Origin of the sequence: Roseateles violae, assembly GCF_030410485.1 — a bacterium.
In the GTDB taxonomy this organism is placed as follows: Bacteria; Pseudomonadota; Gammaproteobacteria; order Burkholderiales; family Burkholderiaceae_C; genus Roseateles_D; species Roseateles_D violae.
In genome coordinates, this window is record NZ_JAUHHC010000004.1 from 166826 (window position 1) to 221515 (window position 54690).

The 54690-nt window shown below is 66.6% G+C and carries 57 protein-coding genes, 1 tRNA gene and 1 other RNA gene (2 of these 59 only partly in view); 20 read left to right on the plus strand and 39 right to left on the minus strand.

The genetic code is table 11. The features are described from left to right. From QWJ38_RS15150 to QWJ38_RS15245, 20 genes are all read right to left on the minus strand, one after another. On the minus strand, window positions 1-1451 hold the 5' portion of the coding sequence (locus QWJ38_RS15150; RefSeq protein ID WP_290359949.1) for an NADH-quinone oxidoreductase subunit M. It extends 31 nt beyond the left edge of the window; only the first 1451 of its 1482 coding nucleotides appear in the window; its start codon is at window positions 1449-1451; the stop codon falls past the left edge of the window. A 19-nt stretch (window positions 1452-1470) separates the two neighbouring features. Further along, window positions 1471-3528 carry an NADH-quinone oxidoreductase subunit L gene (gene nuoL / locus QWJ38_RS15155; RefSeq protein ID WP_290359950.1) on the minus strand — a complete coding sequence of 686 codons (2058 nt, stop codon included), beginning with the start codon at window positions 3526-3528 and terminating at the stop codon, window positions 1471-1473. Window positions 3529-3546: 18 nt separating this feature from the next. Further along, a complete protein-coding gene (gene nuoK, locus QWJ38_RS15160; protein WP_290359951.1) occupies window positions 3547-3861 on the minus strand; it encodes an NADH-quinone oxidoreductase subunit NuoK in 315 nt (104 codons plus the stop codon). Continuing rightward, a complete protein-coding gene (locus QWJ38_RS15165; protein WP_290359952.1) occupies window positions 3861-4505 on the minus strand; it encodes an NADH-quinone oxidoreductase subunit J in 645 nt (214 codons plus the stop codon). Before QWJ38_RS15165 ends, nuoK begins: the two co-directional genes overlap by 1 nt. A 51-nt stretch (window positions 4506-4556) precedes the next feature. Next, entirely contained in the window at window positions 4557-5039 is a 483-nt protein-coding gene (gene nuoI / locus QWJ38_RS15170; protein ID WP_290359953.1) for an NADH-quinone oxidoreductase subunit NuoI, read from the minus strand. 7 nt (window positions 5040-5046) lie between these two features. Next, window positions 5047-6105 carry an NADH-quinone oxidoreductase subunit NuoH gene (nuoH, locus tag QWJ38_RS15175; protein ID WP_290359954.1) on the minus strand — a complete coding sequence of 353 codons (1059 nt, stop codon included), beginning with the start codon at window positions 6103-6105 and terminating at the stop codon, window positions 5047-5049. A gap of 19 nt (window positions 6106-6124) precedes the next feature. Further along, window positions 6125-8461, minus strand: coding sequence for an NADH-quinone oxidoreductase subunit NuoG (nuoG, locus tag QWJ38_RS15180; RefSeq protein ID WP_290359955.1), 2337 nt, complete (start codon window positions 8459-8461; stop codon window positions 6125-6127). 18 nt (window positions 8462-8479) lie between these two features. Beyond that, complete coding sequence (gene nuoF, locus QWJ38_RS15185; RefSeq protein ID WP_290360407.1) at window positions 8480-9823, minus strand: NADH-quinone oxidoreductase subunit NuoF; 1344 nt, start codon at window positions 9821-9823, stop codon at window positions 8480-8482. Window positions 9824-9838: 15 nt separating this feature from the next. Beyond that, window positions 9839-10360 (minus strand): NADH-quinone oxidoreductase subunit NuoE family protein, encoded by a 522-nt coding sequence (locus QWJ38_RS15190; protein WP_290359956.1) that lies wholly within the window; start codon window positions 10358-10360, stop codon window positions 9839-9841. Further along, window positions 10357-11610 carry an NADH-quinone oxidoreductase subunit D gene (locus QWJ38_RS15195; RefSeq protein WP_290359957.1) on the minus strand — a complete coding sequence of 418 codons (1254 nt, stop codon included), beginning with the start codon at window positions 11608-11610 and terminating at the stop codon, window positions 10357-10359. The genes QWJ38_RS15190 and QWJ38_RS15195 overlap by 4 nt, the downstream gene beginning before the upstream one ends. 2 nt (window positions 11611-11612) lie before the next feature. Then, window positions 11613-12209, minus strand: a complete 597-nt coding sequence (locus QWJ38_RS15200) for an NADH-quinone oxidoreductase subunit C (RefSeq protein WP_290359958.1) — start codon at window positions 12207-12209, stop codon at window positions 11613-11615. Window positions 12210-12230: 21 nt separating this feature from the next. Further along, window positions 12231-12707: a NuoB/complex I 20 kDa subunit family protein gene (locus QWJ38_RS15205; RefSeq protein ID WP_046113908.1), complete on the minus strand. Its 477-nt coding sequence runs from the start codon at window positions 12705-12707 to the stop codon at window positions 12231-12233. Window positions 12708-12722: 15 nt separating this feature from the next. Then, window positions 12723-13082, minus strand: coding sequence for an NADH-quinone oxidoreductase subunit A (locus tag QWJ38_RS15210; RefSeq protein WP_290359959.1), 360 nt, complete (start codon window positions 13080-13082; stop codon window positions 12723-12725). Window positions 13083-13336: 254 nt separating this feature from the next. Beyond that, window positions 13337-13421 (minus strand) — tRNA-Leu (locus QWJ38_RS15215). Window positions 13422-13568: 147 nt separating this feature from the next. Then, window positions 13569-13964: a preprotein translocase subunit SecG gene (secG, locus tag QWJ38_RS15220; RefSeq protein ID WP_290359960.1), complete on the minus strand. Its 396-nt coding sequence runs from the start codon at window positions 13962-13964 to the stop codon at window positions 13569-13571. 28 nt (window positions 13965-13992) lie between these two features. Continuing rightward, window positions 13993-14733, minus strand: a complete 741-nt coding sequence (gene tpiA, locus QWJ38_RS15225) for a triose-phosphate isomerase (protein ID WP_290359961.1) — start codon at window positions 14731-14733, stop codon at window positions 13993-13995. A gap of 16 nt (window positions 14734-14749) precedes the next feature. Beyond that, on the minus strand, window positions 14750-15739 hold the full coding sequence (locus tag QWJ38_RS15230; RefSeq protein ID WP_290359962.1) for an NAD(P)H-quinone oxidoreductase: 990 nt from the start codon (window positions 15737-15739) through the stop codon (window positions 14750-14752). A 13-nt stretch (window positions 15740-15752) separates the two neighbouring features. Further along, the gene (pnp, locus tag QWJ38_RS15235; protein WP_290359963.1) at window positions 15753-17882 is read right to left on the minus strand and encodes a polyribonucleotide nucleotidyltransferase; all 2130 of its coding nucleotides are present in this window, start codon (window positions 17880-17882) and stop codon (window positions 15753-15755) included. Between the two features lie 196 nt (window positions 17883-18078). Continuing rightward, on the minus strand, window positions 18079-18339 hold the full coding sequence (gene rpsO, locus QWJ38_RS15240; RefSeq protein ID WP_290359964.1) for a 30S ribosomal protein S15: 261 nt from the start codon (window positions 18337-18339) through the stop codon (window positions 18079-18081). Window positions 18340-18574: 235 nt separating this feature from the next. After that, window positions 18575-19840 (minus strand): branched-chain amino acid ABC transporter substrate-binding protein, encoded by a 1266-nt coding sequence (locus QWJ38_RS15245; RefSeq protein ID WP_290359965.1) that lies wholly within the window; start codon window positions 19838-19840, stop codon window positions 18575-18577. A 143-nt stretch (window positions 19841-19983) separates the two neighbouring features. Here QWJ38_RS15245 and QWJ38_RS15250 point away from each other — a divergent pair, with 143 nt between their 5' ends. Beyond that, the gene (locus tag QWJ38_RS15250) at window positions 19984-20406 is read left to right on the plus strand and encodes an Hsp20/alpha crystallin family protein (protein ID WP_290359966.1); all 423 of its coding nucleotides are present in this window, start codon (window positions 19984-19986) and stop codon (window positions 20404-20406) included. 3 nt (window positions 20407-20409) lie between these two features. On the opposite strand, the gene tsaD is transcribed toward QWJ38_RS15250, so the two are convergent. The 9 genes from tsaD to uvrB form a co-directional block, all read right to left on the minus strand. Next, the gene (tsaD, locus tag QWJ38_RS15255) at window positions 20410-21441 is read right to left on the minus strand and encodes a tRNA (adenosine(37)-N6)-threonylcarbamoyltransferase complex transferase subunit TsaD (RefSeq protein WP_290359967.1); all 1032 of its coding nucleotides are present in this window, start codon (window positions 21439-21441) and stop codon (window positions 20410-20412) included. Further along, window positions 21438-21773, minus strand: a complete 336-nt coding sequence (fdx, locus tag QWJ38_RS15260) for an ISC system 2Fe-2S type ferredoxin (RefSeq protein ID WP_290359968.1) — start codon at window positions 21771-21773, stop codon at window positions 21438-21440. The genes tsaD and fdx overlap by 4 nt, the downstream gene beginning before the upstream one ends. 2 nt (window positions 21774-21775) lie before the next feature. Next, complete coding sequence (gene hscA, locus QWJ38_RS15265; RefSeq protein ID WP_290359969.1) at window positions 21776-23632, minus strand: Fe-S protein assembly chaperone HscA; 1857 nt, start codon at window positions 23630-23632, stop codon at window positions 21776-21778. 1 nt (window position 23633) lies between these two features. Next, window positions 23634-24161, minus strand: a complete 528-nt coding sequence (gene hscB, locus QWJ38_RS15270; RefSeq protein WP_290359970.1) for a Fe-S protein assembly co-chaperone HscB — start codon at window positions 24159-24161, stop codon at window positions 23634-23636. Window positions 24162-24224: 63 nt separating this feature from the next. After that, entirely contained in the window at window positions 24225-24548 is a 324-nt protein-coding gene (gene iscA, locus QWJ38_RS15275) for an iron-sulfur cluster assembly protein IscA (protein WP_290359971.1), read from the minus strand. An 11-nt stretch (window positions 24549-24559) separates the two neighbouring features. Next, window positions 24560-24946, minus strand: coding sequence for a Fe-S cluster assembly scaffold IscU (gene iscU, locus QWJ38_RS15280; RefSeq protein ID WP_290359972.1), 387 nt, complete (start codon window positions 24944-24946; stop codon window positions 24560-24562). Between the two features lie 27 nt (window positions 24947-24973). Beyond that, window positions 24974-26194, minus strand: coding sequence for an IscS subfamily cysteine desulfurase (locus QWJ38_RS15285; protein ID WP_290359973.1), 1221 nt, complete (start codon window positions 26192-26194; stop codon window positions 24974-24976). A gap of 21 nt (window positions 26195-26215) precedes the next feature. Beyond that, entirely contained in the window at window positions 26216-26749 is a 534-nt protein-coding gene (gene iscR, locus QWJ38_RS15290; protein ID WP_290359974.1) for a Fe-S cluster assembly transcriptional regulator IscR, read from the minus strand. Window positions 26750-26991: 242 nt separating this feature from the next. Next, complete coding sequence (gene uvrB / locus QWJ38_RS15295; RefSeq protein ID WP_290359975.1) at window positions 26992-29109, minus strand: excinuclease ABC subunit UvrB; 2118 nt, start codon at window positions 29107-29109, stop codon at window positions 26992-26994. A gap of 143 nt (window positions 29110-29252) precedes the next feature. On the opposite strand from uvrB, the gene QWJ38_RS15300 reads away from it, so the two are divergent. The 9 genes from QWJ38_RS15300 to QWJ38_RS15340 all read left to right on the plus strand — a co-directional run bounded on the left by QWJ38_RS15300 (window position 29253) and on the right by QWJ38_RS15340 (window position 35352). Continuing rightward, window positions 29253-30455, plus strand: a complete 1203-nt coding sequence (locus QWJ38_RS15300; protein WP_290359976.1) for an amino acid aminotransferase — start codon at window positions 29253-29255, stop codon at window positions 30453-30455. A 192-nt stretch (window positions 30456-30647) separates the two neighbouring features. Beyond that, entirely contained in the window at window positions 30648-31946 is a 1299-nt protein-coding gene (locus tag QWJ38_RS15305; RefSeq protein WP_290359977.1) for a polyhydroxyalkanoate depolymerase, read from the plus strand. Continuing rightward, window positions 31943-32608 carry an electron transport complex subunit RsxB gene (rsxB, locus tag QWJ38_RS15310; protein ID WP_290359978.1) on the plus strand — a complete coding sequence of 222 codons (666 nt, stop codon included), beginning with the start codon at window positions 31943-31945 and terminating at the stop codon, window positions 32606-32608. The genes QWJ38_RS15305 and rsxB overlap by 4 nt, the downstream gene beginning before the upstream one ends. 40 nt (window positions 32609-32648) lie before the next feature. Then, window positions 32649-33281 carry an endonuclease III gene (gene nth / locus QWJ38_RS15315; protein WP_290360408.1) on the plus strand — a complete coding sequence of 211 codons (633 nt, stop codon included), beginning with the start codon at window positions 32649-32651 and terminating at the stop codon, window positions 33279-33281. A 25-nt stretch (window positions 33282-33306) separates the two neighbouring features. Continuing rightward, window positions 33307-33531: a cell division protein ZapB gene (locus QWJ38_RS15320; RefSeq protein ID WP_290359979.1), complete on the plus strand. Its 225-nt coding sequence runs from the start codon at window positions 33307-33309 to the stop codon at window positions 33529-33531. Continuing rightward, window positions 33528-33824: a cell division protein ZapA gene (locus QWJ38_RS15325; protein WP_290359980.1), complete on the plus strand. Its 297-nt coding sequence runs from the start codon at window positions 33528-33530 to the stop codon at window positions 33822-33824. The genes QWJ38_RS15320 and QWJ38_RS15325 overlap by 4 nt, the downstream gene beginning before the upstream one ends. 29 nt (window positions 33825-33853) lie before the next feature. Then, a non-coding RNA gene (gene ssrS, locus QWJ38_RS15330) (6S RNA) lies at window positions 33854-34032 on the plus strand. A gap of 37 nt (window positions 34033-34069) precedes the next feature. Continuing rightward, entirely contained in the window at window positions 34070-34537 is a 468-nt protein-coding gene (locus tag QWJ38_RS15335) for an EVE domain-containing protein (protein WP_290359981.1), read from the plus strand. After that, a complete protein-coding gene (locus QWJ38_RS15340; protein WP_290359982.1) occupies window positions 34498-35352 on the plus strand; it encodes a sulfite exporter TauE/SafE family protein in 855 nt (284 codons plus the stop codon). Before QWJ38_RS15335 ends, QWJ38_RS15340 begins: the two co-directional genes overlap by 40 nt. 4 nt (window positions 35353-35356) lie before the next feature. Here the strand turns inward: QWJ38_RS15340 and QWJ38_RS15345 are convergent, their stop codons facing one another. Next, window positions 35357-36379, minus strand: coding sequence for a GGDEF domain-containing protein (locus tag QWJ38_RS15345; protein WP_290359983.1), 1023 nt, complete (start codon window positions 36377-36379; stop codon window positions 35357-35359). A gap of 255 nt (window positions 36380-36634) precedes the next feature. On the opposite strand from QWJ38_RS15345, the gene QWJ38_RS15350 reads away from it, so the two are divergent. The 6 genes from QWJ38_RS15350 to QWJ38_RS15375 all read left to right on the plus strand — a co-directional run bounded on the left by QWJ38_RS15350 (window position 36635) and on the right by QWJ38_RS15375 (window position 41497). Continuing rightward, window positions 36635-37846, plus strand: a complete 1212-nt coding sequence (locus QWJ38_RS15350) for a BaiN/RdsA family NAD(P)/FAD-dependent oxidoreductase (RefSeq protein WP_290359984.1) — start codon at window positions 36635-36637, stop codon at window positions 37844-37846. Between the two features lie 161 nt (window positions 37847-38007). Beyond that, a complete protein-coding gene (rpsU, locus tag QWJ38_RS15355) occupies window positions 38008-38220 on the plus strand; it encodes a 30S ribosomal protein S21 (protein ID WP_290359985.1) in 213 nt (70 codons plus the stop codon). Window positions 38221-38345: 125 nt separating this feature from the next. Beyond that, window positions 38346-38792 (plus strand): GatB/YqeY domain-containing protein, encoded by a 447-nt coding sequence (locus QWJ38_RS15360; RefSeq protein WP_290359986.1) that lies wholly within the window; start codon window positions 38346-38348, stop codon window positions 38790-38792. A 7-nt stretch (window positions 38793-38799) separates the two neighbouring features. Beyond that, a complete protein-coding gene (locus QWJ38_RS15365) occupies window positions 38800-39141 on the plus strand; it encodes a protein tyrosine phosphatase family protein (protein ID WP_290359987.1) in 342 nt (113 codons plus the stop codon). Between the two features lie 149 nt (window positions 39142-39290). Continuing rightward, entirely contained in the window at window positions 39291-39899 is a 609-nt protein-coding gene (locus QWJ38_RS15370) for a TRAP transporter small permease subunit (RefSeq protein ID WP_290359988.1), read from the plus strand. Between the two features lie 2 nt (window positions 39900-39901). After that, the gene (locus tag QWJ38_RS15375) at window positions 39902-41497 is read left to right on the plus strand and encodes a TRAP transporter large permease (RefSeq protein WP_290359989.1); all 1596 of its coding nucleotides are present in this window, start codon (window positions 39902-39904) and stop codon (window positions 41495-41497) included. A gap of 66 nt (window positions 41498-41563) precedes the next feature. Here the strand turns inward: QWJ38_RS15375 and QWJ38_RS15380 are convergent, their stop codons facing one another. The 3 genes from QWJ38_RS15380 to pmbA all read right to left on the minus strand — a co-directional run bounded on the left by QWJ38_RS15380 (window position 41564) and on the right by pmbA (window position 45393). Beyond that, complete coding sequence (locus QWJ38_RS15380; RefSeq protein WP_290359990.1) at window positions 41564-42646, minus strand: TRAP transporter substrate-binding protein; 1083 nt, start codon at window positions 42644-42646, stop codon at window positions 41564-41566. Between the two features lie 152 nt (window positions 42647-42798). After that, entirely contained in the window at window positions 42799-43881 is a 1083-nt protein-coding gene (locus QWJ38_RS15385) for a TRAP transporter substrate-binding protein (RefSeq protein WP_290359991.1), read from the minus strand. Between the two features lie 129 nt (window positions 43882-44010). Further along, complete coding sequence (gene pmbA, locus QWJ38_RS15390) at window positions 44011-45393, minus strand: metalloprotease PmbA (protein ID WP_290359992.1); 1383 nt, start codon at window positions 45391-45393, stop codon at window positions 44011-44013. 61 nt (window positions 45394-45454) lie between these two features. On the opposite strand from pmbA, the gene yjgA reads away from it, so the two are divergent. From yjgA to QWJ38_RS15405, 3 genes are read left to right on the plus strand one after another with little or no spacing between them, the layout of a single operon-like run. Continuing rightward, window positions 45455-46030, plus strand: a complete 576-nt coding sequence (gene yjgA, locus QWJ38_RS15395) for a ribosome biogenesis factor YjgA (protein WP_290359993.1) — start codon at window positions 45455-45457, stop codon at window positions 46028-46030. Continuing rightward, window positions 46017-46610, plus strand: a complete 594-nt coding sequence (gene mog, locus QWJ38_RS15400) for a molybdopterin adenylyltransferase (protein ID WP_290359994.1) — start codon at window positions 46017-46019, stop codon at window positions 46608-46610. Before yjgA ends, mog begins: the two co-directional genes overlap by 14 nt. Continuing rightward, window positions 46607-47086, plus strand: coding sequence for an FKBP-type peptidyl-prolyl cis-trans isomerase (locus tag QWJ38_RS15405; RefSeq protein WP_290359995.1), 480 nt, complete (start codon window positions 46607-46609; stop codon window positions 47084-47086). The genes mog and QWJ38_RS15405 overlap by 4 nt, the downstream gene beginning before the upstream one ends. Window positions 47087-47094: 8 nt before the next feature. Here the strand turns inward: QWJ38_RS15405 and QWJ38_RS15410 are convergent, their stop codons facing one another. The 3 genes from QWJ38_RS15410 to QWJ38_RS15420 form a co-directional block, all read right to left on the minus strand. After that, window positions 47095-48738 (minus strand): alkaline phosphatase D family protein, encoded by a 1644-nt coding sequence (locus tag QWJ38_RS15410; RefSeq protein ID WP_290359996.1) that lies wholly within the window; start codon window positions 48736-48738, stop codon window positions 47095-47097. A 43-nt stretch (window positions 48739-48781) separates the two neighbouring features. Beyond that, window positions 48782-49549, minus strand: a complete 768-nt coding sequence (gene cysE, locus QWJ38_RS15415) for a serine O-acetyltransferase (RefSeq protein WP_290359997.1) — start codon at window positions 49547-49549, stop codon at window positions 48782-48784. A 97-nt stretch (window positions 49550-49646) separates the two neighbouring features. After that, window positions 49647-50372, minus strand: a complete 726-nt coding sequence (locus tag QWJ38_RS15420) for an RNA methyltransferase (RefSeq protein WP_290359998.1) — start codon at window positions 50370-50372, stop codon at window positions 49647-49649. A gap of 216 nt (window positions 50373-50588) precedes the next feature. Between QWJ38_RS15420 and QWJ38_RS15425 the strand changes: the two genes are divergently transcribed. Continuing rightward, entirely contained in the window at window positions 50589-51509 is a 921-nt protein-coding gene (locus QWJ38_RS15425) for an inositol monophosphatase family protein (protein WP_290359999.1), read from the plus strand. A 57-nt stretch (window positions 51510-51566) separates the two neighbouring features. On the opposite strand, the gene QWJ38_RS15430 is transcribed toward QWJ38_RS15425, so the two are convergent. The 3 genes in view from QWJ38_RS15430 to QWJ38_RS15440 are tightly spaced (at most 46 nt apart) and all read right to left on the minus strand, a layout consistent with a single transcriptional unit that may run on beyond the window. After that, window positions 51567-52805: a type II secretion system F family protein gene (locus QWJ38_RS15430; RefSeq protein ID WP_290360000.1), complete on the minus strand. Its 1239-nt coding sequence runs from the start codon at window positions 52803-52805 to the stop codon at window positions 51567-51569. 10 nt (window positions 52806-52815) lie between these two features. Next, window positions 52816-54528 carry a GspE/PulE family protein gene (locus QWJ38_RS15435; protein ID WP_290360001.1) on the minus strand — a complete coding sequence of 571 codons (1713 nt, stop codon included), beginning with the start codon at window positions 54526-54528 and terminating at the stop codon, window positions 52816-52818. A gap of 46 nt (window positions 54529-54574) precedes the next feature. Continuing rightward, a protein-coding gene (locus tag QWJ38_RS15440) for a hypothetical protein (protein WP_290360002.1) crosses the window boundary here: on the minus strand, window positions 54575-54690 show its 3' end. The gene runs 1888 nt beyond the window's last position; 116 of the gene's 2004 nt are visible here — the last part of the coding sequence; its start codon lies beyond the right edge, outside the window; its stop codon occupies window positions 54575-54577.

A 54690-nucleotide genomic window follows, 5' to 3' on the forward strand; every position in this document is an offset into this window, starting at 1 on the left:
TGCTTGAGCAGGCCATCGACCGACTGGTGCATCACGTCGGTGAACGGTTTCGGATACAGGCCCATGAACAGCGTGGCGATCGCCAGCAGCGCCATCATCAGGAATTCACGCGCATTGATGTCGGTCAGCGTGCGCACGTTGTCGTTCGTCACCGGGCCGAAGTAGACGCGCTTGTACATCCACAGGCTGTAGGCGGCACCGAAGATCAGCGCGGTGGCGGCGATCGCGGCCAGCCAGAAGCTGTACTTGACCGTGCCCAGGATCACCATCCACTCGCCGACGAAACCGGCCGTCGCCGGCAGGCCGCAGTTGGCCATGGCGAAGAACAGGGCGAAGGCGGCGAACTTCGGCATGGTGTTGACCACGCCGCCATAGGCCGAAATCTCGCGGCTGTGCACGCGGTCGTAGAGCACGCCGATGGCCAGGAACATCGCGCCGGAGACGAAGCCGTGCGAGATCATCTGCACCAGGCCGCCGGAAACGCCCAGCTCGTTGAAGATGAAGAAGCCCAGCGTCACGAAGCCCATGTGCGCGATCGACGAGTAGGCGACCAGCTTCTTCATGTCCTTCTGCACCAGGGCCACGAGGCCGATGTAGACGACGGCGATCAGCGACATGCTGATGATCAGCCAGGACCAGTGGTGCGCCGCATCGGGCGCGATCGGCAGCGAGAAGCGCAGGAAGCCGTAGGCGCCGAGCTTCAGCATGATGGCGGCCAGCACGACCGAGCCGCCGGTGGGCGCCTCGACGTGGGCGTCCGGCAGCCAGGTGTGGACCGGCCACATCGGCACCTTGACCGAGAAGGCGGCCAGGAAAGCGAAGAACAGCAGGGTCTGCGCGTTCATCGCCAGCGGCAGCTTGTGCCAGGTCTGGATGTCGAAGCTGCCGCCCGACTGGAAGTACAGGTACAGCAGTGCGACCAGCATCAGCAGCGAGCCGGCCAGCGTGTAGAGGAAGAACTTGAAGGCCGCGTAGACGCGGTTCGCGCCGCCCCAGACGCCGATGATGATGTACATCGGGATCAGCGTGGCCTCGAAGAACACGTAGAACAGCATGCCGTCCAGCGCGCTGAACACGCCGACCATCAGGCCCGACAGCACCAGGAAGGCGCCCATGTACTGGTTGACGCGCGTCTCGATCACCTCCCAGGCGGCGATCACGACGATCACCGTGATGAAGGCGGTCAGCGGCACGAACCACATCGAGATGCCGTCCACGCCCAGGTGGTAGCGGATGTTGAAGCGCTCGATCCAGACCAGGTTCTCGCTGAACTGCATCGCCGCCGAGGCGGTGTCGAAGCCGGCGATCAGCGGCAAGGTGGCGGCGAAGCTGGCCACGGCGGCGATCAGCGCCATCCAGCGCACGGCCTTGACCTGCTCGTCACGGCCCAGAATCAGCAGCAGCAGGCCGCTGACGATGGGCAGAAAGATGGCAAGACTCAAAATTCCCATTCTTATTCTCCGCCCGCTTTCAAAGACCGAACCAGGTCTTGAACTGGGGCCCCATATAAGGCCATAGCTGCCAGGTCATCAGGCCGATGACGCCCAGAATCATCACCAGCGCGTACCAGTACAGGAAACCGCTCTGCACCCGACGCACTTGCGCCGCGACACCGCCGATGGCGCGCGCCGAGCCGTTGATGAGCAGGCCGTCGATCAGGCCCTGGTCGCCGGCCTTCCACAGGCCGACGCCCAGGCCGCGTGCGATGCGGGCCAGCACGTTCTCGTTGAACCAGTCCATGAAGTACTTGTTCTCGAGCACGACGATGAGCGGGCGCAGCGCCTTGGCGAAGAAGGCCGGAATCGCCGGGGCGACCATATAGCAGACATAGGCGGCGGCGACGCCGGCCAGCGCGAGCCAGAACGGCAGCGTCTGCAGGCCATGCAGGGCCATCGCGGCGGCGCCGTGGAACTCGTGCGCCAGCTCTTCCATCGCGTGATGCGCCTCGCCGTTGACGAAGATCGCGTCCTTGAAGAAGTCGCCGAACAGCATCGGCTGGATCGCCAGGAAACCGATCACCACCGAGGGGATGGCCAGCAGGATCAGCGGCGCGGTCACCACCCAGGGCGACTCGTGCGGCGTGTGATCCTCGTCATGCGCGTGGTGCGCGTCATGTTCGGCGGCGTCTTCCTGCGGGAAGGGCTTGTGGTGGAAGTTCTCCTTGCCATGGAAGACCAGGAAGTACATCCGGAACGAGTAGAAGGCAGTCACGAACACGCCGACGACGACGGCGAAGTAGGCGAAATGCGCGCCCGGCAGATGGCTGGCGTGCACGGCCTCGATGATCGAGTCCTTCGAGTAGAAGCCCGAGAACAGCGGCGTGCCGATCAGGGCCAGCGAACCCAGCAGCGAGGTGATCCAGGTGATGGGCATGTACTTGCGCAGGCCGCCCATATTGCGGATGTCCTGATCATGGTGCATGCCGATGATCACCGAGCCGGCGCCGAGGAACAGCAGGGCCTTGAAGAAGGCGTGCGTCATCAGATGGAAGACGGCGACCGAGTAGGCCGAGGCGCCCAGCGCCACCGTCATATAGCCCAGCTGCGACAGGGTCGAGTAGGCGACGACACGCTTGATGTCGTTCTGGATGATGCCCAGGAAGCCCATGAACAGGGCCGTGATCGCGCCGATCACCAGCACGAAGTTCAGCGCGGTGTCCGAGAGCTCAAACAGCGGGCTCATGCGGGCGACCATGAAGATGCCGGCCGTCACCATGGTGGCGGCGTGGATCAGCGCCGAAATCGGGGTCGGGCCTTCCATCGAATCGGGCAGCCAGACATGCAGCGGAAACTGGGCCGACTTGCCCATTGCGCCGATGAACAGGCAGATGCAGGCGACCGTCAGCATCATCCAGCCCTCGCCCCACAGCGGCAGCGGGAACGCGATCTTGGACAGCTCGCCGGCCTTGGCAAAGGTCTCGGCATAGGAGAGTGAGCCGCCATAGGCGACCAGCAGGCCGATGCCCAGGATGAAGCCGAAGTCGCCGACCCGGTTGACCAGGAAGGCCTTCATGTTCGCGAAGATCGCCGTCGGCTTGGTGTACCAGAAGCCGATCAGCAGATAGGACACCAGGCCGACCGCCTCCCAGCCGAAGAACAGCTGCAGGAAGTTGTTGCTCATCACGAGCATCAGCATCGAGAAGGTGAACAGCGAGATGTAGGAGAAGAAGCGCTGGTAGCCCGGATCCTCCTCCATATAGCCGATCGTGTAGATGTGCACCATCAGCGACACGAAGGTCACCACGCACATCATCATCGCGGTCAGGCCGTCGACGAGGAAGCCGACTTCCATCTTCAGGCCGCCGACGACCATCCATTCATAGATGGTCTCGTTGAAACGGGCGCCGTCCACGGCCACCGACTTCAGCACCATCGCCGAGATGATGAAGGCGATCAGCACGCCGAGGATGGTGATCGTGTGAGCGCCGCGGCGGCCCACCTGCTTGCCGAAGAAGCCGGCGATCACCGCGCCGGCCAACGGCGCCAGCGGCACCGCCAGCAGCATGTTCTGGGAGAGTGTTGCAGACATCTTGATGCGTCCTGTTCCTTAGCCCTTCAGCGCGTCGAGCTCGTCGACATTGATGGTGGCGCGGTTGCGGAACAGCACGACCAGGATGGCCAGGCCGATCGCCGACTCGGCCGCGGCCACCGTCAGGATGAAGAACACGAAGACCTGGCCCGCCATATCGCCCAGGTAGTGCGAGAAGGCGACGAAGTTCAGGTTCACCGCCAAGAGCATCAGCTCGATCGCCATCAGCAGCACGATCAGGTTTTTGCGGTTCAGAAAGATGCCGATCACCGACAGCGCGAACAGCATCGCGCCCAAGGTCAGGAAATGGCCCAGGGTCAGAGTGGCGCCCATCACGCGGCTCCCTTGTTGTTGTCGGCGGCGGGCTCGACGGGCGGCAACTCCACCGTCGGCGCGATCTTCAGCACGCGCAGGCGGTCGGCCTTCTTGACCTTGACCTGCTGCGACGGGTCCTGGCTGCGCGAGTCCTTGCGCTGGCGCAGGGTCAAGGCGATCGCCGCGATGATGGCGACCAGCAGCAGCACGGCCGCGATCTGCAGCGGATACAGGTATTGCGTGTAGATCGCGATGCCAAGCAGCTTGCTATTGCCCAGCTGCGCGGCGGCCGGGCTCAGCTCGGGCGCCTGGCCGAGGCGGAAACCGCCCATCAGGATGGCGGCCATCTCCAGCGCGATGAAGGCGCCGACCAGACCGGCCAGCGGCAGATGCTTCCAGAAGCCCTGGCGCATGCCGTCGGTATTGATGTCCAGCATCATCACGACGAACAGGAACAGCACCATCACGGCGCCGATATAGACCAGCACCAGCGCGATGGCCAGGAACTCGGCCTTCAGGAGCATCCAGATGCAGGAGGCGTTGAAGAAGGCCAGGATCAGGAACAGCGCGGCATGCACGGTCGAGCGTGCGGTGATGACGCGGAAGGCCGCGCCGAGCAGCACGGCGGCAAAAACGTAGAACAGGGCGGTGGTGATATCCATGGATGTCCCGCAAGCGCAGCAAAGAAAGGCCCGGTGCAACCGGGCGTTTCCTCAGCGGTACTTGGCGTCGGCCTCCTTCTGGGCTGCGATCTCGTTCTCGTAGCGGTCGCCGACGGCCAGGAGCATGTCCTTGGTGAAGTACAGATCCCCGCGCTTTTCGCCGTGGTATTCGAAGATCGAGGTCTCGACGATCGAATCGACCGGGCAGCTTTCCTCGCAGAAGCCGCAGAAGATGCACTTGGTCAGATCGATGTCGTAGCGGGTCGTGCGACGGGAGCCGTCGTCGCGCACATCCGACTCGATCGTGATGGCCATGGCCGGGCAGACCGCCTCGCACAGCTTGCAGGCGATGCAGCGTTCCTCGCCGTTCTCGTAGCGGCGCAGCGCATGCAGGCCGCGGAAGCGCGGCGACAGCGGCGTCTTCTCCTCGGGGAACTGCACGGTGATGTTGCGCGACAGGAAATGCCGGCCGGTCAGGGCCATGCCCTTGAACAGCTCGGTGAGCATGAAGCTCTTGATGACGTCTTTGAACATTCTGGTGTTACTTCCAGATGTTGAACGGGGACTGGATCCACAGGCCGACGACGACCAGCCAGATCAGAGTCACGGGAATGAAGATCTTCCAGCCCAGACGCATGATCTGGTCGTAGCGGAAGCGCGGGAAGGTGGCGCGCACCCACAGGAAGCAGGTCACGACGACGAAGGTCTTCAGGCCTAGCCAGATCCAGCCGGGGATGAAGTCCAGGAAGGCAAAGGGGCTCAGCCAGCCGCCCAGGAACATCGTCACCGCCAGCACGGAGACGAGGATCATGTTGGCGTACTCGGCCAGGAAGAACATCGCGAAGGCCATGCCCGAGTACTCGATCATGTGGCCGGCGACGATTTCCGATTCGCCCTCGACCACGTCGAAGGGATGGCGGTTCGTTTCGGCCAGGCCCGAGATGAAGTAGATGAAGAAGATCGGCAGCAGCGGCAGCCAGTTCCAGGAGAACAGGCCCATGCCGTGCGATGCTGCCCAGCCCTTGCCCTGGCCCAGCACGATCTCGCTCATGTTCAGCGAGCCGGTGACCATCAGCACGATCACCAGGGCGAAGCCCATCGCGATCTCGTAGCTGACCATCTGCGCCGAGGCGCGCAGCGCGCCGAGGAAGGCGTACTTCGAGTTGGAGGCCCAGCCCGCGATGATCACGCCATAGACCTCGAGCGAGGTGATCGCCATCAGGAACAGCAGGCCGGCGTTGATGTTGGACAGCGCCGTCTCCGGGCCGAAGGGCACGACCGCCCAGGCGGCCAGCGCCGGCATGATGGTCATGATGGGGCCGAGGAAGAACAGGCCCTTGTTGGCCTTGGCCGGGACAATGATCTCCTTGAAGATCAGCTTCACCGCATCGGCGATCGGCGTCAGCAGGCCGTAGGGGCCGACGCGGTTCGGGCCCGGGCGGATCTGCGACCAGCCGATGGCCTTGCGCTCCCACAAGGTCAGGTAGGCGACGCAGACCATCAGCGGCGCGACCACCGCGACGATCTTGATCAGCGTCCAGATCAGCGGCCAGAAGCCGCCCAGATAGCTGGCGCCCGTTTGGTAGAGGGTGTCAATCATTGTTCTTGTCCTCGCCGCTTCAGGCCTTGGCCACCGTCAATGCGCCGAACATCGCGCCCAGGCTGGCCGTCTCGGCCAGACCGGCCGGCACCCGCACGACGTTGGCCGGCAGCTTGGCATCGAGCCGGGCCGGCAGCTCGGCCGCGCCGGCGCCGTCCTGGGTGATGCGCACGCGCGCGCCCTGCCCTTGCGCGTCCAGACCCAGCTGCGTCCACAGCTGCTGCGGCAGCGTCGCGTAGCGGGCGTTGCGCGCATCGGCGGTCAGCTGCAGCGAACCGGCATTGCGCACCAGCGCGTCGCTGGCATAGATCGGCACCTCGGCCAGGCGCTCGACGCCACCGGCGGCGGCCGTCAGCGTGACCGCGGCGCTGCTCGCGTTGTTCAGGCGCGCGCTCAGGTCGGTGTCGGCGCCCAGCGCCTCGCTGCGCACCTGCTCCGAGCTCTCCTGGCCGAAGCCGTCCAGCGCCAGCAGATTGCCCAGCACGCGCAGGATCTTCCAGCCCGGACGGGTCTCGGCCAGCGGACGGACGACGCCGACAAAGCTCTGCAGACGGCCCTCGGCATTGACGAAGGAGCCCGAGGTCTCGGTGAACGGAGCGGTCGGCAGCAGCACGTCGGCGTACTCGAGGCCGCTCTTGAACGGGCTCATCACGACGACCATCTCGGCCGCGGCCAGCGCCTTGGCGGCGGCGGCCGCATTGGCGCTGTCCAGCACCGGATCGGTGTTCAGCAGCAGCAGGCCTTTGAGGCCCGCGTCACCGAGCATCTGGCCGGCGTTCAGGCCGCCGTCCTGCGGCAGCGCGCCGACCAGTTGGGCGCCGACCGTGTTGGCAGCCTCGCTCAGATAGCCGACCGTGGCACCGGTCTGGCCGGCGATCCAGTTGGCCAGGCTCAGCAGCGCGCCGGCCTGCGGATGCTGCGCGGCGGCGTTGCCCAGCAGCAGCGCCTTCTTCTGGCCCGACAGCAGCGCGGCGGCGATCGCCTTGGCGGCGTCATCCGCCTCGGCGGGGACCGGCGCGGCGGCACCGGTCGTCGCGGCGATCGCGGCGGCCACGCCGGCCAGCGACTGCAGCCAGACGCTAGGCGCGGCGGTGATGCGCGCGGCGACGGGCATCAGCCAGTCGTCCTCGCTGGCGCCCAGGGCCAGGATTTGCGCGCCGCGGCGGGCGGCCTGGCGCAGGCGCTGCGCGAACAGCGGGTGATCCTTGCGCAGGAAGGAGCCGATCACGAAGGCGCGGTCCACTTCGGACAGCGCGGCGATCGAGCTGCCGAGCCACTGGGCCTGGCCGGCCGGCGCCACATTGGCGAAATCGGCGTGGCGCTGGCGGCTGTCGATGTTCTGGCTGCCCAGACCGCGCACCAGCTTGGCCAAGAGATGCAGTTCCTCGACCGTGCTGTGGCCGGTGGCCAGCGCGCCGATCTTGCCGGCGCCATGCTCGGCCTTGATCAGCTTCAGGCCATTGGCCACATATTCGAGCGCGGTGGTCCAGTCGACGGTCTTCCAGGCGCCGCCCTGCTTGATCATCGGTGCATGCAGGCGCTCGTCGCCGTTCAGCGACTCGTAGGAGAAGCGGTCGCGGTCGGCGATCCAGCACTCGTTGACCGCCTCGTTCTCCAGCGGCACGACGCGCATCACCTTGCTGCCCTTGACCTGGACGATCAGATTGGCGCCGGTGGAATCGTGCGGGGAGACGCTCTTGCGGCGCGACAGCTCCCAGGTGCGGGCGCTGTAGCGGAAGGGCTTGCTGGTCAGCGCACCGACCGGGCAGATGTCGATCATATTGCCCGACAGCTCGGAATCGACGGTGCGGCCGACGAAGGTCTGGATCTCGCTGTGCTCGCCGCGGTGGGCCATGCCCAGCTCCATCTGGCCGGCGATCTCCTGGCCGAAGCGGACGCAGCGGGTGCAGTGGATGCAGCGGCTCATCTCTTCCATCGAGATCAGCGGGCCGACGTTCTTGTGGAAGACCACGCGCTTCTCTTCCGAGTAGCGTGACTTTGAGCCGCCGTAGCCGACGGCCAGATCCTGCAGCTGGCACTCGCCGCCCTGATCGCAGATCGGGCAGTCCAGCGGGTGATTGATCAGCAGGAACTCCATCACGCCCTGCTGCGCCTTCAGCGCCTTGTCGCTCTTGGTGCGCACGATCATGCCCTGCGTCACCGGCGTCGCGCAGGCCGGCATCGGCTTGGGCGCCTTCTCGACGTCGACCAGGCACATGCGGCAGTTGGCGGCGATCGAGAGCTTCTTGTGATAGCAGAAATGCGGGATGTAGGTGCCGGCCTTTTCGGCGGCATGCATCACCATGCTGCCCTCCTGGACCGCGACCTTCTGTCCGTCGAGTTCGATTTCAACCATGTTTTGTTTCCCGCTCGCTCACGCCGCCTTGGCGCTCGCGGCCTCGATCATCTGCACGAACTCGTGCTTGAAGTTCTTGATCATTGCGCGCACCGGCATCGCCGCGGCATCGCCCAGCGCGCAGATCGTGCGGCCCTGGATGTTGTCGGCCACCGAGTTCAGCAGATCCAGGTCTTGTGCCCTGCCCTGGCCGTTGTAGATGCGCTCGATCACGCGGTGCATCCAGCCGGTGCCTTCGCGGCAGGGCGTGCACTGGCCGCAGCTCTCGTGGGCATAGAAGTAGGCCAGTCGCAGCAGGCTCTGCACCATGCAGCGCGAATCGTCCATCACGATGACGGCGCCCGAGCCCAGCATCGAGCCGGCCTTGGCGATGGAGTCATAGTCCATCGTGCAGTTCATCATGACCTCGGCGGTCAGCACCGGGGCAGAGGAGCCGCCCGGGATCACCGCCTTCAGCTGGCGGCCGGTGCGCACGCCACCGGCCAGTTCCAGCAGCTTCGCGAACGGCGTGCCCAGCGGCACCTCGTAGTTGCCGGGCTTGTTGACGTCGCCGCTGACCGAGAAGATCTTGGTGCCGCCGTTGTTCGGCTTGCCGATCTCCAGATAGGGCTGGCCACCGTTGCGGATGATCCAGGGCACCGCAGCGAAGGTCTCGGTGTTGTTGATCGTCGTCGGCTTGCCATACAGGCCGAAGCTGGCCGGGAACGGCGGCTTGAAGCGCGGCTGCCCCTTCTTGCCTTCCAGCGATTCCAGCAGCGCCGTTTCCTCGCCGCAGATATAGGCGCCGAAGCCGTGGTGCGCATGCAGCTGGAACGTGAAGCCCGAGCCGAGGATGTTGTCGCCCAGCAGGCCGGCGGCGCGCGCCTCTTCCAGGGCCGCCTCGAAGCGCTCGTAGACCTCGAAGATCTCGCCGTGGATGTAGTTGTAGCCGACCGTGATGCCCATCGCATACGCCGCGATCGCCATGCCTTCGATGACGATGTGCGGGTTGAACATCAGGATGTCGCGGTCCTTGCAGGTGCCGGGCTCGCCCTCGTCCGAATTGCAGACCAGGTACTTCTGGCCCGGGAACTGGCGCGGCATGAAGCTCCACTTCAGGCCGGTCGGGAAGCCGGCGCCGCCGCGGCCGCGCAGGCCCGAGGTCTTGACCTCGGCGATCACCTGGTCGGGCGTCAGCGGCGCGCCGTCGGCCGTGCCTTCGCCCTTGAGGATCTTGCGCAGCGCCTGATAGCCGCCGCGCGCCTCGTAGTCCTTCAGCGACCAGTTCTTGCCGTCCAGGCCGGCATAGATCTGGGCGCCCAGATGGCGATCATGGAAACAGGTTTCGACACCCGTCGATTGAAACTTGGAGAGATCCAGCATCGCTTCCACCGTCCCTCAGTTCTTGGCCGAGCTTTGAGCATGCGCCTGCAGCGTCGCGACGAGTTCGTCGAGGCGCTCGTTGCTCATGAAGCTGCACATCTGGCGGTCGTTGACCAGCAGCACCGGCGCGTCGGCGCAGGCGCCCTGGCACTCGCTCTTCTGCACGGTGATCAAGCCGTCGGCCGTCGTGCCGCCCTCGTCGACGCCGAGCTTGCCGCACAGATGCTCGAGCGCCTGCTGGCCGCCGCGCAACTGGCAGGGCAGGTTCGTGCAGACGTTCAGCTTGAAGCGGCCCAGCTGGCGCTGGTTGTACATGTTGTAGAAGGTCGTGACCTCGTAGACGGCAATCGCCGGCATGCCCAGATAGGCGGCGATCACGTCCTCGGCCGCGCGCGAGACATAGCCCTGCTCCTGCTGCACGATGGACAGGCAGGCCATCACGGCCGACTGCTTTTGCTCGGCCGGGTACTTCGCCACTTCGCGCGCAAAGCGCGCGGCGGTGGCCTCGCTCAAAAGGTATTGCTGCTGATCACTCATCGATCAATCTCACCGAAAACGATGTCCATCGTGCCGATCACGGCGACGGCGTCGGCAATCATGTGGCCCTTGGCCATCTCGTCCAGCGCTGCCAGATGCGCGAAGCCCGGCGCGCGGATCTTCAGGCGATAGGGCTTGTTGGCGCCGTCGCTGACGATGTAGATGCCGAACTCACCCTTCGGGTGCTCGACGCCGGCGTAGGCCTCGCCCTCGGGCACGCGGAAGCCCTCGGTGAACAGCTTGAAGTGGTGGATCAGCTCTTCCATGTTCGACTTCATGTCGACACGCGAAGGCGGCGCGACCTTGTGGTTGTCGGTGATGACGGGGCCGGGGTTCTTGCGCAGCCAGTCCACGCATTGCTGGATGATGCGGTTGCTCTGGCGCATCTCCTCGATCCGCACCACATAGCGGTCGTAGGTGTCACCCTCGGTGCCGACCGGCACGTCGAAGTCCATCTGCGCGTAGACGTCGTAGGGCTGCGTCTTGCGCAGGTCCCAGGCGATGCCCGAGCCGCGCAGCATCGGGCCGGTGAAGCCCATGTTCAGCGCGCGCTCCGGCGAGACGACGCCGATGCCGACCGTGCGCTGCTTCCAGATCCGGTTGTCGGTCAGCAGCGTCTCGTAGTCGTCGACATTCTTCGGGAAACGCTTGCAGAAGTCCTCGATGAAATCCAGCAGTGAACCCTGGCGGTTCTCGTTCAGGCGGTCGATTGCCTTCTGGTTCTTGATCTTGCTGACCTTGTACTGCGGCATGGTGTCCGGCAGGTCGCGGTAGACGCCGCCCGGACGGAAGTAGGCCGCGTGCATGCGCGCGCCCGACACCGCCTCGTACATATCGAACAGATCCTCGCGCTCGCGGAAGGCGTAGATCAGGATATTCATCGCGCCGCAGTCCAGACCATGCGCGCCCAGCCACAGCAGGTGGTTCAGCAGGCGGGTGATCTCGGCGAACATCACGCGGATGTACTGCGCGCGGATCGGCACCTCCAACCCCAGCATCTTCTCGATCGCCAGGCAGTAGGCATGCTCGTTGGACATCATCGACACATAGTCGAGGCGGTCCATATAGGGCAGCGACTGGATGAAGGTCTTGCTCTCGGCCAGCTTCTCGGTGGCGCGGTGCAGCAGGCCGATATGCGGATCGGCGCGCTGGATGACCTCGCCGTCCAGCTCCAGCACCAGGCGCAGCACGCCGTGGGCGGCCGGGTGCTGCGGGCCGAAGTTGAGGGTGTAGTTCTTGATCTCGGCCATGTTCAGATACCGCCGTAGTTCTCTTCGCGGATCACGCGCGGCGTGATCTCGCGCGGCTCGATCGACACCGGCTCGTAGACGACGCGCTTCTGCTCGGCGTCATAGCGCATCTCGACATGGCCGGAGGTCGGGAAGTCCTTGCGCATCGGGTGGCCGATGAAGCCGTAGTCGGTCAGGATGCGGCGCAGATCCTCGTGCCCTTCGAAGAGGATGCCGTAGAGGTCGAAGGCCTCGCGCTCGAACCAGTTGGCCGAGTTCCACACCGGCGTCAGCGCCGCCACCAGCGGCAGATCGTCGTCCGGGCAGAAGACCTTCAGGCGCAGGCGCCAGTTCTTGCTCACCGACAGCAGGTGCGAGACCACCGCGTAGCGCGGGCCTTCGTAGCCACCCATGCCGTAGTCGCTGTAGTCGACGCCGCAGAGGTCGATCAGCTGCTCGAATTTCAGCTCGGCGTGATCGCGCAGCGTCTTGGCCGCGGCCAGGTAGTCGCTCGCCTTGACGGTGATCGTGATCTCGCCCAGCTCGTGCTTGAGGTTCTGGATCTGCTCGCCCAGCGCGGCTTCGAGCGCCGTCTTGAGGGTGTCGAGTTTGCTACTCATCGGTGCTTGTCCCGTCCTCGTTTAGCGCGCGATCGTGTTTTCGCGGCGGATCTTGGCCTGCAGCTGCAAGATGCCGTACAGCAGCGCCTCGGCCGTCGGCGGGCAGCCGGGCACATAGACGTCGACCGGCACGATGCGATCGCAGCCGCGCACGACCGAGTAGCTGTAGTGGTAGTAGCCGCCGCCGTTCGCGCAGGATCCCATCGACAGCACCCAGCGCGGCTCGGCCATCTGGTCGTAGACCTTGCGCAGCGCCGGCGCCATCTTGTTGCACAGCGTGCCGGCGACGATCATCAGATCGCTCTGCCGCGGGCTGGGCCGGAACAGCATGCCGAAACGGTCGATGTCGTAACGGGCCGCGCCCGCATGCATCATCTCCACCGCGCAGCAGGCCAGACCGAAGGTCATCGGCCACAGCGAACCGGTCTTGGACCAGTTGATCAGCTTGTCGACCGAGGTGGTGACAAAGCCTTCCTTCAAAACGCCTTCGATACCCATGAGGTGTGCCTCAGCTTATTCCCAGTCCAGGGCGCCTTTTTTCCATTCGTAGGCGAAACCCACGACCAGAATGCCCAGGAAAATCATCATGGCCCAGAAACCCGCGGCGCCGATTTCCTTCAGCGAAAGCGCCCAGGGAAACAGGAAAGCGATTTCCAGGTCGAACAAAATAAACAGGATGGCGACGAGGTAGTAGCGCACATCGAATTTCATGCGCGCGTCTTCAAAAGCCTCGAAGCCGCATTCGTAGGGGGAATTCTTGGCCGCATCGGGCCGGTTCGGGCCGAGCAGGAAGCCGAGCACCTGAGGCGCCACACCGACGCCGACGCCGACCAGGATGAAGAGGATGACGGGCAGGTACTGATCCAGGCTCATGGTTGACGCTCTCAGCACCGTCCGCCGCGCCTCCGGGCGCAGGGACGGAAAATCAATAAACACATCGCGACGAGCCGCGCGCCGATGAAACGCGAGGCCGGCAAAAGCTACGGGCGCGCCGCCGACAACTGATTGCTGTCCACGGTTCGCGCCCGCCTTTCCCCTTGCAACAAAACCCCTTCGAGTATTTATCGCGACAGGTCGCTTCGACCAGTACTCTCGAGGCTCCAGCCTCGAAATCCTAACCGATGATCTGGTGCGGTCGGCGAGACTCGAACTCGCACAGCTTTCGCCACTACCCCCTCAAGATAGCGTGTCTACCAATTTCACCACGACCGCTCGTGTTTTCCGTCCGGATCCGCTTGAGGAATTGCTACCCCGGACAGCCTTGTATTCTATACCGAAAAATCTTCGCCTCTAAGTGAAGCGGCGGAGATTTTGTCTGCGCAGCGCACCGCAACAACAGTGCGCCGCACAGCAGCCGCCTCAGTTCGAAGCAGCGCCCGATGCGGCCGGCGCGACGCTGGCCGGCAGCACTGCGGCCGACGGCGCGACGGCACCCGGAATCGCTGCCGCGCCCGAGGCGGCGACGGCCGGCGGCGCGGCACGGTCCAGCACGCTCTCGGCAGCGGCAGCGCCGCCGCGATGGTTGGACAGATAGGCCAGCGCCAGCGTGCAGACGAAGAAGACGGTGGCGCAGACGGCCGTGCTGCGCGACAGGAAGTTGGCGCTGCCGGTGGCGCCGAACAAGCTGCCCGAGGCACCACTGCCGAAGGAAGCGCCCATATCGGCGCCCTTGCCGTGCTGGACCAGCACCAGGCCGATCATCACCAGCGCGCTCAGCAGCTGCAGAACAAGAACCAGATTAGCCAAGACTTGCATTCAAAAAACTCCAAAAAACCGTTGTCTCTTACATCGCCGCGCGGCAGATCGCGGCGAAATCGGCCGCCTTCAGCGCCGCGCCGCCGATCAGGCCGCCATCGATATCGGGCTGGCCGAACAGCTGGGCCGCGTTGTCGGGCTTGACGCTGCCGCCGTACAGGATGCGCATCGCGTCGGACTTCTGCGTCGCCGCATGCAGCTGCAGGCGCAACACCTGGTGCACCGCCTGCGCCTGCTCGGGCGTTGCGGTCAGACCGGTGCCGATCGCCCAGACCGGCTCGTAGGCCAGTACGATCTCGCCGATGCAATGCGTCAGCGTGTGGATCACCGCGGCCAGCTGGCGCTTGACGACCTCTTCGGTGCGGCCCGCCTCGCGCTCGGCCAGCGTCTCGCCGACGCAGACGATGGGCGTCACGCCATGCGCGAGCGCCGCCTTGGCCTTGTCGGCGACCAACTGATCGCTTTCATGGTGGTAGGCGCGGCGCTCCGAGTGGCCGACGATCGCGTAGCGGCAACCCAGATCGGCCAGCATCGCCGAGGAGACCTCGCCGGTGTAGGCCCCCTGCTCGTGCGCCGAGCAGTCCTGCGCGCCGAAGGCGACCTGCTGGCCGGTCAGGGCCAGCGCCGTCTCGGCGATATAGGGGAATGGCACGCAGACGGCGACGTCGGCGTTCCACGGCCCCGCTTCCTTCAGGCCGGCCAACAGGACCGCATTGGCAGCGCGGCTGCCATGCATCTTCCAGTTGCCAACGACCAATTTCTTGCGCATTGCTACGAACTCCATCTCACCAGCACAGCACGATCTTGCCGACATGCTCGCCCGATTCCATCAGGGCGTGCGCCTCGGCGGCTCGATCGGCCGGCAACTGGCGGTAAATGACCGGGGCGATCCGGCGTGACTCCAAGAGCGGCCACACCCGCTCACGCAGCGCGCGCGCGATGCCCGCCTTGAAGGCGACCGGCCGCGGGCGCAAGGTCGAACCGCTGATCGTCAGGCGCCGACGCAGCACCAGGCCGGCGTCGAACTTCGCCTCCAGCCCGCCCTGCACCGCGATGATGACCGCGCGACCGTCCTCGGCCAGGCACTGCACATTGCGCTCGACATAAGGACCGGCGACCATGTCCAGGATCACGTCGACGCCATGGCCGCCGGTGGCGGCCTTGACCTCGGCGACAAAGTCCTGCGCCCGGTAGTCGATCGCCAGATCGGCACCCAGTTGCAGGCAGGCTTCGGCCTTGGCCGCATTGCCAACCGTCACGATCACCTGGCGCGCATCGAAGGCCTTGGCCAACTGGATCGCCGTCACGCCGATGCCGCTGCTGCCGCCGTGGATCAGGATGGTCTCGGCCGGCTGCAGCCGCGCCCGCTCGAACACATTCGACCAAACGGTGAAGAAGGTCTCGGGCAGGCTGGCGGCCTCGGCCATGCTCCAGCCATTGGGCACCGGCAGGCATTGCTCGACCGGCGCCGTGCACAGCTCGGCATAGCCGCCACCCGCCACCAGCGCGCAGACCGCGTCACCGAGTTTCAGCCCGGCGGCGGCCAGCGCCGCGGCATCGCCGGCGACGATGCGGCCGGCCACCTCGAGCCCGGGCAGATCGCTGGCACCCGGCGGCGGCGGATAGGAGCCCTTGCGCTGCAACACGTCGGGGCGGTTGATGCCATAGGCCTCGACCGCGATCAGGCATTCACCGGCCCCGGCAACGGGGTCGGGTCGTGCCTCGACTTGCAGCACCTCGGGCCCGCCGGGGCGGGTGATCGCGATCGCCTTCATCGGTCGCGTGAACTCAGTCGCCGTGGCCTTCTTGGCCGGCGGCGGGCTGCTCGCGATCGATCAGCGCCTTCATCGACAGCTTGATGCGGCCCTTCTCGTCGGTCTCGAGCACCTTGACCTTGACGATCTGACCTTCCTGCAGGAAGTCGGTGACCTTCTCGACGCGCTGGTGGGCGATCTGGCTGATGTGCAGCAGACCGTCCTTGCCCGGCAGCAGATTGACCAGGGCACCGAAGTCCAGGATCTTGGTGATCGGGCCTTCGTAGACCTTGCCGATCTCGACCTCGGCCGTGATCTCCTCGATGCGCTTCTTGGCGTGGGCCGCCTTGTCCGCGTCGGTCGAGGCGATGGTGATCGTGCCGTCTTCGCCGATGTCGATCGTCGTGCCGGTCTCTTCGGTCAGCGCGCGGATCGTCGCGCCGCCCTTGCCGATCACGTCACGGATCTTCTCCGGGTTGATCTTCATCGTGTACAGGCGCGGGGCGAACTGGCTCACCTCGGTGTTGGCCGAGCCCATGGCCTCGACCATCTTGCCCAGGATGTGCAGACGCGCTTCCTTGGCTTGCGCCAGGGCGACCTGCATGATCTCCTTGGTGATGCCCTGGATCTTGATGTCCATCTGTAGGGCGGTGATGCCGGCGGTCGTGCCGGCCACCTTGAAGTCCATATCGCCCAGGTGGTCCTCGTCACCGAGGATGTCGGTCAGCACGGCGAAGCGGTTGGCGTCCTTGATCAGGCCCATGGCGATGCCGGCCACATGGGCCTTCATCGGTACGCCGGCGTCCATCAGCGCCAGGCAGCCGCCGCAGACCGAAGCCATCGACGAGGAGCCATTGCTCTCGGTGATCTCCGAGACCACGCGCATCGTGTACGGGAACTCTTCCTTGCTCGGCAGCACGGCGACCAGCGCGCGCTTGGCCAGGCGGCCGTGGCCGATCTCGCGGCGCTTCGGGCTGCCCACGCGACCCGTCTCGCCGGTGGCGAAGGGAGGCATGTTGTAGTGCAGCATGAAGCGGTCTTCGAACTCGCCGGCCAGCGCGTCGATGCGCTGGGCGTCGCGGTCGGTGCCCAGCGTGGCGACGACCAGGCCCTGGGTCTCGCCGCGGGTGAACAGCGCCGAACCGTGGGTGCGCGGCAGCACGCCGTTGCGGATCTCGATCGCGCGCACGGTGCGGGTGTCACGGCCGTCGATGCGCGGCTCGCCGGCCAGGATCTGGCCGCGCACGATGCGGGCTTCGATCTCGAACAGCAGGCCCTCGACCTCGACCTTGTCGAAGGCAATACCCTCGGCCGTCAGCGCGGCGAAGACATTGGCCGCGGCCGTGCGGCAGGCTTGCGTGCGCGCCTGCTTGGAGCGGATCTGGTAGGCCTCGCGCAGCGGGCCTTCGGCCAGCGCGTTGATCTTGGCGATGAAGGCCTCGTCCTTGGCCGGCGCCTTCCAGTCCCAGACCGGCTTACCGGCCTCGCGAACCAGCGCGTGGATCGCGTCGATGGCGATCTTGCCCTGCTCGTGGCCGTAGACGACCGCGCCCAGCATGATCTCTTCGCTGAGCTGCTCGGCCTCGGACTCGACCATCAGCACGGCGGCTTCGGTGCCGGCGACGACCAGGTCCATCTTGCTGTCGGCCAGCTGGGTCTTGCCCGGGTTCAGCACGTATTCGCCGTTGACATAGCCAACGCGGGCGGCGCCGATCGGGCCGTTGAACGGGATGCCGGAGACGGCCAGCGCGGCGCTGGTGGCGATCATGGCGGCGATATCGGCCTGCACCTCGGGGTTCAGCGACAGCACGTGGATGACGACCTGGACTTCATTGAAGAAGCCTTCCGGGAACAGCGGGCGGATCGGGCGGTCGATCAGGCGGCTGGTCAGCGTCTCCAGCTCGCTCGGGCGGCCTTCACGCTTGAAGAAGCTGCCGGGGATCTTGCCGGCGGCATAGGTCTTCTCGATGTAGTCGACGGTCAGCGGGAAGAAGTCCTGGCCGGCCTTGGCCTCGCTCTTGGCCACCACGGTGGCCAGCACCACGGTGTCTTCGATATTGACCAGCACGGCGCCGGTCGACTGGCGGGCGATCTCGCCGGTCTCCATCACGACTTGATGGCCCCCCCATTGGAAGCTCTTGGTGACTTTGTTGAACAAGCTCATTGCGTCTCTCCTTGTGGTTGGAAGGGAGCAGTCTGGGTTTGACGCAATGCCATTCCACCGATGCTGCAAGGCGCAGCATCCGTGGAATGACACAGCAGCGTCACGTCAGCCCAACTCCGGAAAAGTTAAATATCAAAAGACAAAGAGCCTGTGCTGGCGGGTATTCCAGACAGGCTCTTGTGTCCCAGCTCGCGAATTACTTGCGCAGGCCCAGCTTCTGGATCAGAGCGGTGTAACGCGCGGCGTCCTTGCGCTTCAGGTAGGCCAGCAGGCTCTTGCGCGAGTTGACCATCTTCAGCAGGCCGCGACGACCATGGTGGTCCTTCATATTGGCCTTGAAGTGCGGGGTCAGCGCGTTGATGCGGGCGGTCAGCAGGGCCACCTGGACTTCCGGCGAGCCGGTGTCATTGGCGCTGCGGGCGTTCGACTGAACGATTTCTGCTTTGTTGATCGACATGATGTCTTGCGTTCCGGTTGTCGGATTCCGCTGGAGCAACAGGCAAGCAAGCCCTGCGACGCACACAGACGGTTTCCGGGGTGATGACTTGCGGCTAGGAGTGAAACCGACCCCTACCGTGCTACTGCATTCCACCCTTCCCCGCCCTCTGAAAGGACCGCAAGAAGAGCAAAACCCAAGGATTATAGACCAAGAGCGGTCGCTTTCGCGAGCTTGCATCACAGGAGCGGGCAATTCAGTAGCGCTGCATCCGGCAATGATGTGGCTGCGCCGCCTGATTGGCGGCGACAAAGCGCAGGGTCCGGAAGCCGTAGCCCGAGCCCTCGTTGTCGAAACGCGCACCCGGCGTGCCGGCCTTCTTCATCACGCTGACATAGAGCGGCTGGATGAACTGGTGGTCGGCGGCCCGCATGACGCCCTGGTGCACGCCACCCAAGCTGCGGCCATCGTAGGTCAGGCCTTCCATCGCGCGCGCCACGGCGGTCGCCTCGTCCGACCGGGCCCGTTCGATCGCCGCCGCCAAAACCTCGACCATCGCCTGCATGCGGGCATGGACGTAGTCGTCCTCGGGTCGTGGAAAGCGCTCGCGGAAGGCGGCGTAGAAACGATCCGAACTGGCCGTGCCAACGTTGGGATGCCACTCGGCCACCGCCAGCACGCGGTCGATGCCGGCCTCACCCAACGCCGCCGGCACGCCCAGGCCGTTGCCGTAGAAGGTGTAGAAGCGCGCCTCCAGGCCGATGTCGCGCGCGGCCTTGATCAAGAGGGTCAGGTCGTTGCCCCAGTTGCCGGTCAGCACCGCCTGCGCGCCGCTGGCCTTGATCTTCGTGACGTAAGGCAGGAAATCCTTGACCCGGCCGACCGGGTGCAACTCGTCGCCGACGATGGCGATATCGGGCCGCTTGGCCGCGATCATCTCGCGGCCGCGCCGAAGCACATGCTGGCCGAAGCTGTAGTCCTGGCCGATCAGGTAGATCTTCTTGACGCCAGTGTCCTCGCGCAGCTGGTCGGTCAGCGCGGCCAGCCGCATGTCGGCATGGGCATCGAAGCGGAAATGCCAGAAGCTGCAGCGCTCGTTGGTCAAGGCCGGATCGACGGCCGAGTAGTTCAGCAGCAGGGCGCGGTGTTGCGGCTCGCGCTCGTTGTGCTTGTTGAGCGCCTCGATCAGCGCCGCCGCCGTCGCCGAGCTATTGCCTTGCAAGACGAAGCCTGCGCCCTGGTCGATCGCCGAGCGCAGCAGCGCCAGGCTTTCCTCGGCCCCGCCCTTGCTGTCGTAGCGAAGCAGTTGCAGCGGCCGCGCGCCGCCGGGCAAGGCGACGCCGCCGCGCGCATTGACCCGCTCGACCGCCCAGATCAGATTGCGGTAAACCGCTTCGCCGGCATTGCCGAAGGGGCCCGACAGGCCCTCGATCAGCGCCAGCTTGATCGGCTTGGCGGCGCGTGCCGGCGCCGTCGCCAGGCCCAGCGCGAACAGCAAAAGCGCAAGCAACTGGTGGCGCATGAGTTGATTCCAAGAGCGCTTCATCAGAATTTTTTCAGACCCTTGAAAGGGCTTTGGTCGCTCCAAGCTTGGACGGCATGGGGGCTGCGCCCACACCAGTTTCAACCGCAGCGATCGAGTTCAAACGATTCTAGGAGCCTGCCATGTTTGTGTTTCCCCTCGCCCACCCGGTCCGCCGTTCCGCCGAGCTTTCGCGCCGCATCGAGCGCCTGTTCGACATCAATGACGACGCCGTCGCGCTGCGCAGCCCGGCGCTGGACGTCAGCGAAACCGATGCGGCCTACACCCTGCAGCTGGACCTGCCGGGCGTCGCCAAGGAGGCCGTCAAGGTCAAGATCGAAGGCCGCAAGATCAGCATCGACGCCGAGCAGGCGCGTGCCGCCGAGCAGACGGAAGGCGAACGTGCGCTGTACCGCGAGCGCTCGGTGACCCGCTTCTCGCGCAGCTTGGTGCTGCCACAGGAAGTCAGCAAGAACGACTCCGCCGCCAAGCTGGAAAACGGCGTGCTGACCCTGACCCTGGTCAAGCGCGTGCCGGACAACGCCGGCGAGCTGACGATCAACTGAGTCTCAGATCGCGTCCAACGCCCAGCGCGGGCGCACCTCGAAGCCGCCAGCGGGCTGCAGATCGGCCATGCCGCGCTGCAGCCGCAGCGCGGCCGCCATCGCGATCATCGCGCCGTTGTCGGTGCACAGGCTCAGTTCCGGGTAGTGCACGCGGAGCTGGCGCTTCGCGCAGGCCGTGTTCAACTGCTGACGCAGGAGGCTGTTCGCACCGACGCCGCCGGCGACGACCAGGCGCTTCAAGCCGGTCTGCTTCAGCGCCAGCAGCGATTTCTTCACCAGCACTTCGACGATCGCGGCCTGAGTCGCCGCCGCCAGATCGGCGCGCTGCTGTTCGCTCGGCGCATCGCCGAGCTTCTTCACCTGCGTCAGCACGGCCGTCTTCAGGCCGGCAAAGCTGAAGTCGGGCTTGCCGCTGTGCAAGAGCGGCCGCGGCAAGTCGAACTGCGTCGCGTCGCCCTGCTCCGCCAGCCGCGCCAGATGCGGGCCGCCCGGATAGGGCAGGCCCAAGAGCTTGGCACTCTTGTCGAAGGCCTCGCCGGCGGCGTCATCGATCGTCTCGCCGAGGATCTCATAAGCGCCGACCTCGTCGACCCGCATCAGCTGCGTGTGGCCACCGGAGACCAGCAGCGCGACGAACGGAAACTCCGGCGCATCGGCCGATAGAAAGGGCGACAGCAGATGCCCTTCCAGATGGTGGATGCCCAGGGTCGGCCTGCCCAGCGCCGCGGCCAGCGACACCGCCACGCCGGCGCCGACCAGCAAGGCGCCGGCAAGACCCGGCCCCTGGGTATAGGCGATCACGTCAATCTCGTTCAGCGCGACGCCGGCCTGGTCCAGCACCTCGCGCGTCAGCGGCAGCACCCGGCGGATATGGTCGCGCGAGGCCAGTTCCGGCACGACGCCGCCATAGGCCTGGTGCATCGCGATCTGGCTGTGCAGGGCCTGGCCGAGCAGCTTCGGTGCCCCCCGCTCCGGCACCTCGATCAGCGCGACGCCGGTCTCGTCGCAGGACGATTCGAAGCCGAGGACCTTCACTTTTCCCTGGCGTGGTTGATCGAGTACTTCGGAATCTCGACCGTAATGTCCTGCTGGCCGAGGATGGCCTGGCAGGACAGGCGCGAATCGGGCTCCAGTCCCCAGGCGCGGTCCAGCATGTCCTCCTCGCCCTCCTCCATCTCGGACAGCGAGCGGCCGCCCTCGCGCACGATCACATGGCAGGTCGTGCAGGCGCAGACCTGGTCGCAGGCATGCTCGATCTCGACGTCGTTGTCCAGCAGGGCCTCGCAGATCGAGGTGCCGGCGGGCGCCGTGACCGTCTTGCCCTCGGGGCAGTACTCGGCATGGGGAAGGATCTTGATCGTCGGCATGGTCAGACCTGTTCAATGCTGCGGCCGGTCAGCGCCTGCTGAATGCCGCGGTTCATCCGTTCGGCGGCAAAGGCCTCCGTGCCCTTGGCCAGCGTCTCGACGGCGGCGTCGATCGCGTCGGCGTCCTCGCCGCGCGCCGCCTCGGCCAGGGCCTTCAGCAGCGCCTCGATCGCGGCGCGTTCACCGGCGTCGAGCAGATCGCCGTCGGCGGCCAGCGCCGACCGGGTCGCCAGCGTCATCCGCTCGGCCTCCACGCGCGCCTCGCGCAGCTTGCGCGCCTGCATATCGCTCTCGGCACTGGCAAAGCCGTCCTTCAGCATGCCGGCAATCTGCTCGTCGCTCAGACCATAGCTGGGCTTGACCTGCACGGCCGCCTCGACGCCCGAGGTCAGCTCCTTGGCCGACACGCTCAAGAGCCCGTCCGCATCGACCTGGAAGGTCACGCGGATGCGCGCCGCGCCGGCCACCATCGGCGGGATGCCGCGCAGCTCGAAGCGCGCCAGCGAACGGCATTCGGCGACCAGCTCGCGCTCGCCCTGCAGCACATGGACCGCCATCGCCGTCTGGCCGTCCTTGAAGGTGGTGAAGTCCTGGGCCTTGGCGACCGGGATGGTCGCATTGCGCTCGATGATGCGCTCGACCAGACCACCCATGGTCTCCAGCCCCAGCGACAACGGGATCACGTCCAGTAGCAGGATCTCGCCGTCGGCCGCATTGCCGGCCAGTTGGTTGGCCTGAATCGCCGCGCCAAGTGCGACGACCTCGTCCGGGTTCAGATTCGTCAGCACCTCGCGGCCGAACAGCTTGCCGACCGCCGCGCGTACGCAGGGCATGCGGGTCGAGCCGCCGACCATCACCGTGCCCTGCACCTCCTCGGCCTTGACCTTGGCATCGCGCAGCACGCGACGCACCGAGGCCAGGGTCTTGGCGATCAGCGGTTCGGCCAGCGCCTCGAACTGGGCACGACCGACCTCGACGGCCAAGCGGCCGGCATCGAGTTCGGCGGTCAGCGTCGCGGCGTCGGCATCGGACAGCGACTCCTTGGCCGCGCGCGCGGCAACCAGCACGGCGCGCTTGTCGTGGGCGCTGACGGCGGCGAGGCCCGACTGCGCCAGCGCCCAGTCGGCCAGCGCGCGATCGAAATCGTCACCACCCAGGGCCGCATCGCCACCGGTCGCGACCACCTCGAACACGCCCTTGGTCAGGCGCAGCAGCGAGATGTCGAAGGTGCCGCCGCCGAGGTCGTAGACCGCGTAAAGCCCTTCGCTGGCGTTGTCCAGGCCATAGGCGATCGCCGCGGCGGTCGGCTCGTTGATCAGGCGCAGCACATTGAGGCCGGCCAGTTGCGCCGCGTCCTTGGTCGCCTGACGCTGGGCATCGTCGAAATAGGCCGGCACGGTGATGACGGCGCCGAACACGTCGTCGGCAAAACTGTCCTCGGCGCGGAAGCGCAGGGTCGCCAGGATCTCGGCCGAGACCTCGACCGGCGACTTCAGCCCCTCGCGCGTGGCGATCGACAGCATGCCCGGCGTGTCCTCGAAGCGGTAGGGCAGCTTCTCGCGGCCCGCCACATCGGCCAGGCCGCGGCCCATGAAGCGCTTGACCGAGACGATGGTGTTCTCCGGATCGTCGGCCTGCGCGGCCAGCGCATCGGCGCCGATCTGGCGGCGGCCTTCTTCGAGATAGCGCACGGCCGAGGGCAGGATCACCCGGCCCTGCTCGTCGGGCAGGCATTCGGCCACGCCATGGCGCACGGCGGCGACCAGCGAATGGGTCGTGCCCAGGTCGATGCCCACCGCGATCCGGCGCTCGTGCGGATTGGGCGATTGCCCCGGTTCGGAGATCTGCAACAAAGCCATGTCAGTTTTCCAGCGCCTCCAGGCGCTTGTCGATATCGGAGCGGAACTTCGCGATGAACATCAGCGCCCGCACCTGCTGGGCCGCCGCCGCGGTGTCGCCGGCTTCGTCCAGCAGGCGACGCACCTCCGCCAGCAAGGCCGCCTCGCGCGCCGCGACCTCGTCATCGATCGCCCGCACCGCGGCCGCGTCACCCGCGTCGGCGGCCTCGTCCAGCCCCTCGCGCCAGGCCATCTGCTCCATCAGGAAGCTGGCCGGCATGCGGGTGTTCTCGTTGACCAGCAGCGGCACGCCGCGCAGCTCGCACAGATAGGCGGCACGCTGCAGCGGGTCGCGCAGGCGCTGGTGCGCCTCGTTGACACGCAGCGCCCATTGCATCGCCAGACGCTGGGCGGCCGCGCCCTCGGCGGCGAACTTGTCCGGGTGAACGCGGGCCTGCAGGTTCTTCCAGCGCGCCTCGATCTCGGCGCGCTGCTGCTCCTGCCGCTCGGGCAGGCCAAACAGGGCGAAGTCGTTGTCGTCGAGTCTCATCAAGGATGCCGGCAATAAAAAGGCGCGGCTTGCGGCCGCGCCCTGCAGGAAGAGGCCAAAATTCTAGACGCGGAAGGATTCGCCGCAGCCGCAGCGATCCTTCTCGCGCGGGTTGCGGAACTTGAAGCCTTCGTTCAAGCCCTCGCGCACGAAATCGAGCTCGGTGCCGTCCAGATAGGGCAGGCTTTTCGGATCGATCAAGATCTTGATGCCATGGCCCTCGAAGACCACATCCTCGGGCGTCACCTCATCGGCGTACTCGAGCTTGTAGGCGAGACCCGAGCAGCCGGTCGTCTTGACGCCCAGGCGCAGGCCGATGCCGCGCCCGCGCTTGCTGATGTAGCGCGTCACATGGCGCGCGGCCGCTTCGGTCAGGGTCACGGACATCGTCGAATCCCTTACTGCGCGTTCTTGGCGCGGTAATCGTCGACCGCCGCCTTGATCGCGTCCTCGGCCAGGATCGAACAGTGGATCTTCACCGGCGGCAGCGCCAGTTCCTCGGCGATCTGCGTGTTCTTGATCGCCAGCGCCTGGTCCAGGCTCTTGCCCTTAACCCATTCGGTCACCAGCGAGCTCGAGGCGATCGCCGAGCCGCAGCCATAGGTCTTGAACTTGGCGTCCTCGATCAGGCCGGTGGCCGGATTGACCTTGATCTGCAGCTTCATCACGTCGCCGCAGGCCGGCGCGCCGACCATGCCGGTGCCGACCGACTCGTCGCCCTTGTCGAAGGCGCCGACATTGCGGGGGTTCTCGTAGTGATCAACGACTTTTTCGCTGTAGGCCATGATGTTTCTCCAACGTATTCGGGGTAGTTAGTGGGCAGTCCACTGAATGGTCGATAGATCGATGCCATCCTTGTACATATCCCACAGCGGCGACAGCTCGCGCAGCTTGGCCACACGGTCCTTCAGGATGCTCACCGCGTAATCGATCTCCTCGACCGTGGTGAAGCGGCCGATCGTCATGCGCAGCGAGCTGTGCGCCAGCTCGTCGCTGCGGCCCAGCGCGCGCAAGACATAGCTGGGCTCCAGGCTGGCCGAGGTGCAGGCCGAGCCGGACGAGACGGCGATGCCCTTGACGCCCATGATCAGCGACTCGCCTTCCACGTAGTTGAACGAGATGTTGAGGTTGTGCGGGACGCGGCGCTCCAGGTCGCCATTGACGAAGACCTGCTCGATGTCCATCAGCCCGTCGAGCAGGCGCTTTTGCAGCATGCGGATGCGCTCGCCCTCGGTCTTCATCTCGTTCTTGGCGATCTCGTAGGCCAGGCCCATGCCGACGATCTGGTGCGTCGCCAGCGTGCCCGAGCGCATGCCGCGCTCATGGCCGCCGCCGTGCATCTGCGCCTCCAGGCGTACGCGCGGCTTGCGGCGCACGAACAGCGCGCCGATGCCCTTGGGGCCATAGGTCTTGTGCGAGGCCAGGCTCATCAGGTCGATCGGCAAGGTCGCCATATCGATCTCGACCTTGCCGGTCGCCTGCGCGGCGTCGACGTGGAAGATGATGCCCTTGTCGCGGCAGATATTGCCGATCGCAACGACATCCTGGATCACGCCGATCTCGTTGTTGACGAAGAGCACCGAGGCCAGGATGGTGTCCGGCCGCAGCGCCGCCTTGAACTTGTCCAGGTCCAGCAGGCCATTGGCCTCGACGTCCAGCAGGGTCACCTCGAAGCCCTGGCGCTCCAGCTCGCGGCAGGTGTCCAGGGTCGCCTTGTGCTCGGTCTTCAGGGTGATGATGTGCTTGCCGCGCGTCTTGTAGAACTGCGCCGCGCCCTTGATCGCCAGGTTGATGGACTCGGTCGCGCCCGAGGTCCAGACGATCTCGCGCGGATCGGCATTGATCAGCGACGCGACCTGCTCGCGCGCCTTCTCGACCGCCGCCTCGGCCTCCCAGCCCCAGGCGTGGCTGCGCGAGGCCGGATTGCCGAAATGCTCGCGCAACCACGGGATCATCGCCTCGACGACGCGCGGATCGACCGGCGTCGTCGCGCCATAGTCCATATAGATCGGGAAATGCGGGGTCATGTCCATAGCTGCAGACAGGTTCTCTTTTTATTTGGTGAAGGCGTTGCCGAGGGCGAAGACCGAGTTCGGTGCGGTGACGCGGATCGGCTTGACCACCGGCGTCGTCGAGATCGCACGCTTGACCGGCGCCTCCTCGATCGTCACGCCCTTGGCCAGCTGGTCCTCGACCAGCTTGCGCAGCGAGACCGAGTCCAGGTACTCGATCATCTTGGCGTTCAGGCTGGTCCACAGCTCGTGCGTGATGCACTTGCCGGTGTCCTCGCCCATGCAGTTCTCCTTGCCGCCGCAACCGGTCGCGTCGATCGGCTCGTCGACGGCGACGATGATGTCGGCCACGGTGATCTCGCTGGACTTGCGGCCCAGCGAATAGCCGCCGCCCGGGCCGCGGGTGCTCTCCACCAGCTCATGGCGGCGCAGTTTGCCGAACAGCTGCTCCAGATAGGACAGCGAGATCTGCTGGCGCTGGCTGATCGCCGCCAGAGCGACCGGGCCGCTGTTTTCGCGCAGGGCCAGATCGATCATTGCGGTGACGGCAAAACGACCTTTGGTGGTGAGACGCATCGAACTTCTCCTTCGCCCTGAGGGCCCTGAGGCGGCGCGAACCAAAAGCGCCGCCCAACTCCGGGTTTACCCAGGCGACCTCTCTCGGTCGCAGACGGGTTAACCCTCGGTTATTTCCGAGCATTTTACTCAATTACTGCCAGGCTTGCTGGCGAGGCCCCGGTCGGCCCCCCGGAGCCGGGGCGCGATGAGGCCGCGCGGCCGGCTTGGCCGGGCCTCGGACGGTCGACCAGGCGGGCGGATCAGGCCGCCTTGGCGCCCGTGGCCGGATCGATATTGTCGTGCACAAGCGCGCCGAAGGCCTGCTCCCGCAGCTGCGCCAGCTGGTCGCGCACCCGCGCCGCCTTCTCGAACTCCAGGTTGCGGGCATGCTCGAGCATCTGCTTTTCCAGCGTGGCGATGCGCTTGCTGAGGTCCTTCTCGGACAGCTCCTCGACGGCGGCCGCCTGCAAGAGCTTCTGGTCGTCGCGGCCGGTCTTCTCCGAGTAGACGCCGTCGATGATGTCCTTGATGCGCTTGCTGACGCTGCGCGGCGTGATGCCATTGGCCTCGTTGAAGGCGATCTGCCTGGCGCGGCGGCGCTCCGTCTCGCCGATCGCCTTCTTCATCGAATCGGTGATGCGGTCGGCATAGAGGATGGCCTTGCCGTTCAGATTGCGCGCCGCCCGGCCTATGGTCTGGATCAGGCTGCGCTCGGCGCGCAGAAAGCCTTCCTTGTCGGCGTCCAGGATCGCCACCAGCGAGACTTCGGGGATGTCCAGGCCTTCGCGCAAGAGGTTGATGCCGACCAGCACGTCGAAGGTGCCCAAGCGCAGATCACGCAGGATCTCGACCCGCTCGACCGTGTCGACGTCCGAGTGCAGATAGCGCACCTTGACCCCGTTGTCGCTCAGGTAGTCGGTCAGTTGCTCCGCCATGCGCTTGGTCAGCACGGTGATCAGCACCCGCTCCTGCGCCTCGACCCGCTCGCGGATCTCCTGCAGCACATCGTCTACCTGCTGCGTCGCCGGCCGCACCTCGACAATCGGATCTACCAGGCCGGTCGGGCGGACGACCTGCTCAACCACCTGGCCGGCGTTGTCCTTCTCGTAATTGGCCGGCGTCGCCGAGACGAAGACCGCCTGACGCATCTTGCGCTCGAATTCCTCGAACTTCAGCGGCCGATTGTCCAGCGCCGAAGGGAGGCGGAAGCCGTACTCGACCAGGGTCGTCTTGCGCGCCCGGTCACCGTTGTACATGCCGCCGAACTGGCCGATCAGCACATGGCTTTCGTCCAGGAACATCAAGGCGTCGGGCGGCAGGTAGTCGACCAGGGTCGGCGGCGGCTCGCCGGGCGCCGCGCCGGACAGGTGCCGGGTGTAGTTCTCGATGCCCTTGCAGTGGCCGACCTCCTGCAGCATCTCGAGGTCGAAGCGGGTGCGCTGCTCCAGGCGCTGCGCCTCGACCAGCTTGCCTTCCTTGACGAAGAAATCCAGCCGCTCGCGCAGCTCGGCCTTGATGCCGTCCATCGCCTCCAGCACCCGCTCGCGCGGCGTCACGTAGTGGCTGCTCGGATAGACGGTGAAGCGGGCAATCTTCTGGCGGATCTTGCCGGTCAGCGGGTCGAACAGCTGCAGGGTCTCGACCTCGTCGTCGAACAGCTCGATGCGCAGGGCCAGCTCCGAATGCTCGGCCGGGAAGACGTCGATCGTGTCGCCGCGCACACGGAAGATGCCGCGGTTGAATTCCATCTCGTTGCGGCTGTACTGCATGCGGATCAGCTGGGCGATCACGTCGCGCTGCCCCATCTTGTCGCCGACCCGCAGCGTCATCACCATCTGGTGATAGTCGCTCGGGTTGCCGATGCCGTAGATGGCGGAGACCGAGGCGACGATGACGACATCGCGCCGCTCCAGCAGGCTCTTGGTGCAGGACAGGCGCAGCTGCTCGATCTGCTCGTTGATCGCGCTGTCCTTCTCGATGAACAGGTCGCGCTGCGGCACATAGGCCTCGGGCTGGTAGTAGTCGTAGTAGCTGACGAAATACTCGACCGCGTTGTTCGGAAAGAAGTCGCGGAACTCGCCGTAGAGCTGGGCCGCCAGGGTCTTGTTCGGCGCGAACACGATGGCCGGCCGGCCCAGGCGGGCGATCACATTGGCCATCGTGTAGGTCTTGCCCGAACCGGTGACGCCCAACAGGGTCTGGAAGCTCAGGCCGTCGTTGATGCCCTCGACGAGCTGCGCAATCGCGGTCGGCTGGTCCCCGGCCGGCGGAAAGGGCTGGAACAGCTGGAATGGCGAGCCTTCGAAATGGACGAATTCACCGTTCGGCTGTTCCTTGTCAGCGGGGGCGGCGTCTCGGGCGTTGATCACTTCTTGCATGGGGTAATCCCTGAATGGTCGCAGCGGCCGCCTAGAATCCAGGGCCGCGCAATCCGACAGGGTAGCGCAGCCGCCCGGACCTTGCCGCCGGCAGGCTCCACCCCAAACCGTCCCTGTTGCCACCGTTCTGTCAGGAAATGACCATGTCCTTGTTCGCCGCCGTCGAAATGGCCCCCCGCGATCCGATCCTGGGTCTCAATGAGCAATTCAATGCCGATACCCGGCCGGGCAAGGTCAATCTGGGCGTCGGCGTCTATTACGACGAGAACGGCAAGCTGCCGCTGCTGAAGTGCGTGGCCCGGGCCGAGGCCGCGATGCAGGCCGACCCCAAGGCGCGCGGCTATCTGCCGATCGACGGGATCGCGGCCTACGACAAGGCCGTGCAAGGCCTGGTCTTCGGCGCCGACAGCGCGATCCTGGCCGCCAAGCGCGTGGCCACCGTGCAGGCCATCGGCGGCACCGGCGGCCTGAAGATCGGCGCCGACTTCCTCAAGCGCCTGAACCCGACGGCCAAGGTGCTGATTTCCGACCCGAGCTGGGAGAACCACCGCGCGCTGTTCAGCAATGCCGGCTTCACGGTCGAGACCTACCCCTACTACGACGCCGCCAGCCGCGGCATCAACTTCGAAGGCTTGCTGGCCGCGCTGAGCGCGGCCGCTGTCGGCACCGTTGTCGTGCTGCACGCCTGCTGCCACAACCCGACCGGCTACGACCTGACGCCGGCGCAATGGGAACAGGTGGTTGCGGCCGTCAAGGCGCGCGGCCTGGTCGCCTTCCTGGACATGGCCTACCAGGGCTTCGGCGAGGGCATTGCCGAGGACGGCGCGGTGATCCAGCAGTTCCTGGCCGCCGATCTGGACTTCTTCGTTTCGACCAGCTTCTCGAAGAGCTTCTCGCTCTACGGCGAGCGCGTCGGCGCGCTGAGCGTCGTCTGTGCCTCGGCCGAGGAGACCACCAAGGTGCTGTCGCAGCTGAAGATCGTCATCCGCACCAACTACTCGAACCCGCCGACCCACGGCGCCCAGGTCGTCGCCAATGTGCTGTCCACGCCGGCGCTGCGCCAGCTCTGGGAAGAGGAACTGGCCGGCATGCGCCAGCGCATCCGCTTGATGCGCACGGCCCTGGTCGAGGCGCTGCTGAAGGCCGGCGCCCAGCAGGACTTGAGCTTCGTCACCCGCCAGAAGGGCATGTTCAGCTACTCGGGCCTGACGGCCGCCCAGATGCAGCGCCTGCGCAGCGAGTTCGGCGTCTACGGCGTCGACTCCGGCCGCATCTGCGTGGCCGCGCTGAACGAGCACAATCTGCCGCGCGTGGTCCAGGCAATCGCCGCCGTCATCCACGACTAAAGCGATCCCGGCCGGGTCGCCCGAAGGCCCGGCCGCCATGTAAAGACAGACGAAGGGACTGAAGAAACGCCGCCAGAGGCCGATCTTGAGCAGTATTGACGAGGCTTGCCGACTAGGTATTCCTCACAAATGCTGCAATGCACAATTTCTGGCACCATTGTCGGCGTCCACCATCTCCCGGAAGGTTGCTCCATGCTGTATCAGCTTTTTGAAACCCAGCGCGCGCTGCTGAGCCCCTTCGCGGAATTCGCCAGCGCCTCGGCCAAGCTGTACAGCCACCCGCTGCTGCCCTTCGCGCACACGCTGCTGTCGCCGCGCGTCTCGGCCGGCCTGGACCTGATGCACCGGCTGGCCAAGGACTACGAGAAGCCCGGCTTCGACATCCATGGCGTCGAGGTCGATGGCGTCGATGTCGCCGTGCAGGAACTGGTGCCGGTCGAAAAGCCCTTCTGCCGCCTGCTGCGCTTCAAGCGCTACACCGACGATCTGGCCGTGCTGGCCAAAATGAAGACGCAGCCGACCGTGCTGGTCGTCGCGCCGCTGTCCGGCCACCATTCCACGCTCCTGCGCGAGACGGTGCGCCAGCTCTTGAAGGACCACAAGGTCTTCATCACCGACTGGACCGACGCCCGCATGGTGCCGACCGAGGTCGGCCCCTTCCATCTGGACGACTACATTGCCTATGTGCAGGAGTTCATCCGCCATGTCGGCGCGGCCGACTGCCATGTGATCTCGGTCTGCCAGCCGACGGTGCCGGTGCTGGCCGCGATTTCGCTGATGGCCTCGCGCGGCGAGACGACACCGCGCAGCATGACGATGATGGGCGGCCCGATCGACGCCCGCAAGAGCCCGACCGCCGTCAACAACCTGGCGACCAACAAGAGCCACAGCTGGTTCGAGAACAATGTGATCTTCCGCGTGCCGCCCAACTATCCCGGCGCCGGCCGCGAGGTCTACCCGGGCTTTCTGCAGCACACCGGTTTTGTCGCGATGAATCCGGACCACCACCTGAAGGCGCATTACGACTATTTCCTCGACCTGGTGCGGGGCGATGGCGACAGCGCCGAGACCCATCGGCGCTTCTACGACGAGTACAACGCGGTGCTGGACATGCCGGCCGAGTACTACCTGGACACGATCAAGACGGTGTTCCAGGACTTCGCGCTAGTCAACGGCACCTGGGTCGTTGACGGCGAGCCGGTGCGCCCGCAGGACATCCGCGGCACCGCTTTGCTGACCGTCGAAGGCGAACTGGACGACATCTCCGGCGCCGGCCAGACCCGCGCCGCCCATGAGCTCTGCGCCGGCATCCCGAGCGAACATCAATACCATTACGACGCGATCGGCGCTGGCCATTACGGCATCTTCTCGGGCCGCCGCTGGCGCGAGAACGTCTATCCGCAGCTGCGCGACTTCATCGCCAAGTACGACCGCCCGGCCGCGGTGGCGAGCAAGAGCGTCGCGCGCAAGACCCGCAAGAAGAGCGCTTGAGCCCTGCCACCACCGAGCTGATCGCCCGCATCGATGCCGCGCTGCCGCAGACGCAGTGCCGGCGCTGCGGCTATCCGGACTGTCGTTCCTATGCCGAGGCGGTCGCTGCCGGCGGGGCGCAGATCAACCAATGCCCGCCCGGTGGCGCCGAAGGCGTCGCGCGCCTGGCCGCGCTGACCGGCCGCCCCACCCTGCCGCTGAGTGCGGAGCACGGCGTCGAGGCGCCGCGCACCCTGGCCCTCATCGATGAGGCCTGGTGCATCGGCTGCACGCTGTGCATCAAGGCCTGCCCGGTGGACGCGATCGTCGGCGCGGCTAAGCAGATGCATCTGGTCGTCGCCGAGCAATGCACCGGCTGCGAGCTCTGCGTGCCGGCCTGCCCGGTCGACTGCATCTCGCTGGTCGAGAACAGCGGGCCGCTGACGGGCTGGGCCGCCTGGAGCGCGCCGCAGGCGGAGATGGCGCGCGATCGCTATGCCTTTCACAAGAGCCGGCGCACGCGCGAGCGGCTCGAGAACGAGGCGCGGCTGCAGGCCAAGGCCGAGCACAAGCTCGCCGATCTGGCCGAGGCCTCGGCGATCCGCGAGCCGGCCGAGCTGGAGCGCAAGCGCGCCTTCATCGAGGCGGCGCTGGCGCGCGCCCGCGCCAAGGCCAAGCCCTGATCGCTGGCGCCCATGGCGCAGGCGACAATGCGCCGCCATGATGAAGCCCCAAGACATCGTCACCTTCTTCGCGACCCTGAAGGCGGCCAATCCGACGCCGCAGACCGAGCTCGAATATTCGAGCGTGTTCGAGTTGCTGACCGCGGTGCTGCTGTCGGCCCAGGCCACCGACGTCGGCGTCAACAAGGCGACACGGCGGCTGTTCCCGGTCGCCAACACGCCGGCCAAGATGCTGGCGCTGGGCGAGGCGGGCCTGGCCGAGTACATCAAGACCATCGGCCTGTACCGCACCAAGGCGGCGAATCTGATCCGGACCTGCCAGATCCTCGTCGAGCAGCATGGCAGCCGGGTGCCGGACACGCGCGAGGCGCTGGAGGCCCTGCCCGGCGTCGGCCGCAAGACGGCCAATGTGGTGCTCAACGTCGCCTTCGGCCAGCCGACGATGGCGGTGGACACACATATCTTCCGCGTCAGCAACCGCACCGGCCTGGCGCCGGGCAAGACGCCGCTGGCGGTCGAACTGGGCCTGATCAAGCGGGTGCCGGCCGAGTACGCGGTCGACTCCCACCACTGGCTGATCCTGCATGGCCGCTACGTCTGCCAGGCCCGCCGGCCGCTGTGCGAGGTCTGCGCCGTGCGCCCACAGTGCGACTACGGCCGCCGCCTACAATGAACCATCACCAGCGAGACGGGAAGCCATGCCCACAAGCGTCACCGATCTGATCGACCGCGTCGAGCGGCTGCTGCTGCGCCACGACGAACTGAAGCGCACCAATGCGCTGCTGCAGGAGCAGGTGCACACGCTGAGTCAGGAGCGCGACAGCCTGCGTTCGCGCCTGAACGCCGCCCGCGCCCGCATCGATGCGCTGTTGGAGCGCCTGCCCGTCGAAAACAGCGAAGCCGGAAAAAGCGAGGCCCCATGAAGCAGATGGAAGTGACGATCATGGGCCAGAGCTATCTGCTCGGCTGCCCCGACGGCGGCGAGGCCGCGCTGAGCAAGGCGGTCGGCCAGGTCGACAAGGAGATGAGCGCGATCCGCGATGCCGGCCGCGTCAAGGCGCGCGAGCGCATCGCCGTGCTGGCCGCGCTGAACCTCGCCTACCAGCTGGCCGAGGGCGGCCCGGCGCCGGCGGCCAAGAGCGCGGCCCTACCCGATCTCGACGGTCTGGTCCGGCGCCTCGACGAAGCCCTCGGCCACGACGGGCATTTGCTCTGACCCGACCCCGTCGAGGATTTAGAATCACCCGGTCCATCGCGTTCGCGTGAGTTCTATATTTCCTTGAACCGATGCTCTATGAGCAAGGGCTTGGAAAATACCCGGCGGGCGTGATCGTCTCGCGTCAGATGAACCCGAAGCCCGGTTGACCTCGCCCACCTGAATCCCCTGGGTTCAGGAATGCGGCTCACGGCTCGCGGTGGACACCCTTCACAAGCACAAGAACGGCGCCGAGGGACCGACGCATGAACTACTGGCTGATGAAGTCCGAGCCCGAGGAGTGCTCGATCGACGACCTCGCGCGCGCGCCCGGCAAGACCGTGCCCTGGATCGGCGTGCGCAACTACCAGGCGCGCAACTTCATGCGCGACCAGATGCGCATCGGCGACGGCGTGCTGTTCTACCACTCGTCTTGCCCGCAGCCGGGCATTGCCGGCCTCGCCGAGGTGGCCAGCGGCGCCTATCCGGACGCCAGCCAGTTCGACGCGAGCAGCCCCTATTTCGACGCCAAGGCCCGGCTCGAGGAGCCACGCTGGCTGCACGTCGATGTGCGCCTCGTGCGCAAGACCCGGCTGCTGAGCCTGGCCGAGATGCGCGCCGATCCGGCGCTGGCGACGATGCGCACGCTGCAGCCGGGCAACCGGCTGTCGATCACCCCGGTCAGCCCGGCCGAATGGGCCCATCTCCAACAACTGCTGGCGGACAAGTCTTGAGCTTCCTCGATCCCGTTCTGATTGCCGAACTGCTGGCCCTGGGCCTGGTCTCCGGTTTCCTGGCCGGCCTGCTGGGCATCGGCGGCGGCATGCTGATGGTGCCCTTCCTAACCCTGATCCTGTCGCAGCGCGGCGTAGCCGGCGGCATGGCCGTCAAGATGGCGATCGCCACCTCGATGGCCACCATCATGTTCACCTCGATCTCCAGCGTGCGCGCCCATCACAAGCGCGGCGCGGTGCGCTGGGACCTGGTGCGCGGCCTGGCGCCGGGCATCCTGGTCGGTGGCCTGGCGGCCGGCGCCGGCATCTTCGCGCTCTTGAAAGGTGCCTGGCTGGCCCTGGTCTTCGCCGTCTTCGTCGGCTTCTCGGCCACCCAGATGCTGCGCAACAAGAAACCGTCCCCGAGCCGGCAGATGCCCGGCACGGCCGGCCAGATCAGCGCCGGTGCCGGCATCGGCCTGCTGTCGGGCCTGGTCGGTGCCGGCGGCGGCTTTGTCTCGGTGCCCTTCATGACCTGGTGCAATGTACCCATGCACAACGCGGTTGCCACCAGCGCCGCGTTGGGCTTCCCGATCGCGCTGGCCAATACCCTGGGTTATCTGATCGGCGGCTGGTCGCTGGCGCCGGCCCTGCCCGGCGCGCTGGGCTATCTGTACCTGCCGGCATTGGTGATCATTGCCAGCGCCAGCGTGACCATGGCGCCGCTGGGCGCGCGCACCGCGCATGCGATGAATGTCGCGCAGCTGAAGCGCGCGTTTGCCGGCCTGCTCTTCATGCTGGCCGCCTATATGCTTTACAAGGGTCTGGTCGCCTGAGGACTCAGGCGCCGAAGGGGATCGAGGCCAGCACCACCTGGTTGCCGCCGCGGCGCTGCGCTTCCAGCACCGCCGCCTCGCTGGCGGCGAGGATCTCTTCCTGCTTGGACGCGGTGTGCGGGAAGCTGGCCACGCCCATGGACAGCGACAGGCCCAGGTCCTGGCCGTTCAGCACGATGATCTGCGCCGTGCACTGGCGGCGCAGTTGCTCCATCCGCGCATGGGCGGTGGCCAGTCCGACGCCGGACAAGAGCACCGCGAAGCGCTGCTCGCCGATGCGGCAGGCCGCGTCCATCGCCCGCGTATTGGCGCGCAGCATGCGGCCGACGCCTTCGAGCATGCGCTGCTGCGCCTCCTCGCCCAGCGCCTGCACGGCGGCCGGCGCCGGATCGAGCGCGATGATGACCAGGGCGAACTCGCGGTGCTCGCGCGTGGACAGATCGATCTCGCGCAGCAGCTGGTCGTCGAACTGCGCGCGCAGATAAAGACCCGACACCTCGTCGCGCCCGCTGCCCAGCTCCATCTCGCGGCGGATCTGCTCCAGCGACTTCTGCTGCTGTTCGAGCTGCTGCAGCGCGCGCTGCAGATGGCTCTCGCGATGGCGTTCCTCGGTGCGCTCGTGCCAGACGGCCAGCAGATGCTCGGCGCCCAGCGGCGCGCGGGTGACGGTGAACTCGCGGCGGCGCCCGCCGATCTCGAGCCGGTGCTCGCTGACGACCACATGGCGCTGCGCCATCACCGTCTGCTCGACGCGGCGCATGCCGATCGCCTCGTCGGCGCGCATCAGCTCGCTGTCGCTGCTGCCGGCCACCGAGGGCCGGCCGAACAATTGGTCGAGGCCTGTGCTGGCGAAAACATAACGCCCGCTTGCCAGTGATTTGACCGACGCGTAGCTGTGCAGCGGCTCGACCAGGCTCAGCAGCAGGCCGGCTGCCTCGGCGGCCAGTCCGGGCTGGCTTGCCAACCACTGGCTCAGGCTGCCCGGGCGGGCCGATGGGTCGTCGTGCTGATCGGGCGAAATTTCCATGAATCCTCGAAATACCGAGTCAGGCGACAAGCCATGCGCGACACATCACTGTCATGCAACGAATGTAGATGGCCCGCCCCGACCGGATCAAGAGCCGGCGCCGCCGATGCGGCGCTTCTCCCTAGATTGGCGTCGCCCGCATGGTATCCAAGATCCCCACATTGATTCCCCATGTAAACCATATTTCGCCCCGCTTCTCCGGTCACCGATCGCACACCGCCGGGCTAGCGCTGCGTGCTGCGGGACAATCGGGCGATGCAAAGATTCGATGTGGTCGTGGTCGGTGCCGGCGCTGCCGGCCTTTTTTGTGCCGGCATCGCCGGTCAGCGGGGCCTGCGCGTGCTGCTGCTGGACCATGCCGAACGCCTGGCCGAGAAGATCCGCATCTCCGGCGGCGGCCGCTGCAACTTCACCAACCGCGATGCCGGGCCTGCCAACTTCCTGTCCGAGAACCCGAACTTCTGCCGCTCGGCCCTGGCCCGCTACAGCAGCCAGGACTTCATCGCCCTGGTGCAAAAGCATGGCATCGCCTTCCACGAGAAGCACAAGGGCCAGCTGTTCTGCGACGAGTCCAGCGAGCAGATCATCCAGCTGCTGCTGCGCGAATGCGAGCTCGGCGCTGTGACGCGCTGGCAGCCCTGCGCGGTGCAGGAGCTGCGCGAGGCCGCCGACGGTTTCGAGCTCGACACCGCGCGCGGACCGGTGCGCGCGGCGCGCGTGGTGGTTGCCACCGGTGGCCTGTCGATTCCGAAGATCGGCGCCAGCGACTGGGGGCTGCGCCTGGCCAAGCGCTTCGGCCATGCGATCGTCGAACCGCGCCCGGCGCTGGTGCCGCTGACCTTCGATCCGGCGGCTTGGGCACCGTTCTCCGCGCTGTCGGGTCTGTCGCTGCCGGTCGTGGTCGGCACCGGAAGCGGCAAGGCCAAGGGCCGCTTCGTCGAGGACCTGCTGTTCACCCACCGCGGCCTCAGCGGCCCGGCGATCCTGCAGATCTCCAGTTTCTGGACCGAAGGTCAGCCGCTGCAGATTGATCTGGCGCCCGAGCTCGATCTGGCCGCGCTCCTGCGTGAGGCCAAGAGCGGCTCGCGCCGGCAGCTGGGCAACGAGCTGGCCGCCCTGCTGCCGCAGCGCCTGGCCCAGGCCTGGCTGGAGCGCCTGGCCATCGATGGTGGCCGGGCGATGGCGGAATGCCGGGACCGCGATCTGCAGCAGCTGTCCGAGCAGCTGCAGCGCTGGCAGCTGACGCCCAACGGCAGCGAGGGCTGGCGCAAGGCCGAGGTGATGCGCGGCGGCGTCGACACCCGCGAGCTGAGCTCGCAGACGATGGAGAGCAAGCGCCGCCCAGGCCTTTATTTCATCGGCGAAGTCGTCGACGTGACCGGCTGGCTGGGTGGTTACAACTTCCAATGGGCCTGGGCCAGCGCAGCGGCCTGTGCGCGTGCGATGGCGCCGGGTTTGGCAGATTGATGATTTTCAGGCTACAATCGCCGTCTTTGCTGGCAAACCCTGCGCGTCGATTCGGAAGCAGACTCCGGATACCACTGCTTCAGGCACGGCATTCAAAGCAAGCATGCATTTGAATAATGTGACTGTCGAACACCGAGCGCATTAATAGGAAATACCGTCCCATGACCATGATCCGCGTCAAAGAGAACGAGCCGTTCGACGTCGCCCTGCGCCGCTTCAAGCGCACCATCGAAAAGCTGGGCCTGCTCACCGAGCTGCGCGCCCGCGAGTTTTACGAAAAGCCGACGGCCGAGCGCAAGCGCAAGAAGGCTGCCGCCGTGAAGCGCCACTACAAGCGCGTGCGCAGCATGCAGCTGCCGAAGAAGCTCTACTGATTCTCGCCAGAGACGCAATCGAGTTTCGCGTGGGCCTGAACCCTCACGCATGAAGAAAGCCCGCGCAGGACGCTGCCGCGGGCTTTTTCAATTCCGGAACCGCTTTTTTCACTGAAAATCCGTCCATGAGCCTGAAAGAACGCATCACCGAAGACATGAAGGCCGCGATGCGCGCCAAGGAAGCCGACAAGCTGACGACGATCCGCATGCTGCTGGCCGCGGTCAAGCAAAAAGAGGTCGACGAGCGCGTGGTCGTCGACGACGTGGCCCTGGTTGCGATCGTCGACAAGCTGATCAAGCAGCGCAAGGACTCGATCAGCCAGTTCGCCGCCGCCGGCCGCCAGGATCTGGCCGACAAGGAAACGGCCGAGCTGAAGGTGCTGGAGGCCTATTTGCCCCAGCGACTGTCGGCCGAGGAGATCCAGACCGCCGTCAACGCGATCGTTGCCGAGCTCGGCGCCAAGGGCCCGGGTGATATGGGCAAGGTGATGGGTGCCGTCAAGGCGCAGCTGGCGGGCAAGGCCGATATGGGCCTGGTCTCGGCCGCGGTCAAGCAGGCACTGGCGCAGTGAGGCTTCAATGAGCTTGCCGCTGAACGCCCTCACCCCCGAGTTCTGCGTCGCGCCGCAGCTGGAACCGGCCGCAATGGCCGAGGCCGCCGCCGCCGGCTTTCGCAGCGTGGTCAACAACCGCCCGGACTTCGAGGGCGGACCCGAGCAGCCGACCAATGCCGCCATCGAGGCCGCCGCACGTGCGGCCGGGCTCGAATACCGCTACCTGCCGGTCAGCGGCGCCTACCAGTCGCCGGAGGAGATCGCCGCCTTCCGCGCGCTGCTGGACAGCCTGCCGCGGCCCATCCTGGCCTTCTGCCGCTCGGGCGCCCGCTCGACCAAGCTGTTCGCCGCCGCCTCGGCGCTGTAAGCCGGCGGTCAGCCCCGCCTAGGGCTTACCCTGGGCGGCGTCTGAATAGGGCCTAAACAGCCCTGAAATTCGGGCCGGCCCAGTCAGGCTTGGATACAGTCGCGCAGGCGCTGCGCGCCTGTTATCGATTTACTCTGCCTGGACCCCCGATGAACGCCCTTCTTGCATTCGCCAAGGGCATTGATGGTGTGAACGACCGCTTTGGCGCCCTGGCCAAATGGGCGGTTCTGCTTTCGTGCTTTATCAGTGCCGCCAACGCGGTCGTCCGCTACTCGCTGGACTACAGCTCCAACTCCTTTCTCGAGATCCAGTGGTATCTGTTCGCCGCCTGCGTGATGTTCGGCGCGGCCCAGGTGCTGCGCGTCAACGAGCATGTGCGGGTGGACCTGTTCTACAGCCGCCTCTCGGGGCACGGCAAGGTCTATGTCGATCTGTTCGGCCTGATCGTCTTCCTGCTGCCGGTGATCGCCTATATGGCCTGGCTGTCCTGGGCCCTGTTCCTGGTCAAGCTGACCACCGGCATGCGACCCGAGGACAGCGTCTCGACGCTGGGCTTCGTCGGCTACTGGTGGAAGCTGCTCACCAGCGGTGAGATGTCCAACAACGCCGGCGGCCTGATCCGCTGGCCCGCCATGCTGTCTTTGCCGCTGGGCTTCGCCCTGGTCTGGCTGCAAGGTGTTTCCGAAGTCATCAAACGCATCGGCTGGCTGACGCACAAGTTCGAGATGGATACGCATTACGAGAGGCCGCTGCAATGAGCTTGACGATGGAGAATTTCCCGCCGCTGATGTTCGCGGGGCTGATCGTCGTCATGCTGATCGGCTTCCCCGTCGCCTTCTCGCTGGCGGCCCTGGGCCTGGCCTGCGGCTTCTTCGCGATCTCGCAGGGCTGGTTCCCGCCCGAGTTCATGGCGGCGCTGCCGCAGAACGTGTTCGGCATCCTGTCCAACGATCTGCTGCTGGCGATTCCGTTCTTCACCCTGATGGGCGCGCTGCTGGAGAAATGCGGCCTGGCCGAGGACATGCTGGACTCGATGGGCCAGCTCTTCGGCCCGGTGCGCGGCGGCCTCGGCTATTCGGTGATCATCGTCGGCTTCATCCTCGGCGCGATCACCGGCACGGTGGCCGGCCAGGTGATCGCGATGGCGATGATCTCGCTGCCGGTGATGATGCGCTACGGCTACAACATGCGCTACGCCACCGGCGTGCTGGCCGCCTCGGGCACGATCACGCAGCTGGTGCCCCCCTCGCTGGTGCTGGTGGTGCTGGCCGACCAGCTGGGCCGCCCGGTCGGCGATATGTACAAGGGCGCCTGGGGGCCGTCGATCCTGCAGGTGCTGATCTTCGCGCTCTACACCTTCCTGCTCAGCCGCGTGAAGCCCGAGCATGTGCCCGGCGTGCCCAAGGAGGCCCGCACGCTGAACGGCTGGGCGCTGTGGGCCAAGTGCCTGCGTGGCATCATTCCCTCGGCCATCCTGATCTTCGCCGTGCTGGGCAGCATGGGCGGCCTGCCGGGCATCAACACGGCGGTCTGCACGCCGACCGAGGCCGGCGCGATGGGCGCCGTCGGCGCCTTCATCCTCGCCGCGCTGCACAAGCGCCTCTCCTGGCCGCTGGTCAAGGAGGCGATGACCGGCACGATGCGCATCACCGCCATGGTGGTCTTCATCCTGATCGGCTCGCGCACCTTCTCGCTGGTGTTCCAGGGCGTCGAGGGCGGCGTCTGGATCGAGCACATGCTGTCCAACCTGCCGGGCGGCCAGATCGGCTTCCTGATCGCCGTCAACATCTTCATCTTCTTCCTGGCCTTCTTCCTCGACTTCTTCGAGATCGCCTTCATCATCCTGCCCTTCCTCGGTCCGGTGGCCGACAAGATGGGCATCGACCTGGTCTGGTTCGGCGTGATGCTGTGCGTGAACATGCAGACCTCGTTCATGCACCCGCCCTTCGGCTTCGCCCTCTTCTATCTGCGCGGCATCTCGGACAGCCTGTTCAAGAGCGGCTCGATCCCGCGCAAGGTCGAGTCCAGCGACATCTATATGGGCGCCATCCCCTGGGTGCTGATGCAGCTGATCCTGGTGGCCGTCGTGATCTTCGTGCCGGCCTCGGTGACGATGTTCCTGGACAAGGAGAAGCCGGTCGACATGAACCAGGCGACCGAGCTGCTGCAGGGCATGGGCGCCGAGGGGCGCGGCGGCGACAAGCCGGAGACCAGCGCCGACGACGCGGCCAGGCTCTTCGGTGCGCCCGAGGCGCCCGCGTCCGCGGCCTCGGCCGCCGCGCCGGCCGGCAGCGATGCCGAGGATCCGATGGAAGCGGTCAAGCGCTCCTTGCAGCAGGACGCCACAAAGAAATAGGCCTTGCGGCCCCAATGAAAAAGCCGGCCCCGCGGGGCCGGCTTTCATTTTGCAAGTCCGAAACGATCAGAGCTTCTGCGACTGCATGAAGTCGTCGAAGCCCGCCTCGGTGAAGCGGAACCAGATGTTCTCGTCGCGGCGGAAGTTCGCATAGTCCTCGTAGACCTTCTTCCAGTTCGGGTTCTTGGCCGACAGCTCGGCGTAGACGGCCATCGACTCCTTGAAGGCCGCGTCCATCACGTCCTTGGGGAACTTGAACAGCTTGGTGCCCGAGCCGACCAGCTGCTTCAGCGCGGCCGGATTCTTGGCGTCGTACTTGGCCTGCATGTCGATATGGGCGACCGCCGAGGCCGCCTCGACGATGGCCTTGTACTCCGGCGTCAGCGCCTCGTAGGCCTTGGTGTTGACGAAGAAGTCCAGCTGCGGGCCGCCTTCCCACCAGCCGGGGTAGTAGTAGTTCGGCGCAACCTTGTTGAAGCCCAGCTTCTGGTCGTCATAGGGCCCGACCCATTCGGCCGCGTCGATCGTGCCCTTCTCCAGCGCCGAGTAGATCTCGCCGCCGGGGATGTTCTGCGGCACGCCGCCCATGCGCTCGAGGATGCGGCCGGCAAAGCCGCCGATGCGCATCTTCAGGCCCTTGATGTCGGCGATCGACTTGATCTCCTTGCGGTACCAGCCGCCCATCTGCGCGCCGGTGTTGCCGCCCAGGAAGTTGATGATGTTGTAGTTGCGGTAGAACTCGCGCATCAGCTTGAGGCCGTTGCCCTCCACCATCCAGGCCGTCATCTGGCGGCTGTTCAGGCCGAAGGGGATCGCGCAGCCCAGCGCGAAGGTCTCGTCCTTGCCGAAGAAGTAATAGGGCGCCGTGTGCGCCATCTCGACGGTGCCGTTCTGCACGCCGTCGACGACGCCGAAGGCCGGCATCAGCTCGCCACCGGCGTGGACAGAGACCTGGAACTTGCCGCCCGAGAGTTCGTTGACCTTCTTGGCGAAGGTGTCGGCCGCGCCGAAGATCGTGTCCAGCGACTTCGGAAAGCTCGAGGCCAGGCGCCAGCGGATCTGGGCCTGGGCATGCACGACCGCCGGTGCGGCACCGGCAGCCAGGATGCCGGCCAGGCCGGCCTGGCGAACGAATGAACGACGCTCCATCAAATGTCTCCTGTTGATTCTGGGGCTGGGTATCGAGCGATACGGCGCCGATCTTAGGTGCGTGCCTAGCGCCCGAGCAGGCGGGAGAACCCGGGCGAAAAAAAGCCCCGTGGCCTGGGGCACACGGGGCTCGGTCTTGCGCGGGCCGCGGATTACAGCTTCTGCTGCTGCATGAAGTCGTCGAAGCCGGCCTCGGCGAAGCGGAACCACAGGTTCTGGTCGCGGCGGAAGTTGGAATAGTCCTCGTAGATCTTCTTCCAGTTCGCGTTCTTGGCCGAGAGCTCGCTGTACAGCGCCATCGATTCCTTGAAGGCCAGGTCCAGCACGTCCTTGGGGAAGCGCAAGAGCTTGGTGCCGGAGCCGACCAGTTGCTTCAGCGCGGCGGGGTTGCGCGCGTCGTACTTGGCCAGCATGTCGACGTGGGCATGCGAGGAGGCCGCCTCGACGATGGCCTTGTACTCGGGCGACAGCCCGTCATAGGCCTTCTGGTTGATGAAGAAGTCGACCTGCGGGCCGCCTTCCCACCAGCCGGGGTAGTAGTAATACGGCGCGACCTTGTTGAAGCCCAGCTTCTGGTCGTCGTAGGGCCCGACCCACTCGGCCGCGTCGATCGTGCCCTTCTCCAGCGCCGAGTAGATCTCGCCGCCGGGCAGGTTCTGCGGCACGCCGCCCATGCGCTCGATCACCTTGCCGGCGAAGCCGCCGACGCGGAACTTCAGGCCCTTGATGTCGGCCGTGGACTTGATCTCCTTGCGGTACCAGCCGGCCATCTGCGCCCCGGTGTTGCCGCCGGGGAAGTTGATCATGTTGTAGTTCTTGTAGAACTCGCGCATCAGCTTCAGACCATTGCCCTCGTACATCCAGGCATTCATCTGACGGCTGTTCAGGCCGAACGGAATCGCCGCGCCGATCGCGAAGGTCTCGTCCTTGCCGAAAAAGTAGTAGGGCACGGTATGCGCCATCTCGACGGTGCCGTTCTGCACGCCGTCGACGACGCCGAAGGCCGGCATCAACTCGCCGCCGGCATGGACCGAGATCTGGAACTTGCCGCCGGTCATCTCGCTGACCTTCTTGGCGAACACATCGGCGCCGCCGTAGATCGTGTCAAGCGATTTCGGGAAGCTCGAAGCCAGGCGCCAGCGGATCTGGGCCTGCGCGTGGACGATGGCCGGGGCCGCACCGGCGGCCAGGACACCGGCCAGACCGGCATGACGGACAAATGAGCGACGTTGCACTATGGGTCTCCTGCTGTTCTATCTGAAGAAGTGATCAGCCGCCGGTTATCCCTGCCGAGCCTTGCCCTAAGCTGACAATTCCATGCGGCGATTGGGGCCGCAGCCGCTGCTCGCCCGATGTTTGCGGCCTCAGCTACCGGCCAGCTTCATGCGCGCGACCAGCACCGAGCCGGTCGTCTTCGTACCCAGGGTATAGGCATCGGTGCCGACGCCGACGATGTCCTGGAACATCTGGCGCATATTGCCGGCAATCGTCACCTCATGGACCGGATAGGCGATCTCGCCGTTCTCGACCCAGTAGCCGCTGGCGCCGCGCGAGTAGTCGCCGGTCACGTAGTTGACGCCCTGCCCCATCAGCTCGGTGACGAAGAGGCCCGTGCCCAGGCGGCGCAGCATGGTGCGCAGATCGTCGCCGGGCGCGGTCCAGCGGCTCGTGAGGCGCAGATTGTGCGAGCCGCCGGCATGGCCGGTGGTGCGCAGCCCCAGCTTGCGCGCCGAATAGGTGGACAGGAAATAGCCCTGCAACACGCCGGCATCGACGACCTGGCGGGCGCGCGTCGTCACGCCCTCGTCGTCGAAGGGGGCGCTGCCCTTGCCCTTCTTCAGATGCGGGTCCTCGGCGACGTCCAGATGCGGCGCCAGCACCGGCGTGCCCAGGCTGTCGAGCAGGAAGCTGGCGCGGCGGTACAAGGCGCCGCCGCTGGTCGCCTGCACCAACGCGCCCAGCAGGCCGGCGGCGACGGTGTTCTCGAACAGCACCGGCACCTCGGCCGTCTTCACCTTGCGCGCCTTCAAGCGCGAGAGCGCGCGTTCGGCGGCGTAGCGGCCGACCGCCTCCGGCGAGGCCAGTTCGCCGGCCGCGCGCATCGAGCTGTACCAGGCATCGCGCTGCATGCCGGCGCCACGGCCGGCAATCGGCGCGACCGAGATCGAATGGCGCGAGCTCGCATAGCCGCCGCGGAAACCGCGGCTATTGCCCGAGAAGAAATGCGACTGCTGGGCCGACACCGCCGCGCCCTCGCTGTTGGCGATGCGCTTGTCGACGCCAAAGGCCGCCGCCTCGCAGCGCAGCGCCAGCTCGGTGGCCCCGGCCGCGTCGATCGCCCAGGGGTGGAAGAGATCCAGCTCGGGCCGCGCCGCCTCGTCCAGCGACAGGTCCTCCGGCTCGGGCAGGCCGGCCACCGGGTCCTCGGCGGTGAAGCGGGCGATGTCGAAGGCGGCGCGCACGGTGTCGCGCAGGGCCTTCGGCGAGAAGTCCGAGGTGCTGGCATTGCCGCGGCGCTGGCCGACATAGACCGAGATGCCCAGCGACTTGTCGCGGTTGCGCTCGACATTCTCCAGCTTGCCCAGGCGCGTGGACACCGACAGGCCGCAGCCTTCGGACACCTCGGCGCCGGCATCGCTGGCGCCGAGCTTGCGGGCCTCGGCCAGCACGTCCTCGACGAGCTCCCGGAAGCGCTGCTGGCTGTACGAGAAACCGGCGTCGGGCGATGGCGTGGCGGGCTTGGACATGGGGCTGGGACGAGTGAGATCGGATGTGGGCGACAATCATAAGTGCGCCACGAGCAAAGCCATGAGCCACCAACAAGACGATATCCAGGACGACGACTTCTACGATCGTCCCAGCAAGAGCCAGAAGAAACGCGATATGCACGAGCTGCAATCGCTGGGCGAGGACCTGCTCGCCCTGCCCGCCAGCCGCATCGAGCCGCTGGACCTGCCCGAGATCCTGCGCGACGCGATCCGCGACGCCAAGAAGATCAGCAACTTCGAGGGCAAGCGGCGCCAGATGCAGTACATCGGCAAGCTGATGCGCAAGGTCGACCCCGAGCCGATCAAGGAGGCCGTCGCCGCCTTCAAGCTCGGCCATGCGCAGGACAGCCTGGCCCTGCACCAGAGCGAGCGCTGGCGCGAGCGCCTGCTGGCCGAGGACGGCGCGCTGCAGGACTTCATCGCCGAGCATGCCGGCACCGACATCCAGCAGCTGCGCAGCCTGGTGCGCGCGGCGCGCAAGGACGCGGCGAACGCGCCCGAGCAGCGCAGCGGCCGTGCCTTCCGCGAGCTGTTCCAGTTCATCAAGGCAGCGCAGCAGCAGAAACAGCCGCCTCGCGCAGCGCCCGAAGAGGACGAGCCCGATGACGACGAATGAGCCGGCCGCCTTCGAGCCGGTGCGCATCGGCATCGTCTCGATCAGCGATCGCGCTTCCAGCGGCGTCTACGAGGACAAGGGCCTGCCGGCCCTGCAGGACTGGCTGAGTAGCGCGCTGCACAACCCGATCGCCTTCGAGCCGCGCCTGATCCCGGACGAGCGCGCCGGCATTGCCGCGACCTTGCGCGAACTGGTCGACCAGGCCCGCTGCGATCTGGTGCTGACCACCGGCGGCACCGGCCCGGCGGTGCGCGACGTGACGCCCGAGGCGACGCTGGACGTGGCCGATCGCGAGATGCCCGGCTTCGGCGAGCAGATGCGGCAGATCTCGCTGCACTTCGTGCCGACGGCCATCCTCTCGCGCCAGGTCGCGGTGATCCGCGGCCAGGCGCTGATCATCAATCTGCCGGGCCAGCCCAAGGCGATCGCCGAGACGCTGGCCGGTCATGAGAAAGCCAGCGGCATCTTTGCCGCCGTGCCCTATTGCATCGACCTGATCGGCGGCCCCTATCTAGAAACCCGTGACGAGGTCTGCAAGGCCTTCCGTCCCAAATCGGCAATCCGCGCCAAGAAACCATGAAGATCCAGAAAGACACCATCGCCCTCCTGCACCTGAAGGTTGCCAACAGCAAGGGCCAGCTGATCGAGGCCTCGAAGGAGCCGATGGCCGTGCTGATCGGCGGCTACGGCAACACCTTGCCGGCGATCGAGGCGGCGCTGGAGGGCCAGGAGGCAGGCTTCGCGACGACGGTGGCGCTGACGCCCGAGACCGGCTTCGGCGTCCGCGACGAGAGCAAGCTGCGCACGATCGCCAAGAAGGACTTCCCGCCCGGCGTCAAGGTCGGCGGCCAGCTCGAGCTGCGCGAGGAAGAGAACGGCGAGTTCCAGCTCTTCAATGTCGTCAAGATCAAGGGCGACCAGGTGCTGCTGGACGGCAACCACCCGCTGGCCGGCATGGACCTGAAGGTCTCGATCAAGGTCGCTTCGGTGCGCGCCGCCAGCGCCGAAGAGATCGCCCATGGCCATGCCCATGGCGAGCACGGCCACCATCACTGAGCTGGAAATCAGGCCTGGCGCTCGAAGCGGCGCCGCCAGAAGGGCTGCAGCGCGGCGATCTTGTCGACGCCGTCCTGCGGCTGCCAGCGGAACAGCGACACGCTGACCGAGGCCTCGGCTATGTCGATCAGGCTGAAGCCGTTCTCCTCGATCGGCCGGACCCACTCCTCGGCCGCCAGGCTGCCCGAGGGTTCGGCCGCCTGACCGCGGAACTTCGACGCGAAGGTCGGCCCCTGCGAACCCAGCGTGCCGACCAGCACGCTGGCCACCGCGCGCGGCAGCGGCCGGCCCTCGATTGCCAAGATCTGGCCGGCGGCGCTGGCATGCAGATCGCCGCCCAGCCACAGCGCCGTCGCGTCCGCGCGCGCAGCGCTGGCTCGCAGCAGGCGGTTGTGCTGCTCGAACCAGCCCGGCGACCAGAAGGGCTTGGGCTCACGGCGATCCAGATGCCCGTCCGGGCCGCTGCGGTCGCCGTACCACTCGCCCCATTTGCCGGCGCTCCACAGCAGCGGCGTCGACGGCATATGGACCAGGTGCGCGGCCCGGCTCTCGCCCATCCGCGCCAGCAGCCAGGCCTCCACCTCGGGCGGCACGAAGCTGCCGGCCGCATCCTTCAGCAGCGGGTCGCGGTCGTTGCGCAGATGGCCGCGGCAGTCGAACAGCTGCAGCTCCAGCAGCTGGCCATGGCGCAGGCTGCCGAAAGAGCAGGCAAAACCCGGCCCCGCATCGCCGCGCCAGGCCGGCGGCAGATCGTCCGGCGCCGGCAGCTCCGGGTAGTACATGCGCTGCGTCGCCCGCGCCACCTCGCGCATCAGACGGTCCGGCGGAAAGGTTCGCAGGTTCTCGTCGGCCTCGTCGTTCTCGGTGTAGTCGTGGTCGTCCTGCAGGAAGAAGGCCGGCGTCGAGCGCAGCAGCGTGCCGTAGAGATCGGCGATCTGCGGCGCGAAGCCCCGGTGGATGAGCTCCTCGTTGGCCGTGCCCATCACCGGCTGCCCGCGCTCGAAGCTGCCGGCCGCCCAGCGCGCCTGCGGGCTGCGCGCCATCACGATGCCGGGCTTGGAGCGCACGTCCCAGTAGACATGGTCGCCGTTGGCGATGACGGCGTCGGGCGCAAAGGACAGGCCGCGCTGCAGCAGCGCCCGGCGCTGGGCCAGCGGCAGGAACAGCCGGCCGCGCCAGGGATGCCAGGCCAGCTCCGAGCCGCCGGCGCAGCTGTAGGCCAGGATGCGCATTGAGCGCGGCCGCGCATCGGCGGCGGGGGCCGTCGTCAGCGGCCAGGGATCGCTGAGCGCGGCGCCATCGGCGCCCTGCAGGCGCAGCTCGTAGCGCGTCGCCGCCTGCAGGCCGGCGGCATCGAAGCTCCAGCAGCGTCCGCCCGTGTCGCTGCGCCGGCCCTCGATGCGCAGCCGCTCGCGCCCGGCGCGCAGCTCCAGCAGCGGCGCCGCCGCCCGCGGCTCATGCCAGGAAGCCTTGATGCGCAGGCGATCGGCGCTGAAGGACGGGATCAGATGGCGCAGGCCCGGCGCCCGCCAGCCGTCGTCGGCGGTGGCCGGTGGCGGCGTGTCCTGGCAGGCGCTCAGTGCCAGCGAGCCAAGGCCGAGGGCGGAATGCAGGAAGCGGCGGCGATCGGCAGGGTGGCTTGTTCTTGGCATGGGCGCGCTTTATACCCGCCCTCGCCCACGCCTTCCGCTCCGGCTACTTGACCAGCCGGCTCAACTCCGCCGCGTCGAAGCTTTCCGCCTGCTGCGCATCGTCGGGCACGCAGTCGCTGTGCGACTTGGCCGAGAGCTGGCTGACCGCCTGCCACAGCAGCGCGATCTGGTGCTCGTGGCCGGCGGCGTTGTCGATCAGGCCCTTCATCGCCAGCGCGACCGGGTCGTCGCCCTGGGTCACGCCATAGGCGGAGAAGCCCATGCGCGCGGCGACCTCCTCGCGCTGCGCATCGAGCGTGGCCTCGATGATGCGCGCCGGGTTGCCGACGGCGGTGGCGCCGGCCGGCACCGGCTTGGTGACGACCGCGCCCGAGCCGACGCGCGCGCCGGCGCCGACGGTGAAGCCGCCCAGCACGCAGGCATTGGCGCCGACGATGACGCCCGGGCCCAGGGTCGGGTGCCGCTTGGCGCCCTTGACCAGCGAGGTGCCGCCCAGGGTCACGCCTTGATAGATGGTGCAGCCGTCGCCGACCTCGGCCATTTCGCCGATGACGACGCCCATGCCATGGTCGATGAAGACGCGGCGCCCCATGGTCGCGCCCGGATGGATCTCGATGCCGGTCAGCCAGCGGCCGAGGTGCGAGATGAAGCGGCCCAGCCATTTGAAGCCATGCGTCCAGCACCAATGCGCGCGGCGATGCAGCACCAGCGCGTGCAGACCCGGATAACAGGTCAGCGCCTCCCAGGCCGAGCGGGCGGCGGGGTCGCGTTCGAGGATGCAGGCGATGTCGTCGCGAAGGCGCTGGAACATGGGATTCTGAGAAAGTGGCGGGCCAGTTTAGTGCCGACTTCACATCCCTGCGGGATATGAGCCTTCTTTGCAGCGCGAGCGCTTTGAGCGGCGCGCCTCAATCTTCGCCGGACGAGGCCTTGACCATCTGGCGCGCGATGCCGCGCAGGATGTGAACCTCCTCCTGCGTCAGCTGCGCGCGGTTGAACAGCTGGTTCAGGCGCGGCATCAGCTTGCGCGGCGCGGCCGGGTCCAGGAAGCCGATCCGCTCCAGCGAGGCCTGCAGATGCGTCAGCATGCCCTGCACCGCCCGCGCATCGGCCAGCTGCGGATCGACGGTGCGCGCCGCCACCGTGAAGCCACCCAGCGCCTGCCGCCAGTCATAGGCCAGCAGTTGCACCGCCTGGGCCAGGTTCAGCGAGCCGTAGTCCGGATGGGTCGGGATGCTCAGCACCGCATGGCAGCGGTAGACGTCCTCGTTGCTCATGCCGTAGCGCTCGGAGCCGAACACCAGGCCCAGCTTGTGCTGGGAGGCCGCCAGTTCGGCGAACAGGCCGCGCGGCTCGCGCGTCGGCGGGCCGAAGTCGCGCGGCGTCATCGCCGTCGCGCAGGCAAAGCTGACGCCGTCCAGAGCCTCCTCCAGCGTCTCGACGATGCGCGCGCGGGCCAGGATGTCGGCGGCGCCGCTGGCCATGGCCACGGTCTCCTCCTGGCTGAGCACATCGGCGAAGCGCGGCCGCACGAGGACCAGTTCGGCAAAGCCCATCACCTTCATCGCCCGGGCGGTGGCGCCGACGTTCCCGGGGTGGCTGGTCTGAATCAGAATGAATCGTGTGGAATCCACGCGGGAATACCCTGGTCTCGGCTAAAATGCCGATTATCCGTGGCTCAGGATTCCTGGGCCCACGCCATGACCCAGAAGGTCATGGCCGTCGCCAGGCTCAAACAGTCCGCAGGGACTGTTTGAGTCCGGGCTCCGTTCTTTCTCCCCGCCAGTCCACCCCTTCTTCGCCAGTCAAGGTAGGTTCTCCGCATGACGCAGCAAGCCTCTCTCCATCCCATGCTCAACGTCGCCATCAAGGCGGCACGTGCAGCCGGTGCCATCATCAACCGCGCTTCGCTGGACCTCGACATCCTGAAGATCAACACGAAGTCGCCCAATGACTTCGTCACCGAGGTGGACCAGGCGGCTGAAGCAGCGATCATCGAGACCCTGCTTGCGGCCTACCCCGACCACGGCATCCTCGCTGAAGAGTCCGGCCGCCAGCATGGCGCCAAGCATTCCGAATTCGTCTGGATCATCGATCCGCTGGACGGCACCACCAACTTCATCCACGGCTTCCCGGTCTACTGCGTGTCGATCGCGCTGGCACACCGCGGCGTCGTCCAGCAGGCGGTCGTCTACGACCCGACCCGCAACGACCTGTTCTACGCGACCAAGGGCCGCGGCGCCTACCTGAACGACAAGCGCCTGCGCGTGTCCAAGCGCACCCGCATGAGCGACGCGCTGATCGGCACCGGCTTCCCCTTCCGCCGCGGCGACAACTTCAAGCGCTACGTGAAGATGTTCGAAGAGGTGATGACGCAATGCGCCGGCCTGCGCCGCCCGGGCGCCGCCGCGCTGGATCTCTGCTATGTCGCCGCCGGCTACTACGACGCCTTCTTCGAGACCGGCCTGAACCCCTGGGACATCGCCGCCGGCTCGCTGATCATCACCGAGGCCGGTGGCCTGATCGGCAACTTCACCGGCGAGAGCGACTTCCTGCACCAGCGCGAAGTCGTCGCCGGCAGCCCCAAGATCTACGGCCAGATGGTGCAGATCCTGGCGCCGTACACGCGCGTGATCAAGGAAGAAGAGGCGGCTGAAGCCGCCACGACGAAGACGGCCGCCGACGTCGTCGCCGAAGCGGTCAGCGCGACGGCCGCCGTCGCGCCGAAGAAGCGGGCGCCGGTGCGGATCAAGAAGAGCGACGCCGAGTAAGGCCCAGCCTCTCTTCGTTTCCTTGACAAAGCCCTCGCCCGAGGGCTTTGTGCTTTTCTACTGCGGCGCTTTCGGATGCAGGGCCGCCTGACCCAGGTCCCACAGCGGCAGGAACACGCCCAGCAGCACGATGCCCACCAGCACCCCCATCACCGCCAGCAGCAGCGGCTCGATGCTGGCGCTGAGCTTGCTGATCTCGTAGTCGACGTCCTCCTGGTGGATCAGCGCAATCTGTTCCAGCATCGAGTCGATCTCGCCGGTCTGCTCGCCCACCGAGATCATCTGCAGTTCCAGCGGCGAGAAGATGCCGGCCTGTGAGGCCACCTTGCTTATCGTGTCGCCGCGCTCGACGCCGTGGCGCATCTGCAGAATGCGCTGCTCGTAATGGGCGTTCTCCACCACCCGCGCCGCCAATGAAAAGGCCTGCACGATGGGCACGCCGCTGCTGACGGCCATGCCGAAGGTGCGGCAGAAGCGCGCCACCGTCACCTTGGTGAAGATCTTGCCGACGACGGGCAGGCGCAGCTTGAAGCGGTCCCAGGCATAGCGCCCGCGGGGTGCGGCGAGGACTCTGCGCACGAGGAATACCGCGCCGACCATGGCCGCGATGACCAGCCACCAGTACTCACGCAGGAATTTCGAGGTCGCGATCAGGATCACCGTCAGCGTTGGCAGATCGGCGTGCAGATTGGCATAGGTCTTGGCGAAGACCGGGATGACGAACACCGTCAATATCGACATGCCGATGCCCAGCGCGCCGAGCACGAAGCTCGGGTAGCGCACCGCCGACTTCACCTTCTTGCGCATATCGCGGTCGAACTCGATCTGCTGGTACAGCCCCTGGAAGGACTGCTCCAGCTTGCCCGAGCTCTCGCCGACCCGGATCATGTTGACGTAGAAATCGTTGAAGACCTGCGGATGGCGCGCCAGCGCGGCGCTCAGGTTATTGCCCTTGTCCAGATCCTCGCGCACCGCCTGCAGGATCTTCGCCAGCGCCTTGCTGCCGGTCGACTTGCGGATGCCGTCCACCGACTCCATCAGCGGCAGGCCGGCGCGCACCATATTGCCCATCTGCCGCGTGAACATCAGCAGGTCGAGGTCGGCCACCTTGTTCTCGCCGGTCATCCGGGTGAACCATTCCGGCTGCTTGGCCGGCTTGGGCAGGCTCTTGATCGAGATCGGAAAGATCTCGGTCGCCAGCATCCACTGCGCCACCGCCTGCGCGCTGGTCGACTCGATATTGCCCTGCATCAGCTGGCCCAGCTTGTTGCGGCCCTTGTAGCGGAAGCTCTCCATGCTCGCCCTCCTATTCGTCCGCGCGCGCGGTGGCGGCAATGGTCATCGCCTCGGCGATCGTCGTCTCGCCGGCCAGCACCATGGCCGCGGCGCTATGCGCCAGCGTGCGGCGCCCGATCTGCTGACGCGCCAGCCGATCGAACTCGAGGGGGTTGGCGTGCTGCAGCGCCTGCGCCAGGGCGCTCGTCATCTCCATCACCTCGTGCACGCCGCGCCGGCCGCTGAAGCCCACGCCGTTGCAGCGCGAGCAGCCCCGCCCCCGTCGCAGGCGCGCTCCGGCGATCTGATCCTCGCTCGCGTAATGCCGCAGCCAAGTCATCTCGTCGGTCGGCGGCGTGGCCGGCTCGGCGCAATAGCCGCACAGCTGGCGCACCAGCCGCTGCGACACGACGGCCAGCAGCGTCGACGCGACCATGAAGGCCGGCACGCCCATGTCCAGCAGGCGCAGTGGCGTCGAGGGCGCGTCGTTCGTGTGCAGCGTCGACAAGACCATATGCCCGGTCATTGCCGCACGCACGGCAATCTCGGCCGTCTCCACGTCGCGGATCTCGCCGACCAGCAGGATGTCCGGGTCCTGACGCAGGAAGGATCGCAGCACGCGCGCGAAGCTCAGCTCGATGCGCTCGTTGATCTGCACCTGGTTGATGCCGGCGATGCGGAACTCCACCGGGTCCTCGCAGGTCAGGATCTTCACGCCGGGGCTGTTCAGGTCTTCCAGCGCCGCGTAGAGCGTCGTTGTCTTGCCGCTGCCGGTGGGGCCGGTCACCAGCACGATGCCGTGCGGCGCCCGTATCGCGCGGTCGAAGCTCTGGAACACCTGCGGCGGCATGAGGGTGTTCAGCGCCTTGCGCTGCTTGCTCTGGCGCAAGAGCCGCAGCACGACCGATTCGCCGAACTGCGTGGGCATCGTCGACATGCGGATGTCGAAGCGCGATTCGCCCGAGCGCACCGAGAAGCGACCGTCCTGCGGCAGGCGCCGCTCCGCGATGTCCAGATTGGCCATCAGCTTCAGGCGCACCATCAGCGCCGCCGCGATGCGCGGATCGGCCTCGATCTGCACATGCAGCACGCCGTCGATGCGGAAGCGCACAACCAGCATCCGCTCCTGCGGCTCGAAATGGATGTCCGAGGCATTGATTCGCGCCGCGTCGTCGAAGATGGTCTGCAGCAGCTTGACGATGGGCGCGTCGTCGTCGCTGATGGCGCGGCCCATCGAGGTCAGGTCGATCACGTCGTCGCCGAGCTCGCGCTCGACCTCGCGGGCGAACTCGCCGATCTGCTCGGTCTTGCGATAGATCCGGTCGATCGTGAAGGTCAGCTGCTCGGCCGTGATCACGGCCAGATCGACCGGGCGCTTCAGCGCGATCGCAAGCTCGTCCTGCGAGCGCAGGTCCGAGGGATGAACGACGCCGACCAGGCAGCTCTCGCCCCGGTCCTCCAGCACCAGCGCCTGAAAGCGCCGGGCCTGCAGCTCGGACAGCAGGCGAACGACCTCGGGGTGCACGTCGAAGCGCCGCAGGTCGACGAAGGGAATGTCCAGCTGGGTCGCGATCGCCTGCGCCAGCTGTTCCTCGCTCAGCAGCTTGCGGTCGAGCAGCACGCGCCCCAGCATCTGGCCGCTGAGCTGGTGCTCGGCCAGCGCCGTGGTCAGGTCCTCCTGGCGCAGCAGGCCCTGCTCCACCAAGGCCGCACCGAGCTTCACATTTCTCGTCGTCGCCAGCATGACTCCCCCTCCGATGCTTTTCACGGCCCGTGGGGCCGCCCTATCCTCAGTTGATCGTCTCCACCCAGGAACCGCTGCGGATCTTGTTGCTCTGCACGATCTCGGGCGTCACCTCCACACCCTTGAGGCAGACAAAGCCGGCCGACCAGGAGGTCTGCGTCG

Coding starts and splice junctions, on each gene's coding strand:
- pmbA (WP_290359992.1), bottom strand. CDS start 45,393: ATGTCCAAGCCCGCCACGCCATCGCCCGACGCCGGTTTCTCGTACAGC.
- nuoI (WP_290359953.1), bottom strand. CDS start 5,039: ATGTTCAAAGACGTCATCAAGAGCTTCATGCTCACCGAGCTGTTCAAG.
- hscA (WP_290359969.1), bottom strand. CDS start 23,632: ATGGCTTTGTTGCAGATCTCCGAACCGGGGCAATCGCCCAATCCGCAC.
- QWJ38_RS15335 (WP_290359981.1), top strand. CDS start 34,070: ATGAACTACTGGCTGATGAAGTCCGAGCCCGAGGAGTGCTCGATCGAC.
- QWJ38_RS15190 (WP_290359956.1), bottom strand. CDS start 10,360: ATGAGTGATCAGCAGCAATACCTTTTGAGCGAGGCCACCGCCGCGCGC.
- QWJ38_RS15340 (WP_290359982.1), top strand. CDS start 34,498: ATGGGCCCATCTCCAACAACTGCTGGCGGACAAGTCTTGAGCTTCCTC.
- yjgA (WP_290359993.1), top strand. CDS start 45,455: ATGAGCCACCAACAAGACGATATCCAGGACGACGACTTCTACGATCGT.
- QWJ38_RS15430 (WP_290360000.1), bottom strand. CDS start 52,805: ATGGAGAGCTTCCGCTACAAGGGCCGCAACAAGCTGGGCCAGCTGATG.
- tpiA (WP_290359961.1), bottom strand. CDS start 14,733: ATGCGCAAGAAATTGGTCGTTGGCAACTGGAAGATGCATGGCAGCCGC.
- fdx (WP_290359968.1), bottom strand. CDS start 21,773: ATGCCGACGATCAAGATCCTTCCCCATGCCGAGTACTGCCCCGAGGGC.
- QWJ38_RS15325 (WP_290359980.1), top strand. CDS start 33,528: ATGAAGCAGATGGAAGTGACGATCATGGGCCAGAGCTATCTGCTCGGC.
- QWJ38_RS15370 (WP_290359988.1), top strand. CDS start 39,291: ATGAACGCCCTTCTTGCATTCGCCAAGGGCATTGATGGTGTGAACGAC.
- QWJ38_RS15195 (WP_290359957.1), bottom strand. CDS start 11,610: ATGGCCGAGATCAAGAACTACACCCTCAACTTCGGCCCGCAGCACCCG.
- QWJ38_RS15435 (WP_290360001.1), bottom strand. CDS start 54,528: ATGCTGGCGACGACGAGAAATGTGAAGCTCGGTGCGGCCTTGGTGGAG.
- hscB (WP_290359970.1), bottom strand. CDS start 24,161: ATGAGACTCGACGACAACGACTTCGCCCTGTTTGGCCTGCCCGAGCGG.
- QWJ38_RS15250 (WP_290359966.1), top strand. CDS start 19,984: ATGTTTGTGTTTCCCCTCGCCCACCCGGTCCGCCGTTCCGCCGAGCTT.
- QWJ38_RS15350 (WP_290359984.1), top strand. CDS start 36,635: ATGCAAAGATTCGATGTGGTCGTGGTCGGTGCCGGCGCTGCCGGCCTT.
- iscU (WP_290359972.1), bottom strand. CDS start 24,946: ATGGCCTACAGCGAAAAAGTCGTTGATCACTACGAGAACCCCCGCAAT.
- nth (WP_290360408.1), top strand. CDS start 32,649: ATGAAGCCCCAAGACATCGTCACCTTCTTCGCGACCCTGAAGGCGGCC.
- QWJ38_RS15285 (WP_290359973.1), bottom strand. CDS start 26,194: ATGGACATGACCCCGCATTTCCCGATCTATATGGACTATGGCGCGACG.
- QWJ38_RS15245 (WP_290359965.1), bottom strand. CDS start 19,840: ATGCGCCACCAGTTGCTTGCGCTTTTGCTGTTCGCGCTGGGCCTGGCG.
- secG (WP_290359960.1), bottom strand. CDS start 13,964: ATGCAAGTCTTGGCTAATCTGGTTCTTGTTCTGCAGCTGCTGAGCGCG.
- QWJ38_RS15200 (WP_290359958.1), bottom strand. CDS start 12,209: ATGAGTAGCAAACTCGACACCCTCAAGACGGCGCTCGAAGCCGCGCTG.
- QWJ38_RS15230 (WP_290359962.1), bottom strand. CDS start 15,739: ATGAAGGCGATCGCGATCACCCGCCCCGGCGGGCCCGAGGTGCTGCAA.
- rpsO (WP_290359964.1), bottom strand. CDS start 18,339: ATGTCGATCAACAAAGCAGAAATCGTTCAGTCGAACGCCCGCAGCGCC.
- nuoK (WP_290359951.1), bottom strand. CDS start 3,861: ATGGGCGCCACTCTGACCCTGGGCCATTTCCTGACCTTGGGCGCGATG.
- QWJ38_RS15365 (WP_290359987.1), top strand. CDS start 38,800: ATGAGCTTGCCGCTGAACGCCCTCACCCCCGAGTTCTGCGTCGCGCCG.
- QWJ38_RS15380 (WP_290359990.1), bottom strand. CDS start 42,646: ATGGAGCGTCGTTCATTCGTTCGCCAGGCCGGCCTGGCCGGCATCCTG.
- nuoH (WP_290359954.1), bottom strand. CDS start 6,105: ATGATTGACACCCTCTACCAAACGGGCGCCAGCTATCTGGGCGGCTTC.
- QWJ38_RS15165 (WP_290359952.1), bottom strand. CDS start 4,505: ATGGATATCACCACCGCCCTGTTCTACGTTTTTGCCGCCGTGCTGCTC.
- QWJ38_RS15360 (WP_290359986.1), top strand. CDS start 38,346: ATGAGCCTGAAAGAACGCATCACCGAAGACATGAAGGCCGCGATGCGC.
- QWJ38_RS15345 (WP_290359983.1), bottom strand. CDS start 36,379: ATGGAAATTTCGCCCGATCAGCACGACGACCCATCGGCCCGCCCGGGC.
- iscR (WP_290359974.1), bottom strand. CDS start 26,749: ATGCGTCTCACCACCAAAGGTCGTTTTGCCGTCACCGCAATGATCGAT.
- QWJ38_RS15210 (WP_290359959.1), bottom strand. CDS start 13,082: ATGAGCCTGGATCAGTACCTGCCCGTCATCCTCTTCATCCTGGTCGGC.
- nuoF (WP_290360407.1), bottom strand. CDS start 9,823: ATGCTGGATCTCTCCAAGTTTCAATCGACGGGTGTCGAAACCTGTTTC.
- cysE (WP_290359997.1), bottom strand. CDS start 49,549: ATGTTCCAGCGCCTTCGCGACGACATCGCCTGCATCCTCGAACGCGAC.
- nuoL (WP_290359950.1), bottom strand. CDS start 3,528: ATGTCTGCAACACTCTCCCAGAACATGCTGCTGGCGGTGCCGCTGGCG.
- QWJ38_RS15320 (WP_290359979.1), top strand. CDS start 33,307: ATGCCCACAAGCGTCACCGATCTGATCGACCGCGTCGAGCGGCTGCTG.
- uvrB (WP_290359975.1), bottom strand. CDS start 29,109: ATGCAAGAAGTGATCAACGCCCGAGACGCCGCCCCCGCTGACAAGGAA.
- pnp (WP_290359963.1), bottom strand. CDS start 17,882: ATGAGCTTGTTCAACAAAGTCACCAAGAGCTTCCAATGGGGGGGCCAT.
- nuoG (WP_290359955.1), bottom strand. CDS start 8,461: ATGGTTGAAATCGAACTCGACGGACAGAAGGTCGCGGTCCAGGAGGGC.
- QWJ38_RS15300 (WP_290359976.1), top strand. CDS start 29,253: ATGTCCTTGTTCGCCGCCGTCGAAATGGCCCCCCGCGATCCGATCCTG.
- QWJ38_RS15425 (WP_290359999.1), top strand. CDS start 50,589: ATGCTCAACGTCGCCATCAAGGCGGCACGTGCAGCCGGTGCCATCATC.
- rpsU (WP_290359985.1), top strand. CDS start 38,008: ATGACCATGATCCGCGTCAAAGAGAACGAGCCGTTCGACGTCGCCCTG.
- QWJ38_RS15405 (WP_290359995.1), top strand. CDS start 46,607: ATGAAGATCCAGAAAGACACCATCGCCCTCCTGCACCTGAAGGTTGCC.
- QWJ38_RS15410 (WP_290359996.1), bottom strand. CDS start 48,738: ATGCCAAGAACAAGCCACCCTGCCGATCGCCGCCGCTTCCTGCATTCC.
- QWJ38_RS15305 (WP_290359977.1), top strand. CDS start 30,648: ATGCTGTATCAGCTTTTTGAAACCCAGCGCGCGCTGCTGAGCCCCTTC.
- QWJ38_RS15205 (WP_046113908.1), bottom strand. CDS start 12,707: ATGGGTATCGAAGGCGTTTTGAAGGAAGGCTTTGTCACCACCTCGGTC.
- iscA (WP_290359971.1), bottom strand. CDS start 24,548: ATGTCCGTGACCCTGACCGAAGCGGCCGCGCGCCATGTGACGCGCTAC.
- mog (WP_290359994.1), top strand. CDS start 46,017: ATGACGACGAATGAGCCGGCCGCCTTCGAGCCGGTGCGCATCGGCATC.